The sequence below is a fragment of the Mycobacterium kyogaense genome (assembly GCF_003254575.1).
GTDB lineage: Bacteria > Actinomycetota > Actinomycetes > Mycobacteriales > Mycobacteriaceae > Mycobacterium > Mycobacterium kyogaense.
The window spans coordinates 1-54,538 of the sequence record NZ_QJUA01000035.1 but is presented as its reverse complement, the minus strand read 5'-3'; the positions used below and the strand labels follow the sequence as shown (position 1 = coordinate 54,538).

General features: G+C 67.6%; 63 protein-coding genes and 4 tRNA genes (1 of these 67 cut by a window edge). 28 read left to right on the top strand and 39 right to left on the bottom strand.

What is annotated here, in order from left to right:
- Positions 1-1,102 carry the 5' portion of a DUF6541 family protein gene (locus DMB80_RS21055; RefSeq protein WP_111511642.1) on the bottom strand. Its footprint begins 845 nt before the window's first position, so the window shows 1,102 of its 1,947 coding nt (coding positions 1-1,102); it begins with the start codon at positions 1,100-1,102; the stop codon falls past the left edge of the window.
- A gap of 132 nt (positions 1,103-1,234) precedes the next feature.
- On the opposite strand from DMB80_RS21055, the gene DMB80_RS21050 reads away from it, so the two are divergent.
- A complete protein-coding gene (locus DMB80_RS21050) occupies positions 1,235-2,431 on the top strand; it encodes a cysteine desulfurase-like protein (RefSeq protein ID WP_111511654.1) in 1,197 nt (398 codons plus the stop codon).
- Positions 2,432-2,437: 6 nt separating this feature from the next.
- Here DMB80_RS21050 and DMB80_RS21045 read toward each other — a convergent pair whose 3' ends face one another.
- On the bottom strand, positions 2,438-3,415 hold the full coding sequence (locus tag DMB80_RS21045; protein WP_111511641.1) for an NAD(P)H-quinone oxidoreductase: 978 nt from the start codon (positions 3,413-3,415) through the stop codon (positions 2,438-2,440).
- 79 nt (positions 3,416-3,494) lie between these two features.
- Between DMB80_RS21045 and DMB80_RS21040 the strand changes: the two genes are divergently transcribed.
- Together DMB80_RS21040 and DMB80_RS21035 are read left to right on the top strand one after the other, a co-directional pair.
- Positions 3,495-4,007 carry a MarR family winged helix-turn-helix transcriptional regulator gene (locus tag DMB80_RS21040; RefSeq protein WP_111511640.1) on the top strand — a complete coding sequence of 171 codons (513 nt, stop codon included), beginning with the start codon at positions 3,495-3,497 and terminating at the stop codon, positions 4,005-4,007.
- Positions 4,008-4,017: 10 nt separating this feature from the next.
- A tRNA-Ser gene (locus tag DMB80_RS21035) sits at positions 4,018-4,104 on the top strand.
- On the opposite strand, the gene DMB80_RS21030 is transcribed toward DMB80_RS21035, so the two are convergent.
- Positions 4,086-5,138: an AraC family transcriptional regulator gene (locus DMB80_RS21030; RefSeq protein WP_240431308.1), complete on the bottom strand. Its 1,053-nt coding sequence runs from the start codon at positions 5,136-5,138 to the stop codon at positions 4,086-4,088. The two genes, DMB80_RS21035 and DMB80_RS21030, sit on opposite strands and share 19 nt — an antisense overlap.
- Positions 5,139-5,230: 92 nt before the next feature.
- On the opposite strand from DMB80_RS21030, the gene DMB80_RS21025 reads away from it, so the two are divergent.
- A complete protein-coding gene (locus tag DMB80_RS21025; RefSeq protein ID WP_240431307.1) occupies positions 5,231-5,518 on the top strand; it encodes a hypothetical protein in 288 nt (95 codons plus the stop codon).
- A complete protein-coding gene (locus DMB80_RS21020; protein WP_111511638.1) occupies positions 5,518-6,861 on the top strand; it encodes a DUF1254 domain-containing protein in 1,344 nt (447 codons plus the stop codon). Before DMB80_RS21025 ends, DMB80_RS21020 begins: the two co-directional genes overlap by 1 nt.
- A gap of 15 nt (positions 6,862-6,876) precedes the next feature.
- Here DMB80_RS21020 and DMB80_RS21015 read toward each other — a convergent pair whose 3' ends face one another.
- Positions 6,877-7,518 carry a cutinase family protein gene (locus DMB80_RS21015; RefSeq protein ID WP_111511637.1) on the bottom strand — a complete coding sequence of 214 codons (642 nt, stop codon included), beginning with the start codon at positions 7,516-7,518 and terminating at the stop codon, positions 6,877-6,879.
- A gap of 187 nt (positions 7,519-7,705) precedes the next feature.
- On the opposite strand from DMB80_RS21015, the gene DMB80_RS21010 reads away from it, so the two are divergent.
- Positions 7,706-9,001 (top strand): MFS transporter, encoded by a 1,296-nt coding sequence (locus DMB80_RS21010; protein ID WP_240431306.1) that lies wholly within the window; start codon positions 7,706-7,708, stop codon positions 8,999-9,001.
- A 4-nt stretch (positions 9,002-9,005) separates the two neighbouring features.
- Here DMB80_RS21010 and DMB80_RS21005 read toward each other — a convergent pair whose 3' ends face one another.
- From DMB80_RS21005 to hisC, 4 genes are read right to left on the bottom strand one after another with little or no spacing between them, the layout of a single operon-like run.
- Positions 9,006-9,830, bottom strand: a complete 825-nt coding sequence (locus tag DMB80_RS21005; RefSeq protein ID WP_111511636.1) for a crotonase/enoyl-CoA hydratase family protein — start codon at positions 9,828-9,830, stop codon at positions 9,006-9,008.
- Positions 9,831-9,884: 54 nt separating this feature from the next.
- A complete protein-coding gene (locus DMB80_RS21000; protein WP_052765217.1) occupies positions 9,885-10,331 on the bottom strand; it encodes a hypothetical protein in 447 nt (148 codons plus the stop codon).
- A gap of 18 nt (positions 10,332-10,349) precedes the next feature.
- Positions 10,350-10,823 (bottom strand): DUF4334 domain-containing protein, encoded by a 474-nt coding sequence (locus DMB80_RS20995; RefSeq protein WP_111511635.1) that lies wholly within the window; start codon positions 10,821-10,823, stop codon positions 10,350-10,352.
- Positions 10,820-11,875 (bottom strand): histidinol-phosphate transaminase, encoded by a 1,056-nt coding sequence (gene hisC, locus DMB80_RS20990; RefSeq protein WP_111511634.1) that lies wholly within the window; start codon positions 11,873-11,875, stop codon positions 10,820-10,822. The genes DMB80_RS20995 and hisC overlap by 4 nt, the downstream gene beginning before the upstream one ends.
- 83 nt (positions 11,876-11,958) lie before the next feature.
- Between hisC and DMB80_RS20985 the strand changes: the two genes are divergently transcribed.
- Together DMB80_RS20985 and DMB80_RS20980 are read left to right on the top strand one after the other, a co-directional pair.
- Positions 11,959-12,050, top strand: a tRNA-Ser gene (locus DMB80_RS20985).
- A 22-nt stretch (positions 12,051-12,072) separates the two neighbouring features.
- Positions 12,073-12,145 (top strand) — tRNA-Arg (locus tag DMB80_RS20980).
- A 3-nt stretch (positions 12,146-12,148) separates the two neighbouring features.
- Here the strand turns inward: DMB80_RS20980 and DMB80_RS20975 are convergent.
- On the bottom strand, positions 12,149-12,715 hold the full coding sequence (locus DMB80_RS20975; protein ID WP_111511633.1) for a TetR/AcrR family transcriptional regulator: 567 nt from the start codon (positions 12,713-12,715) through the stop codon (positions 12,149-12,151).
- A 108-nt stretch (positions 12,716-12,823) separates the two neighbouring features.
- Here DMB80_RS20975 and DMB80_RS20970 point away from each other — a divergent pair, with 108 nt between their 5' ends.
- The gene (locus tag DMB80_RS20970; RefSeq protein ID WP_111511632.1) at positions 12,824-13,741 is read left to right on the top strand and encodes a tetratricopeptide repeat protein; all 918 of its coding nucleotides are present in this window, start codon (positions 12,824-12,826) and stop codon (positions 13,739-13,741) included.
- A 6-nt stretch (positions 13,742-13,747) separates the two neighbouring features.
- Here the strand turns inward: DMB80_RS20970 and DMB80_RS20965 are convergent, their stop codons facing one another.
- Genes DMB80_RS20965 through DMB80_RS20930 form a run of 8 tightly spaced genes read right to left on the bottom strand, consistent with a single transcriptional unit; the run spans position 13,748 to position 20,617 of the window.
- The gene (locus DMB80_RS20965; RefSeq protein WP_162938646.1) at positions 13,748-14,494 is read right to left on the bottom strand and encodes an Imm61 family immunity protein; all 747 of its coding nucleotides are present in this window, start codon (positions 14,492-14,494) and stop codon (positions 13,748-13,750) included.
- Positions 14,495-14,526: 32 nt separating this feature from the next.
- Positions 14,527-14,967 carry a hypothetical protein gene (locus DMB80_RS20960; protein ID WP_111511630.1) on the bottom strand — a complete coding sequence of 147 codons (441 nt, stop codon included), beginning with the start codon at positions 14,965-14,967 and terminating at the stop codon, positions 14,527-14,529.
- A 34-nt stretch (positions 14,968-15,001) separates the two neighbouring features.
- On the bottom strand, positions 15,002-15,685 hold the full coding sequence (locus DMB80_RS20955) for a hypothetical protein (protein WP_111511629.1): 684 nt from the start codon (positions 15,683-15,685) through the stop codon (positions 15,002-15,004).
- A gap of 28 nt (positions 15,686-15,713) precedes the next feature.
- Positions 15,714-16,523: a hypothetical protein gene (locus tag DMB80_RS20950; protein ID WP_111511628.1), complete on the bottom strand. Its 810-nt coding sequence runs from the start codon at positions 16,521-16,523 to the stop codon at positions 15,714-15,716.
- Positions 16,516-16,914: a hypothetical protein gene (locus DMB80_RS20945; RefSeq protein WP_240431305.1), complete on the bottom strand. Its 399-nt coding sequence runs from the start codon at positions 16,912-16,914 to the stop codon at positions 16,516-16,518. The genes DMB80_RS20950 and DMB80_RS20945 overlap by 8 nt, the downstream gene beginning before the upstream one ends.
- Before the next feature lie 11 nt (positions 16,915-16,925).
- Positions 16,926-19,661 carry a WXG100 family type VII secretion target gene (locus DMB80_RS20940; protein WP_111511626.1) on the bottom strand — a complete coding sequence of 912 codons (2,736 nt, stop codon included), beginning with the start codon at positions 19,659-19,661 and terminating at the stop codon, positions 16,926-16,928.
- An 18-nt stretch (positions 19,662-19,679) separates the two neighbouring features.
- A complete protein-coding gene (locus DMB80_RS20935; protein WP_111511625.1) occupies positions 19,680-19,970 on the bottom strand; it encodes a WXG100 family type VII secretion target in 291 nt (96 codons plus the stop codon).
- Positions 19,967-20,617: a WXG100 family type VII secretion target gene (locus tag DMB80_RS20930; protein ID WP_111511624.1), complete on the bottom strand. Its 651-nt coding sequence runs from the start codon at positions 20,615-20,617 to the stop codon at positions 19,967-19,969. The genes DMB80_RS20935 and DMB80_RS20930 overlap by 4 nt, the downstream gene beginning before the upstream one ends.
- 76 nt (positions 20,618-20,693) lie before the next feature.
- On the opposite strand from DMB80_RS20930, the gene DMB80_RS20925 reads away from it, so the two are divergent.
- Together DMB80_RS20925 and DMB80_RS20920 are read left to right on the top strand one after the other, a co-directional pair.
- On the top strand, positions 20,694-21,197 hold the full coding sequence (locus DMB80_RS20925) for a metallophosphoesterase family protein (RefSeq protein WP_111511623.1): 504 nt from the start codon (positions 20,694-20,696) through the stop codon (positions 21,195-21,197).
- The gene (locus tag DMB80_RS20920) at positions 21,190-21,603 is read left to right on the top strand and encodes an MmcQ/YjbR family DNA-binding protein (RefSeq protein ID WP_111511622.1); all 414 of its coding nucleotides are present in this window, start codon (positions 21,190-21,192) and stop codon (positions 21,601-21,603) included. The genes DMB80_RS20925 and DMB80_RS20920 overlap by 8 nt, the downstream gene beginning before the upstream one ends.
- On the opposite strand, the gene DMB80_RS20915 is transcribed toward DMB80_RS20920, so the two are convergent.
- Positions 21,587-22,138 (bottom strand): cupin domain-containing protein, encoded by a 552-nt coding sequence (locus DMB80_RS20915; RefSeq protein WP_111511621.1) that lies wholly within the window; start codon positions 22,136-22,138, stop codon positions 21,587-21,589. The two genes, DMB80_RS20920 and DMB80_RS20915, sit on opposite strands and share 17 nt — an antisense overlap.
- A gap of 49 nt (positions 22,139-22,187) precedes the next feature.
- On the opposite strand from DMB80_RS20915, the gene DMB80_RS20910 reads away from it, so the two are divergent.
- A complete protein-coding gene (locus DMB80_RS20910; protein ID WP_111511620.1) occupies positions 22,188-24,092 on the top strand; it encodes an alkyl/aryl-sulfatase in 1,905 nt (634 codons plus the stop codon).
- Here the strand turns inward: DMB80_RS20910 and DMB80_RS20905 are convergent.
- Positions 24,089-24,850 carry an SDR family NAD(P)-dependent oxidoreductase gene (locus tag DMB80_RS20905; RefSeq protein ID WP_111511619.1) on the bottom strand — a complete coding sequence of 254 codons (762 nt, stop codon included), beginning with the start codon at positions 24,848-24,850 and terminating at the stop codon, positions 24,089-24,091. The genes DMB80_RS20910 and DMB80_RS20905 overlap by 4 nt on opposite strands.
- 18 nt (positions 24,851-24,868) lie before the next feature.
- On the opposite strand from DMB80_RS20905, the gene DMB80_RS20900 reads away from it, so the two are divergent.
- From DMB80_RS20900 to DMB80_RS20890, 3 genes are read left to right on the top strand one after another with little or no spacing between them, the layout of a single operon-like run.
- On the top strand, positions 24,869-25,477 hold the full coding sequence (locus DMB80_RS20900) for a histidine phosphatase family protein (protein WP_048422520.1): 609 nt from the start codon (positions 24,869-24,871) through the stop codon (positions 25,475-25,477).
- Positions 25,478-25,487: 10 nt separating this feature from the next.
- Entirely contained in the window at positions 25,488-26,507 is a 1,020-nt protein-coding gene (locus DMB80_RS20895; RefSeq protein ID WP_111511618.1) for a phosphotransferase family protein, read from the top strand.
- Between the two features lie 58 nt (positions 26,508-26,565).
- Complete coding sequence (locus tag DMB80_RS20890) at positions 26,566-27,378, top strand: transglutaminase-like domain-containing protein (RefSeq protein WP_111511617.1); 813 nt, start codon at positions 26,566-26,568, stop codon at positions 27,376-27,378.
- Between the two features lie 7 nt (positions 27,379-27,385).
- Here DMB80_RS20890 and DMB80_RS20885 read toward each other — a convergent pair whose 3' ends face one another.
- Positions 27,386-27,739 (bottom strand): LapA family protein, encoded by a 354-nt coding sequence (locus tag DMB80_RS20885; protein WP_046362972.1) that lies wholly within the window; start codon positions 27,737-27,739, stop codon positions 27,386-27,388.
- Positions 27,740-27,880: 141 nt separating this feature from the next.
- On the opposite strand from DMB80_RS20885, the gene DMB80_RS20880 reads away from it, so the two are divergent.
- Genes DMB80_RS20880 through DMB80_RS20860 form a run of 5 tightly spaced genes read left to right on the top strand, consistent with a single transcriptional unit; the run spans position 27,881 to position 31,965 of the window.
- Positions 27,881-28,801, top strand: coding sequence for an ABC transporter substrate-binding protein (locus tag DMB80_RS20880; protein WP_205538814.1), 921 nt, complete (start codon positions 27,881-27,883; stop codon positions 28,799-28,801).
- 5 nt (positions 28,802-28,806) lie between these two features.
- Positions 28,807-29,919 (top strand): ABC transporter ATP-binding protein, encoded by a 1,113-nt coding sequence (locus tag DMB80_RS20875; protein ID WP_111511615.1) that lies wholly within the window; start codon positions 28,807-28,809, stop codon positions 29,917-29,919.
- Entirely contained in the window at positions 29,919-30,599 is a 681-nt protein-coding gene (locus DMB80_RS20870) for an ABC transporter permease (protein WP_111511614.1), read from the top strand. Before DMB80_RS20875 ends, DMB80_RS20870 begins: the two co-directional genes overlap by 1 nt.
- Positions 30,596-31,372, top strand: a complete 777-nt coding sequence (locus DMB80_RS20865) for an ABC transporter permease (RefSeq protein WP_111511613.1) — start codon at positions 30,596-30,598, stop codon at positions 31,370-31,372. Before DMB80_RS20870 ends, DMB80_RS20865 begins: the two co-directional genes overlap by 4 nt.
- The gene (locus tag DMB80_RS20860; RefSeq protein WP_111511612.1) at positions 31,369-31,965 is read left to right on the top strand and encodes a putative glycolipid-binding domain-containing protein; all 597 of its coding nucleotides are present in this window, start codon (positions 31,369-31,371) and stop codon (positions 31,963-31,965) included. The genes DMB80_RS20865 and DMB80_RS20860 overlap by 4 nt, the downstream gene beginning before the upstream one ends.
- On the opposite strand, the gene DMB80_RS20855 is transcribed toward DMB80_RS20860, so the two are convergent.
- Positions 31,928-32,887: a prephenate dehydrogenase gene (locus DMB80_RS20855; RefSeq protein ID WP_111511611.1), complete on the bottom strand. Its 960-nt coding sequence runs from the start codon at positions 32,885-32,887 to the stop codon at positions 31,928-31,930. The genes DMB80_RS20860 and DMB80_RS20855 overlap by 38 nt on opposite strands.
- Before the next feature lie 59 nt (positions 32,888-32,946).
- On the opposite strand from DMB80_RS20855, the gene DMB80_RS20850 reads away from it, so the two are divergent.
- From DMB80_RS20850 to DMB80_RS20835, 4 genes are all read left to right on the top strand, one after another.
- On the top strand, positions 32,947-33,471 hold the full coding sequence (locus DMB80_RS20850; RefSeq protein ID WP_111511610.1) for a tRNA adenosine deaminase-associated protein: 525 nt from the start codon (positions 32,947-32,949) through the stop codon (positions 33,469-33,471).
- Positions 33,468-33,917 (top strand): nucleoside deaminase, encoded by a 450-nt coding sequence (locus tag DMB80_RS20845; RefSeq protein WP_046362965.1) that lies wholly within the window; start codon positions 33,468-33,470, stop codon positions 33,915-33,917. Before DMB80_RS20850 ends, DMB80_RS20845 begins: the two co-directional genes overlap by 4 nt.
- Before the next feature lie 44 nt (positions 33,918-33,961).
- Positions 33,962-34,052, top strand: a tRNA-Ser gene (locus DMB80_RS20840).
- A gap of 74 nt (positions 34,053-34,126) precedes the next feature.
- Positions 34,127-35,821, top strand: coding sequence for an Ig-like domain-containing protein (locus tag DMB80_RS20835; protein WP_111511609.1), 1,695 nt, complete (start codon positions 34,127-34,129; stop codon positions 35,819-35,821).
- Between the two features lie 6 nt (positions 35,822-35,827).
- Here DMB80_RS20835 and DMB80_RS20830 read toward each other — a convergent pair whose 3' ends face one another.
- From DMB80_RS20830 to DMB80_RS20820, 3 genes are all read right to left on the bottom strand, one after another.
- Positions 35,828-36,913, bottom strand: a complete 1,086-nt coding sequence (locus DMB80_RS20830; RefSeq protein ID WP_111511608.1) for a hypothetical protein — start codon at positions 36,911-36,913, stop codon at positions 35,828-35,830.
- Between the two features lie 172 nt (positions 36,914-37,085).
- Positions 37,086-37,259, bottom strand: a complete 174-nt coding sequence (locus DMB80_RS20825; protein ID WP_046362962.1) for a CsbD family protein — start codon at positions 37,257-37,259, stop codon at positions 37,086-37,088.
- Positions 37,260-37,363: 104 nt separating this feature from the next.
- Positions 37,364-38,449, bottom strand: a complete 1,086-nt coding sequence (locus tag DMB80_RS20820) for a zinc-dependent dehydrogenase (protein WP_111511607.1) — start codon at positions 38,447-38,449, stop codon at positions 37,364-37,366.
- A 180-nt stretch (positions 38,450-38,629) separates the two neighbouring features.
- On the opposite strand from DMB80_RS20820, the gene DMB80_RS20815 reads away from it, so the two are divergent.
- A complete protein-coding gene (locus DMB80_RS20815; RefSeq protein ID WP_111511650.1) occupies positions 38,630-40,621 on the top strand; it encodes a PTS mannitol transporter subunit IICBA in 1,992 nt (663 codons plus the stop codon).
- Positions 40,622-40,631: 10 nt separating this feature from the next.
- Positions 40,632-41,390 (top strand): DeoR/GlpR family DNA-binding transcription regulator, encoded by a 759-nt coding sequence (locus DMB80_RS20810; RefSeq protein ID WP_111511651.1) that lies wholly within the window; start codon positions 40,632-40,634, stop codon positions 41,388-41,390.
- On the opposite strand, the gene DMB80_RS20805 is transcribed toward DMB80_RS20810, so the two are convergent.
- The 4 genes from DMB80_RS20805 to DMB80_RS20790 form a co-directional block, all read right to left on the bottom strand.
- Positions 41,391-41,687 (bottom strand): hypothetical protein, encoded by a 297-nt coding sequence (locus tag DMB80_RS20805; RefSeq protein ID WP_111511606.1) that lies wholly within the window; start codon positions 41,685-41,687, stop codon positions 41,391-41,393.
- Between the two features lie 16 nt (positions 41,688-41,703).
- Positions 41,704-42,075 (bottom strand): hypothetical protein, encoded by a 372-nt coding sequence (locus DMB80_RS20800; protein WP_111511605.1) that lies wholly within the window; start codon positions 42,073-42,075, stop codon positions 41,704-41,706.
- A gap of 79 nt (positions 42,076-42,154) precedes the next feature.
- Entirely contained in the window at positions 42,155-42,616 is a 462-nt protein-coding gene (locus tag DMB80_RS20795; RefSeq protein ID WP_111511604.1) for a lipoprotein LpqH, read from the bottom strand.
- A 150-nt stretch (positions 42,617-42,766) separates the two neighbouring features.
- The gene (locus tag DMB80_RS20790; RefSeq protein WP_111511603.1) at positions 42,767-43,195 is read right to left on the bottom strand and encodes a lipoprotein LpqH; all 429 of its coding nucleotides are present in this window, start codon (positions 43,193-43,195) and stop codon (positions 42,767-42,769) included.
- Positions 43,196-43,220: 25 nt separating this feature from the next.
- Here DMB80_RS20790 and tgt point away from each other — a divergent pair, with 25 nt between their 5' ends.
- Both tgt and DMB80_RS20780 read left to right on the top strand, forming a co-directional pair.
- A complete protein-coding gene (tgt, locus tag DMB80_RS20785; protein WP_111511649.1) occupies positions 43,221-44,474 on the top strand; it encodes a tRNA guanosine(34) transglycosylase Tgt in 1,254 nt (417 codons plus the stop codon).
- Positions 44,471-45,697: a cytochrome P450 gene (locus tag DMB80_RS20780; protein ID WP_111511602.1), complete on the top strand. Its 1,227-nt coding sequence runs from the start codon at positions 44,471-44,473 to the stop codon at positions 45,695-45,697. The genes tgt and DMB80_RS20780 overlap by 4 nt, the downstream gene beginning before the upstream one ends.
- A 6-nt stretch (positions 45,698-45,703) precedes the next feature.
- On the opposite strand, the gene DMB80_RS20775 is transcribed toward DMB80_RS20780, so the two are convergent.
- From DMB80_RS20775 to DMB80_RS20725, 11 genes are all read right to left on the bottom strand, one after another.
- Positions 45,704-47,065 carry a flavin monoamine oxidase family protein gene (locus DMB80_RS20775; protein WP_111511601.1) on the bottom strand — a complete coding sequence of 454 codons (1,362 nt, stop codon included), beginning with the start codon at positions 47,063-47,065 and terminating at the stop codon, positions 45,704-45,706.
- A gap of 24 nt (positions 47,066-47,089) precedes the next feature.
- Positions 47,090-47,845, bottom strand: a complete 756-nt coding sequence (locus DMB80_RS20770; RefSeq protein WP_111511648.1) for an amino acid ABC transporter ATP-binding protein — start codon at positions 47,843-47,845, stop codon at positions 47,090-47,092.
- A 28-nt stretch (positions 47,846-47,873) separates the two neighbouring features.
- Positions 47,874-49,361 (bottom strand): ABC transporter permease subunit, encoded by a 1,488-nt coding sequence (locus DMB80_RS20765; protein WP_111511600.1) that lies wholly within the window; start codon positions 49,359-49,361, stop codon positions 47,874-47,876.
- Positions 49,362-49,406: 45 nt separating this feature from the next.
- Positions 49,407-50,288 carry a tRNA glutamyl-Q(34) synthetase GluQRS gene (gene gluQRS / locus DMB80_RS20760; protein WP_111511599.1) on the bottom strand — a complete coding sequence of 294 codons (882 nt, stop codon included), beginning with the start codon at positions 50,286-50,288 and terminating at the stop codon, positions 49,407-49,409.
- Positions 50,289-50,300: 12 nt separating this feature from the next.
- Positions 50,301-51,077 carry a GntR family transcriptional regulator gene (locus DMB80_RS20755; protein WP_048422530.1) on the bottom strand — a complete coding sequence of 259 codons (777 nt, stop codon included), beginning with the start codon at positions 51,075-51,077 and terminating at the stop codon, positions 50,301-50,303.
- Between the two features lie 51 nt (positions 51,078-51,128).
- Positions 51,129-51,908, bottom strand: a complete 780-nt coding sequence (gene fabG / locus DMB80_RS20750) for a 3-oxoacyl-ACP reductase FabG (RefSeq protein ID WP_111511598.1) — start codon at positions 51,906-51,908, stop codon at positions 51,129-51,131.
- A gap of 17 nt (positions 51,909-51,925) precedes the next feature.
- Complete coding sequence (locus DMB80_RS20745; RefSeq protein ID WP_111511597.1) at positions 51,926-52,942, bottom strand: phosphotransferase enzyme family protein; 1,017 nt, start codon at positions 52,940-52,942, stop codon at positions 51,926-51,928.
- Positions 52,939-53,592: a microcompartment protein gene (locus DMB80_RS20740; protein ID WP_111511596.1), complete on the bottom strand. Its 654-nt coding sequence runs from the start codon at positions 53,590-53,592 to the stop codon at positions 52,939-52,941. The genes DMB80_RS20745 and DMB80_RS20740 overlap by 4 nt, the downstream gene beginning before the upstream one ends.
- A 9-nt stretch (positions 53,593-53,601) precedes the next feature.
- The gene (locus DMB80_RS20735) at positions 53,602-53,883 is read right to left on the bottom strand and encodes a BMC domain-containing protein (protein ID WP_024447241.1); all 282 of its coding nucleotides are present in this window, start codon (positions 53,881-53,883) and stop codon (positions 53,602-53,604) included.
- A 41-nt stretch (positions 53,884-53,924) separates the two neighbouring features.
- Positions 53,925-54,170, bottom strand: coding sequence for a EutN/CcmL family microcompartment protein (locus DMB80_RS20730; protein WP_111511595.1), 246 nt, complete (start codon positions 54,168-54,170; stop codon positions 53,925-53,927).
- The coding region (locus DMB80_RS20725) for a hypothetical protein (RefSeq protein ID WP_111511594.1) at positions 54,167-54,538 on the bottom strand (372 nt) is incomplete at its 5' end. The genes DMB80_RS20725 and DMB80_RS20730, both read right to left, overlap by 4 nt.

The following is a 54,538-nucleotide window of genomic DNA, read 5'->3' as shown; positions in this document are numbered from 1 at the left end:
ACAGCGCGCGCTTCCTGCTCTGGTGGGTGACGAAGGAGTGGCCCTCGATGATCTCCGCCTGCTGCAGCACGCCGAGGAACTGGGGGAGCAGCAGCGCCACCGACGGGGCCCCGATGGCGAAGGGAGTGACGGTGTCGGAGAGCCGCCCGCGCACGGGCCGGCGCAGCACATCGACCAGCCACCAGGCGGCGACCAGGACGACCGCGACCACCCCGCCGGTGATGTGGACGGTGAACAGGCCGACGACGGCCAACACCGCCATCGGGATGCGGTCGCGGTGCGCCAGGGTCGTGGTGACGAGCACGAACACCGGCACGGCGATGCCGTAGGCGGCGAGGTTGGGAATCGAGGCGGTGTCGAACTCGACGAACGGGACGGCGGTGAACGACGCGGCCAACACCGCCGAGGTGGCCGCGGCCCCGAACGTCGGCCACGGCGCCGCCCAGCGGTGCATGAGAAGCCACGTCAACATCGCGGCGCTCGCGGGGAACAGCCAGCAGGACACCGCGACGGAGAACACCGTGTACGCAGTCGCCGGCGCGGCACCGGCCACCTGGGCGAACACCGCGGCCAGCGCGTGGAAGGCAGAGGGGTAGTACAGCGCCTCGAGGGTCTCGATGTTGCGCAGTTCGCCCATGTGGGTGGGGGAGGCCTGGCCGGTGTCGAGGATGAACCGGATGGTGTTGGCGTGCCAGACCGCATCCCAGGTGCTGGGAATCGACTGCCAGTTGGCCAAACCCCGCGCGGCGGCGACCCAGATCAGCACCGCCCCCAGGACGACGCCTCCGCCGACCAGGAGCGTCGCACCGCGCGGCGGTCGAGGTCTCTCGGGCCCCTGGGGGGTGCCCCAGATCCGTCGGGCCAGCACCCGCAAACCGGCGATCACGCCGGCGACGACGGCGAGAGTGAGCAGTGCGGTGCCCGCGTTCCAGGGCACCCCGAGCGCGCCGAACGGCACGATTGCCATGGCCACGGCGCCGTAGGTCAACGCCGGCGCGACGGCCACCGCAGCCGGCCAGTGCAGCCCACCGCACCGCGCGATGATTGCCCCGGGGACAACCAGCAACGCCAACGCAAGTAGCACTCCGTACCCGAAGCTCACTGGACTAGTATGGCTGCCCAGATGACCCGTACCGGCCACGGCATGGGCAGCACGAGCGAGGTCGGGCAATCGCTCACCGTCCGCGATGCGGCGGCACGGCGAGGTTCCCAGGACGCACTAAGGTGGGCTGACATGGCATACGACGTCGCCCGGGTGCGGGGTCTGCACCCGTCGTTGGGCGATGGCTGGGTGCACCTGGATGCGCAGCACGGCATGCTGCTGCCCGATACGGTCAGCCGCGCGGTGTCCACGGCTTTCCGTGGCTCGATGCCGACCGTGGCGAGTTCGCACCCGTCGTCGCGGCGCAGTGCCGCGGTGCTGGCTGCGGCCCGCCAGGCGGTGGCCGATCTGGTCAACGCCGACCCTGCCGGCGTCGTTCTGGGTGCCGACCGCGCGGTGCTGCTGACCTCGCTCGCCGACGCGGCCTCTGGCCGTGTCGGCCTCGGATACGAGGTGGTGGTGTCTCGGCTCGACGACGAGGCCAACATCGCTCCGTGGCTGCGCGCGGCGAACCGCTACGGGGCGCAGGTCAAGTGGGCCGAGGTCGACATCGAATCCGGGGAGCTGCCGACGTGGCAGTGGGAGGGCCTGGTCAACCGGGCCACCCGGCTGGTCGCATTGACCTCCGCGTCAACGACTTTGGGCACCGTCACCGAGCTTCGCGAGGTGACCAAACTGGTCCACGAGGTCGGGGGGCTCGTCGTCGTGGACCACTCCGCGGCCGCGCCCTACCGCCTGATCGACGTCGACGAGGTCGACGCCGACGTGGTGGCGCTCAACGCGCTGGCCTGGGGTGGGCCCCCGATCGGTGCGCTCGTGTTCCGCGACCCGTCGCTCATCGATGCGTTCGGTTCGGTGTCCCTGGACCCTGAGGCGACGGGCCCGGCGCGTCTGGAGCTGGGATCACACCAGTTCGGCTACCTCGCAGGCCTGGTGGCCAGCATCGAATATCTTGCCGGTCTTGAGGATTCGGCCCAAGGCAGCCGTCGTGAGCGGCTGGCGGTGTCGATGAGGTCCGCCTCGGGCTATCTCGACGGCCTCTTCGACTACCTGCTGTCCTCGCTGCGGGTGCTGCCCACGGTGATCGTGATCGGCAGCCCCGAGGAGCGCATCCCGGTGCTGAGCTTCGCCGTGGAGAACGTTCCCGCCGAGCGGGTCGTGCAGCGGCTCGCCGACAACGGCATCCTCGCGATCGCGAACGCGAACTCCCGCGTGCTCGATGTCATCGGGGTCAACGACGTGGGTGGTGCGGTCACGATCGGGCTGGCGCACTACAGCACCGCAGCCGAGGTCGATCAGCTGGTGCGGGCCTTGGCCTCACTCGGCTGACCCTCGCTAATCGCCTACGCGCAGAATCACTTTCCCGGACACGTCGCCGGATTCGAGCAGTTCGTGGGCCGCTTGGGCTTCTGCGATGGGGAACTCGGCGCCGATCACCGGCCGGACCTGACCGTCGGCGATCATCGGCCACACATTGTCTCGCACCTGCGTCACGATCGCGGACTTACCGGCCGGCCCGTCGACAGGGCGGGCGCGCAGTGCGGTGGCGAACACGCCGCCGCGCTTGGCCAGCAGCCTGCCGATGTTCAGCTCGCCCTTGACGCCGCCCTGCATGCCGATGATCACCAGGCGGCCGTCGTCGGCCAGGGCGTCGATGTTGCGATCCAGATAGGCCGCTCCCATGATGTCGAGGATGACGTCGGCGCCGCCGGCCTCGCGCAGCACCTCGACGAAATCGTCGGTGTGGTAGTCGATGGTTATCTCGGCGCCGAGTTCGGCGCACAGCTCCAGCTTGTTCGCCGACCCGGCGGTCACGGCGACCCGGCAGCCCAGCGCGCCGGCGACCTGGATGGCGTGGGTGCCGATGCCGCTGGCACCCCCGTGCACCAGGAGGAGTTGGCCCGGCTGCACGCCGGCGGTCATCACGATGTTCGACCAGACGGTGCAGGCGACCTCGGGTAGCCCGGCGGCGTACGGGAGCGGTATCCCTTCGGGTGCGGGGAGCAGCTGGGAGGCCGGGACCGCCACGTATTCGGCGTAGCCACCGCCTGCCAGCAAAGCGCAGACCGGTTGCCCCTGCGACCACTGCGAATCGTCGAGATCGGCGCCCAGGGCCTCGATCACCCCGGACACCTCGAGACCGATGATGTCGCTCGCGCCCGGCGGGGGCGGATAGTGCCCGGCTGCCTGGAGGAGGTCGGCCCGGTTGACGCCTGCGGCGGCGACCCGCAGCAGGACCTCGCCGGGGCCGGGTGCCACATCGGGGACTGCCTGCCAGGTCAGTCGGCCGGAGTCCGCCACGATAGCCAGCATTCGGGCAACGCTACTACGCAGGGAAAACTGCAGTCCTCATTGCCCGATGGCTATAGCTCGCTGCCTCTAATATGTGCCCATGGAGGGGATGATCGGGGGGCGTAGCGCAAGCGATACGCCGGGTTTGGACATGTCAGAACAACGTGCGTGGCAGAACTTCTTGGACGCCGCGCTGCGCTTGTACGCCACGATGAACAGAGCGTTGGTGGACAAGCACAAGCTCACCTTGAACGACGTACGGCTGCTCGATCTGCTGGCTGCATCGCCGGCAGGGGCGGCCCGAATGGGAGATCTGGCTGAGTCGTTGATGTCGCTGCCGAGTCGCGTCACGCGGCAGATCAACCGCTTGGAGAAGCAGAACCTCGTGACCCGGGGCGCGAGTCCGGACGACGGCCGCGGGGTGCTGGCTTTCATCACGGTGCAGGGCCGCGACGCGCTGTCCTCGGCGCAACAGACGTACGGGGCGGCGGTGCGCGAGCACTTCGTGGACCGTCTCTCGCGACCTCAGGTGACTGCGATGGGGGAGAACTGCCGCCGGATCAGTACCGCGCTGCAGTCGGGGGCACCGTCGGCGAAGGTGGGCCGCGTCTAGACTGACGCGCGGTGGCGTGGCAGAGCGGCCTAATGCACTCGCCTTGAAAGCGAGAGACGGCTAACACCGTCCGGGGGTTCAAATCCCTCCGCCACCGCAGTTGCGCAGCGGTTTCGACGTCGGGGCGCGCCTGCGATGTTCGGTCGGTGTCACGTCGAACCACCTCTTGCAGGCGCGGGTGAACACACTGTGTTCGGCGTACCCGAGCTGTCGCGACACCTGGGCGATGGGCAGTTCGGTGCCGACGAGTAGACGGTGGGCCAGCTCGCGCCGGGTGTCGTCGACCAGCTCCGAGAAGGTGGTGCCCTCCGCGACGAGGCGGCGCTGCAGTGTTTTGGTGTGTATGCCGAACTGGCGGGCGACCAGCGTGGCGGTGAGTTCCCCGCTGGGCAGCACTTGGCGCACGATACTTCGCACGGTGTCGACGATGTCGCGGGTGCGCTGTCCGTGGGCGTCGGACAGATAGCTGAGCGCGAGTCGGTGTGCCAGGGGATCGTGGTTCAGCGGGCGCTCCAAGTCGTTGGCGCGCAGCGTGAATCCCGCGAAGGACGCGGTGAAATGCGGCGTGCACCCGAAGTAGTCGCGGTAGTCGCCATCGGTCCCGAGCGGCGGGTGCGGAAGGTGCACGGCAACCGGGTGGTAGGCGGCGCCCAGGAACAGGCGCAGCACCTGCAGGGTCAGGCCGAGGGCCAGCTCGATCGCCTGAGTCTGCGGGGGCGCCGGATGCAGGAGAAAGCCGTACTCGAAGCGGCGCAAGGCCGGATCGGCATCGTCGGTGATGCGCGCACTGATACCGGGGCTGTGCGAATCCATGTGGGTGACCAGGACATCGAACGCCACGGCGACGGTGGCGGCGGTGCGGGCGGCGACCGCCACCGGACCGAGGATGTCGATGCTCTGACGTAGCGCCAGCCGTCGTCCGAAGTCGGACACGTGAAGAGTGGTGCTCGCATTCTCGACGGCAGCGATGGCGCTACGCAGCGGAACGTACCGGTCGTCATTGCCGGCGTCCGCAGGATCGATACCGGCCAGCGCCAGTAGCGCCCCCGGGTCCCCTCCCAGGGTGGTGATCAGTGGAACGAACCCCACCAGTGCCGAGCCGCGCACCAGCTGCATGTCCGTCAGAGTCAAGAATCTGTCCGTCAAAGTCAAGACGGGCGGATTCCCGATGCTGCAGAGTATTCGTCGAGTCCGAGCCGCCACTGAGAGGAACCAGGGAAGCCGTGAACCGACACACCGCCGCACTGCTGGCCGCCGCGACAGTCGTCGCCGCGCCGCTGGCCACTGCACTGATCGTGAACGCCCCCACCGCATCCGCCGACATCTGCGCAGGTGTCCACGGCCGCTTCGTCGGTGTCTCGGGCTGTGGCGCCCCCATCGCCAACGGCATCGAAGCCGGTGTGGCAGCGGCGGCCATCGCCTCATCGGACGTCCCGTACGTGCCCGGCGAGATCCCCTGCTACACCGTCGAAGGAGTGCCCTACTTCACCCCGCCTGGGCAGCCCTGCTGATGGTCGCTGGTGTGGGTGAGGTGCCGACCTCGCAGGAGGTGCGTCAGATCGTCAAAGAGGCCTACATGTACGGCTTGCCGATGGTGGACAACTACCGCATCCAGCACTCGTACTTCGTCGACGAGTCCAATCCGCAGTACAAGGGCGATTGGAACCGGCCGCACAGCATCGCGCGGGTTTTCACGCCTGCCGACACGACGATCCAGACGCCCAACTCCGATACGCCGTACACGATGCTGGGCGCAGATCTGCGGGCCGAGCCGCTGGTCCTGACGGTGCCGCCGATCGAGGCCGGACGCTACTTCTCCCTGCAGTTCGTCGATGGCTACACCCACGATTACGCCTACGTGGGTAGTCGCAGCACCGGCAACGGTGGCGGCAGATTTCTCCTGGCCGGTCCCAGCTGGGACGGCGAGAAGCCGGAGGGGATCGACGAGATCATCCGCTCGGACACCGACTTCTCCCTCGTCATCTACCGTACCCAGCTGTTCGACGCCGCCGACATCGACAACGTCACGAAGATCCAGGCCGGCTACACGGTCGAACCGCTGTCGGCCCACGAAAACAGGCCTGCTGCACCGGTTTCCGCGATGGACTTCATCGCACCGCTGACCCCCGACGAGCAGAGGACTTCTCCGAAGTTCTTCGAGATCCTGAACTTCGTGTTGACGACGGCGCCCGTGCTGCCGGATGAGGAAGACGTGCGGCAACGATTCGCGTCGATCGGCGTCGGACCGGCGGGTGAGTTCACAGCGGCGACGCTGAGCGGGGACACTCTGCGGGCCGTGCAGGACGGGATGGCCGACGCCTGGGCGGAATTGGCGACGTTCAAGAAGGAGAAGCTCAACACCGGCGAGGTCACCTCGGGGCAGTTGTTCGGCACCCACGCGGAGTTGGGGGACAACTATCTCTACCGGATGGCCGGAGCGGTGCTCGGCATCTACGGCAACGTCGCGGCCGAGGCCATGTACCCGGTGATCGCTACCGATTCGACGGGTGCGCCGCTGACCGGGGCCGACTCGTACACGCTGCGGTTCGCACCAGGGGAGCTGCCGCCTGTCAACTCGTTCTGGTCGCTGACCATGTACCAGATGCCGGAGAGCCTGCTGGTGGCCAACCCCATCGACCGGTACCTGATCAACTCGCCGATGTTGCCGAACCTGATCACCGGTCCCGACGGCGGCATCACCATCGCAGTGCAGCAGCAATCGCCGGGCCCCGACCTGGAGGCCAACTGGCTTCCCGCGCCGGCGGGGCCCTTCCAGTTGATCCTGCGCCTGTACTGGCCCAAGGACGAGGCCCTGAACAGCACGTGGAAGGCGCCGCGGGCGTTGAAGAACTGATCCCGCCCGCCGGCGCTACACCCGGCCGGCGACGAACGCCGCCGCCTGGTCGACCATGCCGTTCTGGACGTAGGCGTAGTGCCCCGTGTTGGTGGAGGGTCCCGGGTAGCAGTACTGGTCGCCGGTGGCGCACTGGTCGATGGTCCGGCTGCCGTAGACCGGGCTCTTGTCGGTGAGCGGGCCGCCGCCGTTCATCGTGCGCATCGGATTGCCGAACACCGCCAGTGCCGCGACGTGGGGCTCATCCTCTGCGGGGATGGGCATCGGGGTGAACACGCCCACGCGCTGGCCGATCGCCAGGACATCGACTACACCGGCGCCCTGGGAGTAGCCACCCAGGACGATGCGGGTGTTGGGACAGTTGGCGGCGGTGGCGTGCACGTGGGCGAGTGCGTCGGTCCCGCCTGCGCGCACCGACGAGTACAGGTCCCAGTTTGCGGGATAGTTCACCGCGTAGGTCGACACCGTCTTGGCGCCCACCTTGCTGCGGACAGAATTGATGAACGCGGTGCCGAGCCACCCCACCCCGGCGGGCTCGGTCGTCCCTCGGGCGAAGACGACCTCGACGTCACTGCAACTCTGCGCTGACGCCGCAGGTGCACCCATTCCGGTCGCAATGCCGGCGCATGCGGTTGCAACAGAGGCCAAGACACTCACTATCGGTAGTTTCTTCATGCCGTCTTCTGTTGCACGAAGCAAAGTCATTGAAACGTCATTAGCAACTTCGTTTACCACTGAGTGGCGCGTCGGCGCCGGGTCCCCTGATCGGTGGACATCGCAATCCACCGGGGCATTCCACCCAATAGCGGATGTGTTCATCCGGCAAAGCCGTCACTATCGACCCATGACGATGGAAGCGGTCCCTGCCGGCCCCACTGCCACCCAACCGCTGTGGCGGATCGCGCTGTCCAGCTACGTGGGTTCGGCCATCGAGTTCTACGACTTCTTCATCTACGGCACCGCCGCGGCGCTGGTGTTCCCGACCGTGTTCTTCCCGGACCTGAGCCCGATCATGGCGACGACGGCCTCGCTGGGTGCGTTCGCGGCCGCGTTCCTGGCCCGGCCGGTCGGGGCGGCGGTGTTCGGTCACTTCGGCGACCGCATCAGCCGCAAGCAGACCTTGGTCGTGACGCTGCTGCTGATGGGCGTCGCGACTGTCGGGGTGGGTCTCATTCCGAGCACAGCAACCATCGGTATCGCGGCGCCGCTGTTGCTGCTGGGTCTGCGGCTGGTCCAGGGCTTCGCCGTCGGCGGTGAATGGGCGGGCGCGGTCCTGCTCAGCGCAGAGAACTCGCCGCAGGACAGGCGCGGCTTCTACGGGATGTTCACCCAGCTCGGCCTGGGGACCGCGCTGGTGTTGGCCAACCTCGTGTTCTGGGTGGTCCAGGCCATCTTCGGGGAAGATCCCGGGTCGGTGTTCTTCGACTGGGCCTGGCGAATCCCGTTCCTGCTCAGCGGAATTCTGATCCTCGTGGCGCTCTACATCCGCATGCACGTCAAGGACTCCCCGGTGCTCGGCGAGGACACGGGACACCAGGGCGCCCCGCTGGTCACGCTGTTCCGCCAGCAGGGGCGGCAGGTGCTGCTGGCCGCCGGGGTCGCCGTCTGCGCTCCCATGCTGGTGTTCCAGGCGGGCACCTTCTTCGTCCACTACGCCGCCGAGCGGCTCGACTTCTCCTACGACCTGGTGTTGATGACCGGGGTGATCGGCGGTCTGTGCGCGGTGGGCTTTGCCGCGGTGGCTGCCGTGCTCAGCGACACCTACGGCCGGCGTCGAATCGTGTCGTGGGGGTTCGCGTTGACGGCGCCGTGGGCGTTCGTGGTGTTCCCACTGATCGAGACCGGCGACAAGATGATGTTCGGCGCGACGATCGTGGTGACCTACTGCCTCATCGGCTGGTGCATGGGACCGCTCGCCGCGCTGCTGCCGGAGATCTTCGCCCCCGAATACCGCTACACCGGCGCGGCGCTGTCGCACACGCTGGGCGCGATCGTCGGCGGCGCGCTGCCTCCCGTCGTCTCACCGATGCTGCTGGCGTCCTACGGTGGCTGGGCGGTGTCGGTCATGATGGGCGCGCTCGGACTGGTCAGCCTGGCGTGTGTCCTGGCCCTGCCGGAGACGGCGGGACGCAGGATCTAGGCGGTCACTCGCCGGTGAACGTCGGCGGGCGCTTCTCGAACATCGCGGTGATGCCCTCGGTGAGGTCCTTGGACGCCAGGAACGCCGAGTTCCACGCCGCCACGTAGCGCAGACTCGCCGACACCGCGGCGGTGCGCTGCTCGTCGAGGACGTCCTTGACGCCGGCGACCACCAGCGGCGGGTTCGCGGCGATCTCGGCCGCGGTGGCGCGCGCCGCGGCCAGCGACGCGTCGGCGTCGGGGAACACGTCGTTGACCAGACCGATCTTCTCGGCCCGCCCAGCGTCGATGTCCTTGCCCGTCAATGCCAGTTCACGCAGGTGCCCGTCGTTCAGGATCAGCGGCAGCCGCGCCAGCGAACCGACATCGGCGACGATCGCGAGCTTGACCTCCCGCACCGAGAACTTCGCGTCGGCACTCGCGTAGCGGATGTCGACGGCCGAGATCAGGTCGACCCCGCCGCCGATGCACCAGCCGTGCACCGACGCGATCACCGGCGTGCGGCAGTCGGCCACCGCGGTGATCGACTGCTGCATGGTCTTGAGGTGCTTGTGGAAGTCGGCGCGGGGTTTGGCCAGGGCGCCCTCGGCGAGCATCGGTGACAGCATGCCGCCCATCGCGGGCAGGTCGAGGCCGTAGCTGAAGTTCTTGCCCGAGCCCGTCAGAACGATGGCGCGTACCTCGGGATCGGCGTCCAGTTCCGCGAAGACCTGGGGGAGTTCGGCCCAGAACGCCGGTCCCATCGCATTGCCCTTGCCCGGGCCGATCAACGTGACCTGTGCGATGTGGTCGGCGATCTCCACTGTCACTGACTCATAGCTGCTGCCCATGGCTCATGAGGCTAGCCGCCGCGCGACAGCCTGGGCCATCAGCCCACCAGGACGTCAGCCCATCAAAACGTCGGCGACCTTCGCGCTGGGCAGGAACTGGCATGCGGCGTCGGCGAGGAGTTGGCCGACCGTCTCGCCGTTGGCGCCGATCGGGTTGTTGCCCTGGGCGAGGATCGCCTTGACCACCGCGAGCCGGGTCGCTTCGTCGAGCTTCGAGTACTCCTCGCACGACATGCTGGTCGCGTTCGGCGGCGGCGGCACCTCGGGGACGTTCGACCCGCGCGTCGGCAGCGGCAGATTCGGGATCGTGATCTCGGGCAACCCGGGGATGCTCGGCAGCCCGGGAATGCTCGGCGCGCTGCGCTCGGTGGTCAGCGGCGGGCCGGGCTCGGTGGTCTGTGCGACGGCACCCTCGGTGCTGCGCGAGCAGGCCGTCGTCGCGCCGAGCACGATCGCCAGCCCGACCATGGCGGTCGTCGTCACCCGCGCGCGCGTCCTCATCTTCGCCACGATAGGGGGCTACACCCGCTCGAGATAGAAATACAGGTGGCGCGGCGTGCCGGAGCTGGTGTCCATGGCGCCCTTGCCGTTCATGATGCCGATGACGGCGTTGTCGTCGACGACCTTGAAGTGGTCGTGCACCGGCTTGCCGTCGTAGACCATGGACGCGACCGTCTCGCCGCGGAACTCTTCCATCCACAGGCTGGCTTCGCCGTTCATCGCCTCCGTGTTGGAGAACTTGGCGCCGTCAGCATCCAGGCACACGAGCGGCTTGGCGTCGGCGGCGGAGTGGAACGTCTTGCCGAACCAGTTGAGCCGCTTCATGAAGCCGTTGGCCCTGTGTCCGGTGTCGAACTCGCCGCCCTTCCACTCGCCGAGCATGAACTCGATGGTGGCCGGAGCCAAGGTGGCCCAGAACGCGTCGAGTTCGGCGTCGTCGATCCGGCCGGTGCGCGCGGTCAGCTCGGTGAAGGTCTTCCGGGGTTCGGTCATGAGCGTCCTGTCCAGGTGCGGGCGAAGTCGAGGAAGGCGTCGTTCTCGTGCGGGGCCGCCACGGTGACCCGCACGCCGTCGTCACCGTAGGGCCGCACGATGATGCGGCTGTTGGCGGCGTCGGCTGCGAACTGCTGGGCGCGGCCGGTCAGCGGCAGCCAGACGAAATTGGCCTGCGAGGGCGGCAGCTCGTACCCGGCGTCGCGCAGCGCGGCCGAGACGCGGGTGCGTTCGGCGACGACGGCGTCGGTGCGTTCTAGCAGTTCGTCTGCTGCGTCGAGCGAGGCGATGGCGGCGGCCTGCGAGACGGTCGTGGCGGTGAAGGGGACGTAGACCTTGGACAGCGCGCTGACGATGTCGGGGTCGGCAACGGCGTAACCGACGCGCAGCCCCGCCAGGCCGTACGCCTTCGAGAACGTCCGCAGCACGACGACGTTGGGGTGCGCGCGGACCAGGCCGAAGCTGTCGGGCACCAGGTCGTCGCGGATGTACTCGATGTAGGCCTCGTCGAGCACCACCATGATGTGGGACGGGACGGCCTCGACGAATGCGGCCAGCTTGGCGGGGTCGACGACGGTGCTGGTCGGGTTGTTCGGGTTGCAGACGAAGATCAGCCGGGTGCGGTCGGTGATCGCGGCCGCCATGGCGTCGAGGTCGAAGGTGTGGTCGGTCAGCGGCACCTGGACCGGGGTGGCGCCGGCGGTGCGGACCTGCAGCGGATAGATCTCGAAGCTGCGCCACCCGAACAGCACCTCGTCACCGACCGTCGAGGTGATCTGGATCAGCTGCTGGCACAGGCTCACCGACCCGCAGCCCACCGAGATGTGCTCGGGCGCGAAGTTCACGTGCTTGGCTAGGCGCTCCTTGAGCTCGACGTATCCGTTGTCGGGATAGCGGTTGATGCCGTCCATTGCGTCGGCGACTGCGGCGCGCACGCTGGGCAGAGGCCCGTGCACGGTTTCGTTGCTGGCGATCTTGATGGCGCCCGGCACGGTCTTACCCGGTGTGTAGGCGGGCAGATCGGCGAGTTCCGGGCGAAGACGTGCGGGCACCCGAACAGTTTAGGGCTGTCGTCGATCTGCTTTGCTTCCCGTGGCAGGGCCTGTGTACTCTCTCCTTTCGGCGGTCAACGTCAGGAGGCGTGCCAGAGCGGCCGAATGGGACTCACTGCTAATGAGTTGCCCGCCTTAAAGCGGGCCGGAGGTTCAAATCCTCTCGCCTCCGCCAACAACTGAACACGCACCACCACGCGCCCGTAGCTCAACGGATAGAGCATCTGACTACGGATCAGAAGGTTAGGGGTTCGAATCCCTTCGGGCGCACTTTTATTTCTTGTTGGCGAGCACCATGTCGACTGCCGCCTCGATGACGTCGTCGCCCGGCACCGTTCCGAACATCAGCGACGGACACGCCACCACGCCGGCCAGCATTGAGATCGCCGCTTCCAAGTGCGCACCGGCGAAGACGTTCTCCAGCATCTTCCGAACCGGTCGTTGCGCCTCGGAGTTCAGCGAGTCCCGGATCTCGGCCATCGTCTCGACCGAGGCCCACTGCGCCATCGCGTAGAGGACCTTGTCCAAGTGCAGGTCGACCACGGCGGTACGGAACGACGTCAGCTCGCCGATCAAGTCGGCCCGCAGGTCGCCGGAGGGCTCGGTGTGGGGTAGCTCGCCGATGGCGTCGACGGCGATCTTCAGGAGGTCCACCCGCGACGGCCAGTGGGTGTAGAGGGTGGTCTTGGAGTAGCCGGCGAGCTCGGCGACGCGAGCGTGGGTGACGGCGTCGGACCCCTCGGTGACGAGAACGTCGAGCGCTGTCCGGCCGACGTCGGCGCGGGTGCGGATGACGCGGGCGTCCTCGCCGGAGGCGGCGTTGCCGCTGCGGCCTGCCATCTGCACTCACCTCTCGTCTCTGGTGCCCTCAATTAACGCACGGATCGGGGGTTACCCGGCGAAGACGTGCGCGGGGTAGCCCGCGGGCGCCGATAAAATTCGTCGGTGATGTCCGACGTTGCCATGCTCACACAGTCCGCGCAGGCGAGTCTTGGCGCCAAGGACTACGGGGCTGCGGCGTCGGCAGCCTGGGCGGTACTCACCGTCGAGCCGACTCACGAGCACGCGATGCGGCTGTATGCGCTCGCGTTGCACGGGCTGGGCCGCGACGCCGATGCGTTGGCGATGGCGTGGCGTCTGGTGACGGAGCACCCGCGGTCGGCGCTGGCGCAGTACACGTACGCGAGCCTTCTGCACGAGTCCCGCATGGATCAGCAGGCGTCGGCGGTGGTCGACGAAGCGTTGCGGCTCGACCCGACGAACCCGGACGCACTGGTGTTGCGCGGCGACATCTTCCGAACGACGTGGGGCGCGAAGGCTGCCGAGCAGCAGTATCTGCAGGCGCTGCGGATCGAGCCGAACCATGCCGTGGCGACCCACAACCTCGCGGTGAGCAGGCTGCGGTGGGGAACGTTGACGCAGGCGGTGCGGGGACTTCTGGTGGCCGACAGCATGAATCCGGCGTTGCGGCCCATGGTGATCGACAACATCGGGCTGGCGATGGCTCGAGTCCTGCGGATGGCGACCGCGTCGGTGGTGTTCCTGGCGGTAGCGCTGATCGTGGTGGGGGCTGCTGACGACGACGGGATGTCGACGGTGCTGCCGCGGATCGCGGCGGGGGTACTCGGCGTGGCTCTGATTGCCCCACTGGTGTGGGTGATGCGCACGGTTCCTGCGGCGGTCTTGAGCACCGTTGTGCGGCAACGGCTCTTGCTCGGTGTGCGGATGGCGTTCGTTGCGTTGGCGGTGGTACTGGGCGTGGTGACGGCGGCGGTGGGCGCGAACCCGGTGTCCGATGTGGCGGGCACGCTGCTGCTGTTCGGGGTGTTCGGACTGACGGTGCTCGGATTCGTGACGGGCTCGTAGCTAGCGTCACACCCGGAACAGCGGATGGCCTTCGGGATTCTCGAAGGACGCGATGATGTCGGTCACTGGGGCTGATACGAGGTGAGAGAGCTTCACGGATTTCGATACGCCGGTGCTGCCACCGTGACCAAAGGCGACTACTCGAGCGTCTCTGTCGACGAGCCTGCAGAAGCCGTCGGGATCTTCGTCGCTGATGTCGAAGCCGGCGGCGAGAGAACCGAGAGCAGTCGGTAAACGCAAGAACGGGAGTCCTTTTCGATATCGGATGCTCGAGCCGAAGAGATCGAAAAGGTGCCTTTCCAGGATCTCGACGGTGGGCGCACCCAGTTCGAAGTGTTCCCGCGACGCTCGCTGCGACGATGTCAGGACGAAGACGCCATCAAAGCGTCGCCGGACGTAGAAGCGGGTCTCTCCGCCGGGATCAGACCACAAGATCGCAGCGCCCGTCTGACTGTCAGCCGTCAGGGCGTAGCCAGCTGCTCGCGCCCATTGGACGAGAGACTGTGACAGTTCCGGCGATGACTGGTGGTTGTAGGCTTTTCTCGCGGCGAGAGTTCCGCCCAACAGTTGGCTGTAGGCGAGTCGCCCCAACAGCTGGTAGCAAGCCTCGGATTCGTTGGAGACCCGGACCAAGTTGTTCTTGTTGCCGCGCTCGTACCAGTACACCTCCCAGAGGCCATCAGCGCCGGGCTCGACGCACCAGGAATACTCCGCCTGACCTCCGCGAGCCAGCACTCGGTCCGGTATCTCCATGGCGCGAAGAGCTCGCCGCAGCTCAGTGATGTTCATGATGGCTTTCGACCTTTGATGCCGGCCAGTGCGGAGTCGTAGTAATCGTCTATTCGAGTGCCGAGCCAGGTGAGCCACGTGTCCTGGTTCTGGAAATGGACCTTGTCAGCCTCGAGGAGTTCGGTGAGCTGCTCGAGTGGGAAATCGGGCCTGGCGACAAATTCATTGAGATAGCGCCACTTCGCTGATCTGTCGTACAGCCCGTGTTCGTAGGCCGCATCAGGTGGAGCGATCATGCAATTCAGCTCGCCTGCACGCTGGGACCAATAGATTTGGATCAAGCAGTCCCGGTTTCGGAAAAACACAGCCGCCGCGTTGCGCCCGTCCTCATCCACCGTGATGGCGCGGTCGAAGGTGAATCCTCGGCGCGAGAGAGACCGGCCAACGATTGCCTTGACCTGATCGGCGAAGGTCGAGGTGGCCCCTTCGGGATGCACCTAGATCGTTCCCTTCGTCGATGCTGGGACACCGTCAAACCGAATGTGAGACATCTCTCTTCGAGAGTTCAGTGAAGTCGACATGTGGGTAGTCGCGTTTGATGCGCTCAGCAACATCGGCGGGATCGTCGGGTCTGAGTCCTCCCTGCATCAGGAAGTAGCGACCCACATCGATCTTGTAGGGGCCTTCAGAGAACATCACCCGAAGGACGAATGAGCGGTCGCTCGTCTCGTAAAGTGTCCATTCCCAGGGAGAGTCGGCGAGCTTCGTGAGTTCGATGGAATTGCTCGGACTGGGAACGTCGCTCACCAAGGCCTGCCCGGCGTACTCGCATTTCTCGAACGCCAGACGCTCATCTCGGCCAACGGTGTTGTCGATCACCAATGCAAGCTGCACGGGAAAGCTCTTCATACCGTTGTGCAACTGCGTGCCTACAGCCAGACTGCATACGATCACCGCGTAGATACGCAGGAAGGCACCGGCGTCGTCACGTCCGTGAAACTCGGGTTGCGTTCGACTCCAGTCGAAGTCGGTCTGGGGATGGAAGCGTATAGGCGGCTTCAGAACGACGAAGAAGTAGTCGTCTCTGTCGGGGCCGGGTATTTGCCGCGCCACGCGTCCGTTCACCGGAAGTTGGCTTTGTAGCTCGGGGATGGCGTACGGCAGCCCGCCTCCCGACTGGTCCCAATCGATGCTGTCGATGGTCAGATGAGGCATGGAAGTACCTTCCAATGAAACGCATACATCAGGGGGCCCACTGATTCTCAATTCCCCGTATATTGCTGAGTCGCTCAGTATCAACGACGATTTCGTAGACACCGGGCTCGGTCAAACCGGCGCCGATTCGTTGCGCGCTATCAGGTTCATCCGTGAGTAACAGCAGTTCGGCGGTTCTTCCCGACGTGCGCACGATGCGGACTGGGACGCCGTCGAGATCGGCGGTGTAGACACGCTCGAAGATTTCGGTGTCGGCAAGCGGAACGCTTGATGACCACACGTTGGCACGGACGGGCTCAAAACCTTCCGGGCCGTCGGCGGTGATGGCGGTCAGGTGAACGTTCTCGGCGGCGACGTCGGCGAAGTATTCGTTGCCGCGCCACCGACCCAGTGTGCCGACCAGTGGGCTGGGCGGCCGCCATTGCTTCGCGTTGCGCCAGCCGCGTGCGACGCCTTCATAACGCGAAAGGATTTTCTGCTCGCCGTCGGCTCGAATTCGCCAGTACTCAGATCCGTAGGGGTATCGAGTTCGGCTCATGGACCAGACTCGAGCGAGCGAGTCGCCACGAAGGAAGCCGTTCGGGAAGGTCGGCCAGGGGCGCGGCGCATCGTCGGGCGGTCGCAACGACGCGAGGCGGGGTTGTTCGAAACGAACCACGTCAACGAACTGCGGTGCCCCCTCGACACCGTAGGCAGCCAGAAGTTGTTGTGGCGTTCGTAGATTGGCAGCTGCTGCCGCATCCGACACGTATCCGCCCACCTGGTCATCGCCAGTGTCGACGATGGCAGTTGCGAGGGCGGAGTTGAGCAACTTCTGCAGAATGAGACGGTCAGGCACGACGCGTCTCTTCCACTTCAATGGTGTCGAAGTCTTCTGGCTTGAACAATCCACTCCACCCCATGTATTGGTCCCCGTCCAGGCCCAGTTCACGCGCCACGCCGGGTGGGCCAATGAAGTCCACGCATATTCGGCCGTCCGGTAGGTGCTTTTTCAGTGTGAGGTGGTGGCCGCGGATCGTTCCCCGAACACGTCGATGAATGATTCCGTCGAGACTGGTGCGAGGGACTTTCGCCCACCTCTGTCGGTGTCCGAAACCGGACGGAAAGTCGCCAAAGGCGAAGGCGTCGGGTATCTCGGTATCGGGGTCAATTCCGAGAGCTACCCAGTCAGTGTCGCTGAAGACAATCGGGAACTGCTTGCCGCGGTACTCCGCTAATGCAGCGCTCACAGGAGTTTCCATTAGTTGCCCTGCGGTATCCACTCTTTGTCTCGCAACACGGCCACCAAACGTTGGTTGCCGTCGTCGAGTACCTCCCACATCTCGGCTCCGTCCCTCATGGTGATGTCGTTGGCCACGTATTCAGGGATAACATCGTCAACCGCCTTCGTGAAGCCGTTACCTGTGAATGGATCGGACCACGCGTCGTAAGAGGCGTCGCCGCCCATCGCCGAATTCCTCGGTACCTCGTAATCTCCCAACGATTCCGGATCGGCTTGGAAGCGAATGATATGTGTGCCCGCATCAGATGGATCAAAGTGTGTGCCGGAGTAGTCCAGACGCAAACCGTCGTAGATCTTCGAGGGGTCAGAAAGATGGGCGGTGTCATCGGCAACAGTGACCGATCCTTTGATTTGATCGGCGTCGAAGTCGCCACCCATGATGTAGTCGTCAGCACGGCTTTGAACGAAATGCCCGTCGTTATGGAAGAACCCCGGTGGAATGACTTTCTGCATAACGGTGTCAGCTGTCGGCGCGGGCAAGGCGTCGCGAACATTGGTCAACAGGTGACGTTGATCTGCTGTCAGAGCATCAGTCGGCGTGTTGACCAAGTCGACGAAGTCGCTCTTGCTGACGCCGCTCGCCGCAAGAGCCTCATCTACTCGATGGTTGTCGAGGAGTTGCTCAGGAGCGAAGGACGTAGTGTGCTCGCTGCCGTCCATCATCGAGTAGACCCGTGCGTGCTCGTCGCGCGCAGTGTCGTCTCCGGGCGGAGTGTGGTGATCATCTCCCGGCGGAGGCTGATCGCCGGCCGCATGGGATTCCGGACTTCCCGGGTGTGTGCCATCGGGAGTCAGGGGTTGATCGTGATTCCCGCCGGCATCTGATGACCCGACACTGTGCCGGCCCGATTCCAAGCCGCCGCCTGCGCTAGATGCTTCGGGCGCCGGCGTAGCTGAAGGAGCCGAGTGTGCTGAGGTTTCTGTCGGCGCTTCCGGCGCCCCGCCCGACGGTCCGTGCGGCGTTGTCGATCCGCCACCAGATTCGGGGCCTCCGCCGGGTGACGCCGACGGCGTCGACCCGCCCGGCGACGATCCGTTTGGAGAAGGCGCCTCGCCGACCGGTGCGCGTGGACCGGAACCACCCTCAGCACCCGAACCAGACGGCCGCCCATTCGGCGCCGACGGCTCACCAGTACGCGGGCCGCCACCCGACGGGCCGCTGCCTGACTGCGAGCCACCCGACGGCGTCGACCCGCCCGGCGCCGGACCCGCGCCAACAGACCCAGGTCCCGCCCCACCCGAAATCGTCTCCGGCCGCAGTGGCGGCACCCCGCCGGGACCAGAGGGGTTGAACTCCGGAACATGCGGTGTCTCAATGCGACTCGGCGTCCCGCGTGTCCAGCTGCCCAGCTCACCGACCTTGGGCAGACGACCTTCCTCGAGCACGCGTCGGCTCAGGTTCAGGCCCTTGGCGACGCTGCCGGTCTTCGACAGCGCGCCGCCGGGAACGAACAGCGAACCGATGTTGAACGCCGCCTCGCCCGCGGCGCGGCCCGGATGGTCACCCGACCACTTGTCCCACGCGACGAACTCCTTGCCCATGTTGATCAGGACATCGGGCAGTGTGGACGGGTCCTTGGCGACCGAGAGCGCCATCTCGGCCATGCCCTTCCAGGTGTCCGGGTCGGCCATCGCCACGATCCCCGACACGGTGCCGATCAACCCGGTGACCGCGCCCACTTGGATGTCGGTGTACAGCGTCACGGCATTCGCCAGATCGTTGCCGACTCGGTCGCCGAACGTCTCCACCAGGATGGGCCGGATCCATTTCTGGAACGCCGTCGCCGCGTCCCCGATGAGGCCGGTCAGCTCATCGAGCAGGCCGACAAGGCCCTTGACCTGATTCTGGAAATTGTGCAGCACCGTGCCGATGTCGTGCGCTACTTCGCGCAGGATGTCGTCGGCTTCTCCGGTGAATATGCCTTTCACCGTGTCCCACAGGCCGTCCAGCGACAGCCGGTCGAGGATTCGGCGGATCGCGTCCTGGGTCTCCTGGACGCCGTTCGCAAAATCAGTGATCGACTGCGCGACAGAGTTCGACACGTCGGCGAGCGACGAGATCGCGGTGCCCAGACTCTCCAGCGCGGTCTTCATCGCGCCGCCCTCGGGGACCTGTTGCGCGGCAACGGCATTCTTGATGCCGGTGAGCTGCGGCTCGATCAGCGCGAACCCGGTGGCGAAGTTGCGCCACTGCGTCGCCGTCACCCCCATGATCGGCGCGTTGCCCGACGGCCACGTCATCGCGGCACCGGCGAAGAATCCGATGCCGGGCAGCACCTGAAGGAACGGTTGGATCAGGTACCACTTGTCCGGCGGCGGGACAGTGACGCCGTTGGGGCCGGGCGGCACATGCGCGGGCAAGGCTTTGCCAGGCTCTGCGCCGACGCCGCCCGTGGGGCCAGGCCCGCCGATCGTCGCCGCGGCATCGGCGTTGCGATAGTTGTAGCCGGTGGCCTGCAAGAGCATGCCGACGGCGTTGAAGGCGTTGGCCGCGTCCGCGACCGCAGAAGTGAACTCGCCCGCCTGATGGCCGTACTTCAGCCCGAAGTTCATCCCCGCCGGGTCCATGCCCGAAGAAATGCCGCCGGCCAGCGCCGTACCCAACGCATCTGAGAGCCGAGCCAGTTGCGCGCCGATGGCACCGGTCTGCTGACCCGCGGCGATCAGCGCCTCCGGGTCAACCTCGATCCGCACCGCGTGGCCCCCCGATGGTCATACCTGCCACATCTCACCGTTCTTGGCGACGGCGTCGGTGTAGTTCTTGTGCGCGGTGTCGGCGACCTTCTGCAGCGCGGCGAGCGCCTCCTTCATCTGCTCCGCACCGGTCTCCCACTGCTTCTGCGCCTGGTCCTGGGCGTCGGAGGCGGCACCTTGCCACGATCCGCGCAGCATCGCCATCGTGTTCTCGATGTCGTCGAGACATTCGGTGACCTCGCGGCCGAACTCCTCCATGTGACGGATCGCGGCGCGCAGCGCATCGAAGTCGACGATCAGCGCGCTCATCGCTCGTCCTTGCGCGTCGAATCGCGATCAGGGTCGTGCGGCGGTTCGGGTGCGGGCGCCTCGCCGCCCTGCGCCGCGCCCTCGACCAGGGACGAGATCTGTTCCACGAATCCGCCGGCCATCTGCGCCCCCTGCTGCAAGAAGCCGCCGAGCTGCTGGGGTGCCGACTGTGCAGACTCCGCGACCGACCCGAGCTGATCGAGGTCCATTGCCTTGGCCAACCCCGTCAGCGGCTCGGAGGAGGGTGCAGCAGCAACCCCACCGCCCGCCACGGAAGCCGCCGGCGCCGCACTCAGAGCCCCGCTTCCGCCGCCACCACCTCCAGAAGGCGCACCTCCGCCGCCCTGCATCGTCGCGTTCAGGGCGTCGCCGGACTGCTGGTCTGTCTTGGCGTACTCCTTGCCGGCAAGGCTCAGCAGGTCGGCCATCGACTGCAGTCCGCGGACCACCTGGCCGGCGCCGGTGTGCCACTGATCCCACGCCGGCCCGTAGGCCGAGGCCGCCCCACCCTTCCAGCCCGAACCCAGCAGCTGCCGCGTCTCCAGGTCCACGCTGGACAGCCCGTCCTGCAGCCGTTGCCCGGCGTCGCGCAGCCGCTCGGACGCCGCCTGCAGCTCCGACACCACCACCTCGACCGAACGCTCCACGGCAAAGAGCCTATGGGTCCCCGAGAGGGGGTCCGTGCGCCAATTTCGCGACGCCGCCAGGCTCTAGGGTGGTGACGTGCGCCTCCTCCTGATCGCCGACACGCACGTGCCGAAGCGGGCCAAAGATCTGCCGCCGCAGGTGTGGGAGGAGGTCGACGAGGCCGACGTGGTCATCCACGCCGGGGATTGGGTGGAGCCGGAACTGCTCGACGCTCTCGAGCAGCGTTCCCGGCGGCTGGTGGCGTGCTGGGGCAACAACGACGGCGACGAGCTGCGTCGCCGGCTGCCCGAGCGTGCCGACGTCGAGTTGGGCGGGCTGCGTTTCACAGTCACCCACGAGACGGGCGGTGCGGCCGGCCGCGAGGCGCGCATGGCCAAGGCCTACCCCGACACCGACGTGCTGGTGTTCGGCCACAGCCACATCCCGTGGGACACCACCGCAGAGAGTGGTCTGCGGCTGCTCAACCCCGGCTCGCCGACCGATCGCCGCCGCCAGCCCCACTGCACCTACATGAACGCGACGGCAGCCGGGGGACAGCTCAGCGACGTCGAGCTGCACCGGGTGCCTCGCCGTGAGTGACCGGCCGGCCACTGTCGACGACGTGCACCGCATCGCCGCGGACATGCCGCACGTGACGCGGGTCGAAGGGCCGAAGGCCGGTAACCCGATCTACCAGGTCGGCGGCAAGTCGTTCGTGTTCTTCCGCACCCCGAGGCCCGACGCCGTCGATCCCGACACCGGCGAGAAGTACCCCGACGTCGTCGTCATCTGGGTGGAATCCGAGGCCGACAAACTCGCGCTCACCCAGGACCCGTCGTCGCCGTTCTTCACCACACAGCACTTCGACGGGCATCCGTCGGTGTTGGTGCGCGCGAGCCGACTCGGTGAAATCGCGGTCAGCGAGCTCAAGGAGCTGATCCAGGACGCGTGGCTGTCCCGGGCCTCGAAACGCCGCGGTCAGGAGTGGCTCAGCCGGGGCGAGTGACCTTGTCGTGCTCGGCTCCGCAGCAGAACAGCGCGAGCCGTGCCGGCACGTCGCCGGGGTTGCGCCACCGATGCCGAGTCCCGTTCTGCACCACGGTGTCCCCGGGCTGCAGGGTCACCTCGGCGCCGTCGTCGAGTTCCAGGATCACGGTGCCCTCCAGCACCACCTCGAAATCGATGGTGTCGGTGGTGTGCATGCCGGGATCGTCGAGCTCCATGTACCCGAGCAGGCCCGGCAGCTTCTCCTCGCCGTCGACGATGGCCTCCTCGGTGGTCAGGTCGTCCGTGCGCGCGGTGGCGGTGCCCGGCGGCAGCGTGAACATCGAGAACCGGAATCCGCCGATCGGCGGAAAGTAGGTGCGCCAGTTCGGCATCGACCCGTCATCGGGAAAGTGGGGTGTCTGATCGCCGCCCCACAGCATCGTGAACTCCGACCCCGGAAGAAGCACCGGTGTGCGCGGCGCGACGGATTCGTCGCTGACGAACACCGACTTGCCGGCGGCATCGTGACCTGTGACCACTCGACGGACATCCATTGGCCCAGTCAACCACCGCGACGGCGGTGAGAGTGGCAGTCTCAGCGGAATGGAGCACAAGCCGCCGACCAGCACCATCGAAGCAGCGCATCGCGAGCATCTGACCTCCCTTCCGTTCGACGACACCCGGGATTTCGCCGACGCCGATCGCGGCTTCATCGCCGCGAAGACTCCCTGCGTCATCACCGCCGCCGACGGCCGGGCGGTGTGGGACAACGACGTCTACGACTTCCTGCACGGGGACGCACCCACATCGGTGCACCCGAGCCTGTGGCGGCAGTCCCAAATGGTCGCGAAACAGGGTCTCTACGAGGTGGTCGCCCGGGCGAGCGAAGCGACGGGGGATGTCAGAGGCATTTATCAGGTCCGCGGTTTCGACCTGTCCAACATCACGTTCGTCGAAGGGGACAGCGGCATCATCGTGATCGATCCGCTGGTGTCCACCGAGGTGGCTGCGGCTGCTCTGGCGCTGTACCGCGAACACCGCGGAGAGCGTCCCGTCAGCGCGGTGATCTACACCCACAGCCACGTCGACCACTTCGGCGGCGTGCTCGGCGTGACCACTCAGGCCGAGGTCGACGCGGGCACGGTGGCGGTGCTGGCCCCGGAGGGCTTCACCGCGCACGCGGTGCAGGAGAACGTGTACGCGGGCACGGCGATGGCCCGCCGGGCCGGCTACATGTACGGGGCAGTGCTGGAGCGTGGGCCGCAAGGGCAGGTGGGCTGCGGGCTCGGCCAGACCCCCTCGCAGGGTGAGGTCGCGATCATCGTGCCCACCATCGACATTCGCGAGACCGGCGAGACCCACACCATCGACGGTGTCGAGATCGAATTCCAGATGGCACCCGGCACCGAGGCGCCGGCCGAGATGCACTTCTACTTCCCGAAGTTCCGCGCACTGTGCATGGCCGAGAACGCCACGCACAATCTGCACAACCTGCTGACGCTGCGCGGCGCGCTGGTACGCGATCCGCACGGCTGGGCGGGGTATCTCACCGAAGCGATCGACACCTTCGCCGACCGCGCCGACGTGGTGTTCGCCTCCCACCACTGGCCCACGTGGGGCAAGGACCGCATCGTCGAATTCCTGTCACTGCAGCGGGATCTGTACGCCTACCTGCACGACCAGACGCTGCGCCAGCTCAACCAGGGCTACACCGGGATCGAGATCGCCGAGACCTTCTCGATGCCGCCCGCTCTCGAGAACGCCTGGCATGCACGGGGTTACTACGGGTCGGTGAGCCACAACGTGAAGGCGGTCTATCAGCGCTACATGGGCTGGTTCGACGGGAACCCGGGCCGGTTGTGGCCCCACCCGCCGGAAGCGATCGGACCCCGTTACGTCGCGGCGATGGGCGGTCTGGACCGCGTGGTGGAGATCGCCCAGCAGGCGTTCGATGACGGTGATTTTCGCTGGGCAGCAACACTTCTCGACCATGCCATCTTCACCGACGAGAACCACGCCGGGGCTCGGCAGCTCTACGCCGATACCCTCGAGCAACTGGCGTACGGGGCGGAGACCGCCACGTGGCGCAACTTCTTCCTGGCGGGAGCCACCGAGCTGCGTGACGGCAACTTCGGCACCCCGACGGCCACGTCGACGACGATGGCCGCTCAGCTCTCCCCGGAGCAGATGTTCGACGTGCTGGCGATCAGCGTGAACGGTCCGCGCGCATGGGATCTCGACCTGGCGATCGACGTGACCTTCGTCGACACCGCGACCAACTACCGGCTCACGCTGCGCAACGGGGTGCTGGTCTACCGCAAGGTCGATGCCGACGAGCAGACCGCGCAGGCCACGCTGCGGCTGGCGACCAAAGTGCGGCTGCTGAGCTTGGCGGCGGGTGACACGAAGTCACCGGGGGTCGAGATCCTCGGTGACGCAGCAGTTCTCGCGCAACTCGTCGACGTGCTGGACAAGCCCGATCCGAGCTTCGACATCGTGACGCCCTAGGGCTGACCGCCGTCGGCGCGGATGATCGATCCGGTGGTGAAACTGCTCGCATCCGACATCAAGAACAAGGCGGCGCCGATGATCTCGCGGGGCTGGCCGGCGCGCTGCAATGCCAGATGTCCGAACGCGGCGTCGGGGTCGAACGTCCACGCATCGGCGATGTCGGTGAGAAACGGCCCGGGCATCAGCGTGTTGACCCGCACCGTCGGCCCGAACGCCTTCGCCAGCGCCTCGGTCGTCGCATTGAGGCCTGCTTTGGCCGCCGCGTAGGGCAGGAACGTCGGATCCGGTCGAAGCGATCCGCTCGTGCTGACGTTGATGATCGACCCGCCGCCTGCGGCCCGCATGCGCTCGCCCACCAGGGCCGACAACCGGAACGGGCCCTTCACGTTCAGGTTGAGCACCGCATCGAACAGCTTCTCGGTGACATCGGTGAGGGACTCGTACAGCGGTGACATCCCCGCGTTGTTCACCAACACGTCGACCCGGCCGAACCGCTCATAGGCCGCGTCGACGAGCCCGTCGAGCTGATCCCACCGCCCGACGTGTACCGCGTACGGCAGGGCCGCGCGACCCGTCTCGGTGGCGATCTCCTCGGCGGTCGCAACGCAGGCCTCGTAGGTGCGGCTGGCGATCACCACGTCGGCACCGCACCGGGCAGCGGCGAACGCCATCTCCCGACCCAGTCCCCGACTGCCGCCCGTCACCAGCACCACGCGGTCGGTCAGATCGAACAGCGAATCTGCGTACCCGGTCACGCGCCCTATGGTGGCACGGTGCAACTGCTTCTCGTCCGACACGCACTTCCGCTGCGCAGCGAACCGGGGGAGGGCTCGGATCCGAACCTGTCACCCGAGGGTCTCGCCCAGGCGGCCCGGCTGCCCGACGCGCTGGCCCGTTTCCCGATCACCCGGCTGGTGAGCAGCCCGCAGGTGCGGGCCATCGAGACGGGAGGGCCGGTGGCCGAGAAGCTCGGACTGCCGATCGATGTCGACGACCGCCTCGCCGAATACGACCGCGACCTCGAGCACTACATCCCGATCGAGCAGATCGCCAGGGACAACCCCGAGGAGCTGCAGCGGTTGATCGACGGTCACCTGCCGAGCAGCGTCGACGAGGACGCCTTCCGCGCGCGCATCGCCGCAGGTATCGAGGATGTGGTGGCCGCCGCCGACCACGAGGACACGGTTGTGGTGTTCAGCCACGGCGGTGTGATCAACGTGCTGCTGCACACCATCCTGCGCACACCGCGATTGCTGAACTTCCACGTCGACTACGCCTCGGTGACCAGGGTGCTGTCCTCCCGCAGCGGTCGGCTCTCGGTGGCCAGCGTCAACGGCACCGAACACGTATGGGACCTGCTGCCGCGAAACGTCAGCTGGTAAACAGAACGCCGTGACAGACCTCGAAGGCCTCGACCTCACTGCCCTGGATCGCCACCTGCGAGAGGTGGGCGTGCCCCGCACCGGAGACCTGCGCGCCGAGCTGGTGTCGGGTGGCCGGTCGAACCTGACCTTCCTGGTCGCCGACTACGCGTCGAAGTGGGTGCTGCGCCGCCCGCCCCTGCACGGGCTCACGCCGTCCGCCCACGACATGGCCCGCGAGTACCGAGTGGTGGCCGCACTGAAGGACACCGCGGTGCCGGTGGCCCGGGCGGTGACGATGCGCAACGACGACTCGGTGCTCGGTGCGCCGTTCCAGATGGTGGAGTTCGTCCCCGGCCGCGTGGTGCGCTACACCCATCAACTCGAGGCTCTCGGCGACAAGGCGGCCATCGAGCAGTCTGTCGACGCGCTGATCGCCGTCCTCGCCGACCTGCATGCGGTGGAACCCGACGCGGTCGGTCTCGGTGACTTCGGCAAGCCCACCGGTTATCTCGAGCGTCAGGTGCGGCGCTGGGGATCGCAGTGGGATCTGGTGAAGCAGCCCGACGACGCGTGCGATGCCGACGTCAAGAAGCTGCACAGCCGGCTGGCCGAATCGGTGCCGGCCCAGAGCCGATCGGCGATCGTGCACGGCGACTACCGCATCGACAACACGATCCTCGATGCCGAGGACGCCACCAAGGTCGTCGCCGTCCTCGACTGGGAGATGTCCACCCTGGGCGACCCGCTCAGCGACGCCGCACTGATGTGCGTCTACCGGCATCCGACGTTCCATTTCGTGCATGCCGACGCGGCATGGGCATCGGAGTTGGTGCCCGACCCCGACGCGCTCGCCGAGAAGTACGCGCGGGCGGCCGGTGTCGACCTGCACGACTGGGACTTCTACATGGCGCTGGCGTACTTCAAGCTCGCGATCATCGGGGCCGGCATCGCATTCCGGTCACGGGAGGCCGGCGTGACCGACGACGGCGATCGCGTCGAGGAAGCCGTCGCACCGCTCGTCGCCGCCGGGCTCCGCGCGTTGTCCTGATCACAGAGGGTTTCCCGCGCGGGACCATCGGGTAGAGAAGCGCGTGCCCTCCTCTGAGATGAAGCGTGACGTCGGTGCTGAACTGGACGTCGAGATCTATGCCCCGACGACACTCGAGTTCCAGATCGCGGTCGCACCGCAGCCTGGCGCCGAGGTAACCGAGTCGCTGTCGTTCACGTTGGACGGCAAAGAAATTCCGCTGGAGAAGATCAACGAGATCTCCGGCGACCACGGCAACCGCATCCACAAGTTCGACGTCGAGAAGGGCAACCTCAAGGTCAGCTACTCGGCCACGGTGCTGGGGCAGGCGGACCCGACGCCGGTCACCGAGCTCGATCTGACCACCTACCTACGCCCGAGCCGCTACGCCGAGGCCGACAAGTTCTTCGGCTTCGCGGCGACCGAATTCGGCGACTACACCGACTCGGTTGCGCTGCTGGAGAAGGTGTCCTCGTGGGTGGGCTCGCGTCTGCAGTACGTGCCCGGCTCCAGTGACCCGATCGACGGCGCCGCCGACACGCTGCTCGCCGGATCCGGGGTGTGCCGGGACTACGCGCACCTGGTGATCGCGCTGCTGAGGGCCGTCAACGTCCCGGCGCGCCTGGTGTCGGTGTACGCCCCGGGCTGCCAGCCCATGGATTTCCACGCCGTGGCCGAGGCCTTCGTCGACGGGCAGTGGCGCGTGGTCGACGCGACGCTGCTGGCGCCGCGCCAGTCGCTGGTCCGCATCGCCACCGGTCGAGACGCGGCGGACACCGCATGGCTGGACAACCACAAGGGTTCGATCAACGTCAACAACATGGCCGTCACCGCGACCGTGGACGGCGACCTACCGAAGGATTCGGTCGATCAGGTGGTGTCGATTCGGTGAGGCCGGCTCACAGCCCGGCTTTGAGATTCTTCTTCGCCGCCCGGCGCAACTGGAAGATGCGCACCGCGCCGACGGCCACGGTGAGCAGGCCACCAGCGACCGCCGCAGCGAGGATCGCCACGCCGAGTGGCAGGCTCCAGCTCCAGCCCAGGAACTGGAACTGGGCCGACTCGGTGTTCTGCGCGATGAAGATGAGCAGCACGATGAGGATCAGGAAGCCGAGTGCCAACGCCGACCACAGCGCCGCGGCGCGGGTGCGGTGCACCGCGGACTTCGGCGGCACCGGGGTGCCTGTTGCCGGTGTCGTCGGCACGTCGTATGTGGGCGACGGGTCGGCCGACGAGAACGGTTCGCTGGACATGGCACCATTCTTGCCCTTTCGCGCTTCGAATGAAACATGCGCAGGTGTCGCGTTAGGGTCACGAAAGCTTCCGCGACCTGGAGAGGACGTTCCAGCGTGACCCGTTTCCGAAAGCACTCTCGAAAATCCGGATGGTCGCCGCTGCGCGTCCTGCTGACCCTGGTGCTGGCGCTCACCGTCGCGGCGTGTGGCAGCTCCAATCCGCTGGGTGGCGGGGAGGTGTCCGGAGATCTGAAGTCGATCAAGGTGGGTTCGGCGGACTTCACGGAATCGAAGATCATCGCCGAGATCTACGCCCAGGCCCTGGAGGCCAACGGGTTCACCGTGTCCCGACAGTTCGGGATCGGCAGCCGCGAGACGTACATCCCGGCGGTGCAGGATCATTCGATCGACCTGATCCCGGAGTACACCGGGAACCTGCTGCAGTACTTCGACGAGAAGAGCCCGGCCACCACACCCGACGCGGTGCTGCTGGCACTGTTCAAGGCGCTGCCCGGCGACCTGTCGATCCTGGTTCCCTCGCCCGCCGAGGACAAGGACACCCTTGCGGTGTCGGAGGCGACGGCGCAGCGCTGGAACCTGAAATCGATCGCCGATCTCGCGGCGCGCTCGCCGGAGGTGAAGGTCGGCGGCCCGTCGGAATTCCAGACGCGGCAGACCGGACTGGTCGGACTGAAGGAGAAGTACGGACTCGACATAGCGCCGGCCAACTTCGTCGCGATCAGCGACGGCGGCGGTCCGGCCACGGTGCAAGCGCTCACCGGCGGCACCGTCACCGCGGCCAACATCTTCTCCACCTCGCCGGCGATCGAGCAGAGCAAGCTGGTCGTGCTCGAGGACCCCAAGAACGTGTTCCTGGCCGCGAACGTGGTGCCGCTGGTCGCCTCTCAGAAGATGTCGACCGATCTGAAGACCGTGCTCGACGCCGTCAGCGCGAAGCTGACCACCGAGGCGCTGATCCAGTTGAACACCGCGGTCGAGGGCAATCAGGGCGTCGATCCCGACGAAGCTGCGGGAAAGTGGATCGCCGACAACGGCTTCGACAAGCCGGTCGGAAAGTAGGGGCGATGATCACGTTCACCAATGTCAGCAAGAAGTACCCGGACGGCACCGTCGCCGTCGACGACCTGACGCTCGAGGTCCCCGAGGGGACGCTCACCGTGTTCGTCGGACCGTCGGGATGCGGCAAGACGACCTCGATGCGAATGATCAACCGGATGATCGATCCGACGTCGGGCACGTTGACGGTCAACGGCGACGACGTCACGAAGGTCGACCCGGTCAAGCTCCGGTTGGGCATCGGATACGTCATCCAGAGCGCGGGTCTGATGCCGCATCTCCGGGTGATCGACAACGTGGCGACCGTCCCCGTACTGCGGGGCGAATCACGGCGCAGCGCACGGAAATCCGCGCTGGGAGTGCTCGAGAGGGTGGGCCTGGACCCAGCGCTGGCCAACCGCTACCCGGCACAGCTCTCCGGAGGGCAGCAGCAGCGCGTCGGGGTGGCTCGTGCGCTGGCCGCCGATCCGCCGATCCTGTTGATGGACGAGCCGTTCAGCGCCGTCGATCCGGTGGTGCGCGACGATCTGCAGAACGAGATCGTGCGCCTGCAAAAGGAACTGCGCAAGACCATCGTGTTCGTCACCCACGACATCGACGAGGCCATCAAGCTCGGCGACAAGGTCGCCGTCTTCGGCCGCGGCGGGAAGCTGCAGCAGTACGACGAGCCGTCGCGGCTGCTGTCCAACCCCGCCAACGACGCGGTCGCGGGTTTCGTCGGCGCCGACCGCGGTTACCGAGGCCTGCAGTTCTTCCACGCCACCGGCCTCCCGCTACACGACATCCGGCACGTCGGCGAGCCCGAAATCGACGCTCTGACACTGAATCCCGGCGACTGGGTGCTGGTCACCCGGCCAGACGGCACCCCCTACGCGTGGATCGACGCCGAGGGTGTGAAGCTGCACCGGGAGGGTCGATCGCTCTACGACAGCACGATCGCCGGCGGATCGCTGTTCCGTCCCGACGGCACCCTGCGGCTGGCGCTGGACGCGGCTCTGTCCTCACCGTCGGGCCTGGGCGTCGCCGTCGACGAGCACGATCAGGTCATCGGCGGGGTCCGCGCCGACGACGTCCTGGAGGCACTGGAAACGCAGCGCACCGCGCGGCAGGCGTCCCAGTAATGCGTTACCTGTTCACCCATCTCGACGATCTCTGGGCGTTGACGGTGATCCACCTTCGGCTCTCGTTGATCCCGATCGTGCTGGGGTTGGTGATCGCGGTTCCGCTGGGCGCGCTGGTGCAGCGCACGACGGCGTTGCGCCGGCTCACCACCGTGACGGCGAGCATCATCTTCACGATCCCGTCGCTGGCGCTGTTCGTGGTGCTGCCGCTCATCATCCCCACCCGAATCCTCGACGAGGCCAACGTCATCGTCGCGCTGACGCTCTACACGGTGGCGCTGCTGGTTCGTGCGGTGCCCGAGGCCCTCGACGCGGTGTCGCCCGCAGTGCTCGACGCCGCCACCGCGGTCGGCTACAAACCGCTCACCCGGATGCTGAAAGTGGAACTCCCGCTTGCTGTTCCGGTGCTCATCGCCAGCTTGCGGGTGGTGGCCGTGACCAACATCTCGATGGTGTCGGTCGGCTCGGTGATCGGCATCGGTGGCCTCGGAACCTGGTTCACCGAGGGCTATCAATCGAACAAGAGTGACCAGATCGTGGCCGGCATCATCGCGATCTTCGTCCTCGCGCTCGTCATCGACACGCTGATCATGCTGGCGGGCAAGGCCCTCACGCCGTGGACGAGAACCCAGACTGGTTCGAAGTCGAAAGCGGCGGATCCCGAGGGAGCGTCAGCGTGAACTTCCTCGAGCAGGCGCTGTCCTTCATCTTCACCGCCGCCAACTGGTCCGGCCCCTCCGGGTTGGGCATGCGGATCGTCGAGCATCTGCAGTACACCGCGATCGCGACCTTCTTCTCCGCCCTGATCGCCGTGCCGATCGGCATGCTGATCGGCCACACCGGGCGGGGCACCTTCCTGGTCGTCACCGGGGTCAACGCGCTGCGCGCGCTACCGACCCTGGGCGTGCTGCTGCTCGGCGTGCTGCTGTGGGGACTCGGGCTCGTGCCTCCGACGGTGGCGCTGATGCTGCTCGGCATTCCGCCGCTCCTGGCCGGCACCTACGCCGGTATCGCCAACGTGGACCGATCGGTGGTCGACGCGGCACGGTCGATGGGTATGACCGAGCGGCGCATCCTGCTGCGCGTCGAGACCCCCATCGCGATGCCATTGATCCTGGGCGGGCTGCGGACCGCGACATTGCAGATCGTCGCGACGGCCACCGTCGCGGCCTACGCCAGTCTGGGCGGGTTGGGGCGCTACCTGATCGACGGCATCAAGGTCCGGCAGTTCCACATCGCCCTGGTGGGGGCCTTGATGGTGACCCTGCTGGCGTTGATCTTGGATGCCGCGCTGGCGTTCGCGGTGTGGCTGTCGGTGCCCGGGAGCGGTCGGTTGCGCGGCCGCCGATCGCTGCCCCAGCCTTTCCTCTCCGATGAGGTGGCGGTCGAATCTCGACCCAGTTCGGCAGCCCGCCACGAACGGGTGGGGCCGTCGCCTACGGTAGACCCATGAGTGAAGCCGACCGCTCTGAGACGACTGCCTTCCCCGCCGTGCTGACGTGGCGCGCGCCCGACGTGTCGCGGATGGAGTCGGTGCGCGTGCAGCTCTCGGGCAACCGCATCAAGGCATACGGCCGCGTGGTGGCGGCCGCCACCTCAGCGCATCCCGCGTTCAGTGCCTCCTACGATCTGGTCACCGACGAGAACGGCGCCACCAAGCGGCTGTCCATGACGGTGACCATGGCCGAGCGCGAGCGACAGCTGTCGGTCGCGCGCGACGAGGAGAACATGTGGCTGGTGCAGGAGCACTCGGGCCAGACCAGCCGGTCGTCCTATGACGGCGCCCTCGACGTCGACGTCGTCTTCAGCCCGTTCTTCAACGCCCTGCCCATCCGCCGCGCCGGCGTGATGCCCGGCAGCGGGGAGTCGGTGACCGTTCCGGTCGTCTACCTGAGGGTGCCCGATCTGTCGGTGGACATCGCGCACATCAGCTACGCGGCGACCCCGGACGGCATCAAGCTGAACTCGCCCGTCGCCGACACCACCGTCACGGTCGACGCGAACGGTTTCATCCTCGACTATCCCGGATTGGCAGAGCGGATCTGATCACGCCGCCGGCCCGGCCGGCGGCGGCCAGCTCCTCGCGCCACCCCGCGGCGCCGATCACCGTCCCGACGATGTCGGGTCGGCTGACACTGTCGTAGCGCACGCGGGCGGCGTGCCCCGCGGTCACCAACTCGGCCACCGACCCGTGCTGAGCCAACTGCTCGCGGGCGCGGGTGAGCAGCGCCAGCGTCTCGTCCAGCACGGGCAGCAGCTCGCCGGCATTGGCTTCGCACATCGCACGCACCAGCTCGGGGGCCGTGGCCGCCACCCGGGTGCCGTCTCGGAACGACCCCGCCGCCAGCGCGAAAGCCAGCGGAACGTGCCCGGCCGTCGTCGCCAGCGCCTCGGCCAGCAGGTGCGGGAGGTGCGAGATCGTGGCCGCGGCCCTGTCGTGCTCGTCGGACCGCGCCGGCACCACGAACGCCCGGCAGTCGAGCGCCAGCGTCATGACCTCGGCCCAGACCTGCGGGTCGACGTGGTCGTCGACGCTGATCACCCACGGGGTACCGACGAACAGATCCGCGTCACCTGCGGTCCAGCCCGAGTGCGCGGTACCGGTCATCGGGTGGCCGCCGACGAACCGGTCCAGCAGCCCGGCTACGCGCACCTCCTCGACGACGGCACCCTTCACGCTGGTCACATCGGTCAGCGGGCACTGCGGGGCGACGGCGCGGACGTGGGCCAGCATCGTCGGCAGGGCCGGCATGGGGACGGCGAGCACCACCACCGCACCGAGATCGGCGGCGCGGGTGAGAGCTTCGTCGAGGTGCGTGGTGGCGTCGTATCCGTCGAAGCGGGCGGCCTCGACGCCCTCGACCGAACGGTTGTATCCGAACACGGGACGCCCCGCGGCCCGGGCCGCGCGCATCAGCGAGCCACCGATCAACCCCAGACCCAGGACACAGACGGGTGTCTTCTCCACCTGTCAAGGTTGGCATAGCACATGGTCAAGGCCATGGCAGGGGACTACGGTTAGCTCTCATGGGAGCGCAGCGTGCACAGGCTCAGGAGCGTTCGGTCGACGAACCGGACGGCTTCGGCGTGGCGGTGGTGCGTGAAGAGGGTAAGTGGCGGTGCACCGCGTTGGGAGCGGGCGCGCTGACCAGCCTGTCCGCCGCCGAGACGGAGCTGCGTGAGTTGCGCAGCGCGGGTGCTGTTTTCGGGATCCTGGACATCGACGACGAGTTCTTCGTGATCGTGCGCCCCGCACCGTCGGGCGCCCGTCTGCTGCTGTCCGACGCGACCGCGGCGCTGGACTACGACATCGCCGCCGAGGTGCTGGAGAAGCTCGACGCGGACTTCGACGACGACGAACTCGAGAGCGCCGACCCGTTCGAAGAGGGTGACATCGGCCTGCTGTCCGACATCGGCCTGCCCGAAGCCGTGATGGGTGTGATCCTCGACGAGAGCGACGACCTCTACGCCGACGAGCAGGTGGGCCGGATCGCGCGGGAGATGGGTTTCGCCGACGAGCTGGCCGCCGTGCTGGACCGATTGGGCCGGTGACCGACGAGCAGCTGATCCAGGCTGCCCTGGCCGCCGCCGCTGCGGCGGGGCCGCGCGACGTGCCGATCGGCGCGGTGGTCGTGGCTGCGGACGGGACAGAGCTCGCCCGGGCGGCCAATGCGCGCGAAGAGCTGGGTGATCCGACGGCACACGCGGAGATCCTCGCGCTGCGTGCCGCGGCCGCGGTGCACGGCGACGGGTGGCGGCTCGAGGGTGCGACGCTGGCGGTCACGGTGGAGCCGTGCACGATGTGCGCGGGTGCGCTGGTGATGGCGCGGGTGGCGCGGGTGGTGTTCGGCGCGTGGGAGCCCAAGACCGGGGCGGTCGGCTCGCTGTGGGATGTCGTGCGCGATCGCCGGCTCACGCACCGGCCGCAGGTCCGCGGCGGCGTGCTCGCCGAGTTGTGCGCGGCACCCCTCGAGGAGTTCTTCGCCGGCCAGCGCTGACAGCCGGTTTGGGTCGTGGGCCCTCGCTCGGTAAGCTGCCACACGGTGGCGTGTCCGAGCGGCCTAAGGAGCACGCCTCGAAAGCGTGTGACGGGTAACCCCCGTCCGAGGGTTCAAATCCCTCCGCCACCGCCAAAGCCCCGAGTCTGCGATCCAGACGCGGGGCTTTTCCTTTTCTGCGCGTCCTGCGCTGTTACCCTCCCGTCAATATGGGGGCGCGTCAGGCAGTTCGCGAGATATCGGGCCGGGTCGGGGCGTTGGCCGTCGCTCTCGGGATCGGCTTGGCCGTCAGCGGCGCACCGGCGGTCGCGTGGGCTGACCAGGGCGGCGCGGCCGGGGAGACGACGTCGGCCCTCGACAGCGGTCAGCGTTCAGTGGAGCGACCGACCGAGGCGCACGACACATCGACGGACGAGTCGGCGACCGAACGACGCAAGACCAGGAAGGCCCACCGCGCCGAGGACGAGCCTCAGGTGTCGAAGCGCCACGTGCGAGCGGGCGAACGGGCGATCGATGCGGAGCCCACCGAAGACCGTGTCGAGCCCGTGCGGGCCCAGGCGGAGCCGGCCGCCACACGCCAGGCCGAGCCGGTGCCCCAGCGCCCTATCGCCGGTGAACCCGTGACCCGAATCGAGACGGCCGCACCGACGCGGATTCCGATCGTCCGCACAGTCCTGCGTGCCGTCGACGGTGCCTTCGCGTCTGGTCTCGGCCACGGCACGCAGCCCGAAACCCCGCTGCTGTGGGGCCTGGTGGCCTGGGTGCGCCGCCAGATGCACGATCAGGATTCCGTGAGCGCAGCCGCGCTGGCGGCCGTGAACAATGCCCCCGTCGCCACCGGCGACGTCTACGCCGGCCTCGAAGACAAGACCATCAAGGGCAATGTCTTGGACAACGACACCGACGCCGACGGCACCGCGTTGGTCGCCGCCGTGGTGGCCGGGCCGTCCTACGGCGTGGTGGCGCTGAGCTCCAACGGCGCGTTCGTCTACACGCCGACCACCAACTATCACGGCGTCGACACGTTCAGCTACAGCGCATCCGACGGCGCTGCGGCGAGCAACGTCGCGGTCGTCACGCTGACCGTGGCCGCAGTCGACGACATCGTGTTCCAGTTCACCTACGGCAGTGGCGCGCAGTACTGGACGCCGCAGGCCAAGGCGGCACTGCAGGCGGCGGCCAACCGTCTCTCGGAGTACATCGCCACGTCGAGCCCCGTCACCCTGACCTACAACGTCACCGGCGAAGACAATTCGTCGGCAACATATTTGGCGACGGGTGGCACCAATTTCGGCGTCCCCAGTCGGCCGGCCTTCTCCAACGCCATGATCACGAAGGTCACGTCGCGGTTCCACACCGATGCGAACCGCAGCGCCGCCGACGGCAACATGCTGGTCAATTTCTCGTACCCGTACTACTCGTACGACGATTCTCCGGCGGCCAACGAAGTCGACTTCCACACCGTCGTGATGCACGAACTCCTGCACCGCCTCGGCTACCAAGCCCTCCTGGACGGCGGGCAGACCAACCGGAGATCCTGGCTCACCTACGACAAGTTCATCGTCGCTGCGAACGGAACCCGAGTCATCAGCAGTCGGGGCCGCTTCAACAGCGCCTACGCCGCCAACCTGTCGGGCGCCAACGGCGGTCTCTTCTTCGGCGGTGCGAACGCGGTAGCTGCCTACGGCGGACCCGTTCCGCTGCAATCCCTTTCGCTCTCGCACCTGCGTCTGTCGACATTCCCCTACAGCGGGCCGGACGCGAAGTTGATGGGACCGGTCGCGCCGAATGGCAAGACGCTGCGCGTACTGAGTCCCGTGGAGTCAGCCATCCTGCGCGACCTCGGGTACACGGTGGTGTCGCCGGCGCCGTCGGTGTTCTCCGCCGCAGCCGTGAACCTGTGACTGCTGCTACGTCAGGATGAGAACCGCGGCGTGGCCATCGTGGTCACCGGTGGTGACCGTGTCGGTGTTGTAGGCGTTGTCGAGCGCGATCTGCCCGGCGGAAGTGGCCCGCCCGCTGGCGACCATCTTCGCGGCCAGCGCGTCACGGGCGACGTTCGACGAGACGTAGAGATGCGCGGGGCGCCCCTGGTAGGTGCCCCACTCCTCCTCGCTGAACATCCCGCTCCACACGTAGCCTCCGGGCGTGGCCACCGGCGCGGGACCGAAGATCCGGCCGTGGTTGTTGGTCTCGAAGAAGACGTTGTCCGAATAACCCTGCAGAAGACCGCTGGGCTGCTGGCGATATGCCTTGCCGTTGATGATGCCGCGGAAGCCACCCGTGTGGATGGGCTGCGGCGGGAAACCCGACGCGCGCATTGCCTTGTTCAGCCGGAGCCTGGCCTGAAAGGCGTTCTTGGACTTGGTGTCCATGATGACGATGTTGACCGGCTCGAGCAGCGTCTTGCCGTCCTCGCGTTGGCCGCCGTAGTCCGAGATCTGACCGCTGGGCTCGATCATCCACTTGCCGATGCCGCCGTACTGCGTGCTCACCTGGTCGGTCGGCGCCGGTGTGACCGGCTCGACGTCGGTCGTGGCGGCTGCGCGCGCGGCCCGGCGATCTGCGGCGGTCTCGAACTCCTGCCGCACGACCTCGAGTAGTGCGAGCACGGGCCGAGCGTTCGTCCGGACCGAACGAGGCCGGCTCGTCGGCCCGTTGGTCACGGCGATATCGGCCACCTCGGTGTCTGCCAGCGAGGTGTCTGCCAGCGAGGTGTCTGCCGGAGCCTGCTTCTCGGCGCGCCTGGATGCACGGACCGACGGCCCGGCGTCGACCGCCGTCGCGCTCGTCGTCGAGGCCGCCGACCTGGTAGCCGCAGTGCCCCGATCGTTGCCCACGGAATCATCAGCGTGGGCGACTGCTGTGCCGCCGGCGACGGCGGCGCCGACGCCGAGCGTGACGGCGAGCAGCCCGACACGTCCGATGCTCGCCTGTGATCCGTGTCGCGAAGCCCGTTGCTGCGCAGCACCGCAGGTCGCACTGTGCCGTCCCATGGCCGTACCCCTCGTCCCCCCGGCGGCGGCGCGCGACGTGCGCGGCGCAGTCGGCCGTCCGCGAGTCTATGGGCTGATCATGAAGTTCACAGCAAAGTCGGCGATGATAGCCATCAGTTCCATGCAAAAGGCCCGCCACCGCGGGGGTGACGGGCCTTTCGACGAATTGCGCCTACTTCTTGAAGGCGTCCTTCACGTTTTCGACGGCGTCTTTGAGGCTGGACTTGGCCTGGTCCATCTTGCCCTCGTTCTCGGTGCTCTTGTCGCCGGTGAGCTTGCCGAAGCCTTCCTTGGCCTTGCCGCCGAGGTCGTCGATCTTGTTGCTGGCCTTGTCGTCGGCGCCCATGTGCGTGGTCCCTTCGTTCTGGTGTCCAGCCCGTAGGTCGGGCCGTTGCGAGGGGAGTACCTGAACGGTCCGCTTTTGAAACACACCGTCACGGGTCGATCACGTCACACGCCGGCGGGTACGTCGGCGGGTGCAGGCTCCACCGTCACCTTGATCGCTTCGCCGTTCTTGACGATCTGGAAGGCGTCGAGCACGTCGTCGAGCGGGATGTGACGGGTGATGAGGTCCTTGACCGGCACCTGCCCGGTGGAGATGTACTCCAGCGCCCGCTTGTTGTGCTCGGGCGCCGACCCATTGGCGCCGTGGATGTGCAGCTGTCGGTAGTGGACCAGGTTCGAGTCGCAGGTGATCGTCGGGTCGGTCTTCGGCAGGCCGCCGAAGAACGAGATCCGGCCGTTGCGGGCAGCCATCGAGATTGCCTGTTCCTGAGCAACATTGGCGGCAGTCGCGGTGATCACCACGTCGGCTCCGCGGCCGCCGGTGAGCTCCATGACGCGCTCGACGACGTCGACCTCGGCACCGTTGATGATCTCGTCGGGACCGACCGCATCGGCCGACATCTGCAGGCGGGCGGCGTTGACGTCGACCAGGTACACCGGGCCGCAGTTGTGTACGCCGCGGGCGATGCGGATGTGCATGCACCCGATGGGCCCCGCGCCGAAGACCACCACGGTGTCGCCCTCTTCGATACCGAGCAGCTCTTGGGCGTTGATCGCGCAGGCGAACGGCTCTGCGGCCGAGGCTTCGTCGAAGCCGACGTTGTCCGGAATGCGGCTCAGGCCATCGACTTTGAGCACCTGGCGCGGCACGATCATGTATTCGGCGAAGCCGCCGTCGTACTGGTAGCCCATCGACGTCTGGTTCTGGCACACCGCCATCCAGCCCTTGCGGCATTCGTAGCATTCGCCGCACGGCACCGCGGCGATCACCTGCACGCGGTCGCCGACCTCGCAGCTGCTGCCGTAGGTGGCGTTCACCTCTGAACCCACCTCGACGATCTCACCGGCGATCTCGTGTCCGATGGTGCGCGGGGGCGTCAGGTTCTGGTGGCCGTTGTAGAGGATTTTCACGTCGGTGCCGCAGGTCGAGCAGTTGCGCACGCGCAGCTTCACCTCGTCGGGAGCGCAGGTCGGTTCCGGCACGTCTTCCAGTCGGACGTCTTCGGGTGCGTAGAAGCGCAGTGCCTTCATCGTGGTGTCCTCTCGTCGGCGACATGCTCGCTGGTGTGCTCTTCAGCACTCTATCCGCCATACGGGCATAAAACCACCACGAATATTGACCGAATCTGCCCGAGTTCTTGCGCTGATGCCCGTTTGTGGGGTGTACTGGACGATGTGACCGGCGTCACCGGCAAGAATCGGAGGAGCTCCATGTCAACAGCAACCCAGGACACACCGCCCCGTGTCGGGGCTCGGGTACGCGTCCAGAAATTCGGCACGGCCCTGTCCAACATGGTCATGCCCAACATCGGCGCGTTCATCGCGTGGGGCCTGATCACCGCCCTGTTCATCGAGCAGGGCTGGCTGCAGGGCATCTTCTCCGCGTTGAAGAACCCCGACGGCTGGGTGGCCCACATCGGTGGCTGGGGCTCCTATGACGGCGGCGGCATCGTCGGCCCGATGATCACCTACCTGCTGCCGATCCTGATCGGCTACACCGGCGGCCGGATGGTGCACGGCAACCGCGGCGCGGTCGTCGGCGCCATCGCCACGATCGGCGTGGTGACCGGCTCCGACGTGCCCATGTTCATGGGCGCGATGCTCATGGGTCCGCTCGGTGGCTGGTGCATGAAGAAGCTGGACGCGCTGTGGGAAGGCAAGGTCCGCCCCGGTTTCGAGATGCTCGTCGACAACTTCTCCGCCGGCATCCTCGGCATGCTGCTGGCGATCGTCGGCTTCTTCGGTGTCGGTCCGATCGTCTCGGCGTTCACCCGCGGTGCCGGCAACGCCGTCGACTTCCTCGTCGACAACGACCTCCTACCGCTCACCTCGCTGTTGATCGAGCCGGCGAAGGTGCTGTTCCTCAACAACGCCATCAACCACGGCGTGCTCACCCCGTTGGGCACCACGCAAGCTCTGGAGACCGGGAAGTCGATCCTGTTCCTGCTGGAGACCAACCCCGGCCCCGGCCTCGGTGTGCTGTTGGCGTTCATGTTCTTCGGTCGCGGCGCGGCCCGCGCGTCGGCCCCCGGCGCGGCGATCATCCAGTTCTTCGGCGGCATCCACGAGATCTACTTCCCCTACGTGCTGATGAAGCCGAAGCTGATCGCCGCCACCATCCTCGGCGGCATGACCGGTGTGTTCATCAACGTGCTGTTCGGGTCGGGGCTGCGTGCGCCCGCCGCCCCGGGGTCGATCATCGCGATCTACGCCCAGACGCCGGGCAACAGCTTCCTCGGTGTCACGCTGGCGGTTCTCGGCGCCACGGCGGTGTCGTTCGCGGTCGCGGCGTTCCTGCTCAAGACCGACAAGGACACCGACGAGCCCGACCTCGCCGCCGCGACGGCGAACATGGAGTCGATGAAGGGCAAGAAGTCCAGTGTCGCTTCGGCTCTCGCCGGCGGGGTGGCGACTGGTCCTGGTTCGGAGATGGGACCCATCCACACCATCGTGTTCGCCTGCGATGCCGGTATGGGCTCCTCGGCGATGGGGGCTTCGGTGCTGCGCCGCAAGATCCAGAGTGCGGGGTTCGGTGACGTGAAGGTGTCGAACGCGGCGATCTCCAACCTCACCGACACCTACGACCTGGTCGTGTCCCATCGCGATCTGACCGATCGCGCGCGCCAGCGCACACCCTCGGCGCGCCACGTCTCCGTCGACGACTTCATGGGCAGCCCCCGCTACGACGAGATCGTCGAGACGCTGGCCGAAACGAACGGGGCAGCGGGCGCCGACGCAACACCGGTACCCGAAGAATCCGCGCCGACGACCGACGGGGACGTCCTGTCCCTGGACTCGATCGTGCTCGCCGGGACGGCCCGCAGCACAGCCGACGCCATCGACGAAGCAGGCCAATTGCTGGTCGCCGCAGGCGCAGTCGAGCAGGCCTACGTGAGTGCGATGCACGACCGGGAGAGCTCGATCTCGACCTACATGGGCAACGGTCTGGCGATTCCGCACGGCACCAACGAGGCCAAGGATGCGATCCGGCGCACCGGACTGTCGTTCGTGCGCTACGCCGAGCCGGTCGACTGGAACGGCAAGCCGGCCGAGTTCGTCGTCGGGATCGCCGGGGCCGGAAAGGATCACATGGCGCTGCTGACGAAGATCGCTCAGGTGTTCCTCAAGGCCGACGACGTCGCCCGGCTGCGGGCGGCCACCACGGCCGAGGAGATCAAGGCGATCCTGACCGCAGCCGACTAGCGTGACGTCGGTGGATTCCGACACCCGCCAGAGCAGGATCGTCGAGTTCGCCCGCACCCGTGGCCGGGTCGAGGTGGCCTCGCTCGCGACAGAGCTGGACGTCGCGAGCGAGACCATCCGCCGCGACCTCAAGGTGCTGGCGGGCCGCCGCCTGCTCAAGCGGGTGCACGGCGGCGCGGTGCCGCTGGAGACGGCGTCCTTCGAGTCCGGTGTCGAATACCGCAGCCAAGTCGATTCCGCGCAGAAGCACCGCATGGCCATCGCGGCCAGCGAACTGCTGCACGGTGCCGAAACCGTCTATCTGGACGAGGGTTTCACGCCCCGGCTGATCGCCGAACGGTTGGCCGAGAAGGAGCTGACGGTCGTGACGTCGTCACTGCTCGTCGCCGAGGCGCTGGCCCACAGCAGCACCGTCACCGTGCTGCTGCTCGGCGGTCGGATGCGAGGCAGGACCCTGGCCACCGTGGACCACTGGGCCGTGGACATGCTCTCCGGCCTGGTGATCGACGTGGCTTTCCTGGGCACCAACGGGATCTCGCTCGAGCACGGGTTGACGACACCCGACCCGGCGGTGGCCGCCGTGAAGAGCACCGCGGTGCAGGTGGCCCGACGGCCCATCCTGGTGGCGGCACACTCGAAGTTCGGTGAGAGCAGCTTCTGCCGCTTCGCGAAGGTGTCCGACTTCGAATCGATCGTCAGCGGAGCCGAACTCGACTCAGCGATCGCCCGCCGGTACGAGGCTCTCGGTCCGGTCGTGATTCGCGCCTAGTCACTCGTCGTCGTCGACGACGGTATAGAAGGAATCACCGTCCTCGGGTGTCCCGTCGATCTGGCCGAGGTCACGACGGTCGGTCCGCACCTCGGGGTCTGCCGGGGGCAGCACGTCGGGCTCCTCGGCGGCGAGGCGCTCGTCGAGGCTCTCGTCGTCCTCCGCCTCGATCCACTGATCGGGCGGATCGACGACGATGTCGCCGTCGTCGTTGCGCACCTCGTCGGAATCCAGGGACTCACTCGGCCCGAGGGTGTTGTCGGGTCCTTCGTCGTCGTAATCGCCGTTGCGGTCCATGACAGAGGAGTCTGCCTCAGCCGTAGAACATCACCGAGTAATCGGCGGACCACGCGCCGCCGGCGCACTTCAACGGCACGCCGTCGGGTGATTGGGCCACCCCCGTCGCGTCGCCGCACGGCGAGCGCAGCAGCTTGACACCGACCAGCGGTGGGAACGACACCCACATGCGCTTCGAACTGCACGCCAGCGTGTTGCCGCTGGCGTCGAGGCCGAAGTTGTAGCGGGTCGTCTGGTTGCATTCACCGCCGACATGCACCCCGCGGTCCACGTACGGGACGCACGCGGCGTTGTCGCAGGCGCCCGGCGACGCCGTGGCGTTTCCAGCGCCGAGCCCCAGCACAGGAGCGACGAGCAGACCACCGGCAAGGGCGAGCAGACCTTTCATGCCCTGCAGCCTAAGTGGTCCGCCCGTACTCCCGAGCGGGGTTTGCCGGCATTGGCCGGATATAGCGCGCTCCGATGAGTCAGGGGCAGCTGACCTCGATCTCGAACGGCTTGGTGACGGGTTGCATCGGGTTGGCCATGTCGATGCCGGTGGCGTTGCCCGAGATCTTGTAGGTCTTGTCGTCCTTCTCGACCTTGGCCTCACCCTGGCCCGCAGCGCTGGCGTAGCCCAGCGTCACGCCGTTGACGTTGCCCAGTGCGACCGACACCACAGACGGACTGTCACCCGTGGTGACCACCGCACCGACACCGCCGGTCGGGTTTCCGATCGCGATGTTGGTGTTGCCGCCCGCATCGGTGCAGACCACGTTGCCCTCGATCGCCTGGTCCTTGCCGTCGATGGTGACGGTGGACTTGCCCTGCGCCGCCGCGACGGACGAGGTCTCTCCTGATGTCTCGGACTTCTTCTCGGAGGAACAGCCTGACAGGCCGGCGATGAGGATCGCTGCGCCGCCGACGGCGACCAGGATTTCACGCTTCATCACGGGTTCTCCTTCGTTTCGTGGGGATCCGCCGGTGGATCACCGCGGTCAGTATGGGCGGCGAGCCGCGTCGGGTTAGCCATATTACGAAAATGTGACACAGCCGGAAGTCGGCCGACACCCAGACTCCTAGAGCGCGCGAACGCCAGGTCAGCAGGAGACGGCGATGGCGAACGTGCCTGACGTGCGGAAGCTCGGGTTGTCGGTGGCGAACCCGTCCGCGGTGCCGGTGATCTCGTAGGTGCGGCCCGTCATGCTCACCGAAGCATCACCCCCCAGCCCCGAGTTGTAGCTGCCGGTGAACCCGCCGAGGTCGGTGATGCCGACCTGGCGCACGCTCAGGCCCTCGGCACCGGACACCAGAGCCGAGACGCCGCTGGTGTCGTCACCGGTCTCGATCGTCATCAGGGAGCCGGCCGGCGTGCAGCGCACGGACTCCGTGCTGCCGAGGTCCTGACCGTTGACGCTGACCTGCGCGGTGCCGGCGACCAGCTGGCCCGGTGGCGGCTCGTAGGGTGGCGGGGCCGACGAACATCCGGCCAGGACCGTCGCCGCCACACCGGCCCACGCGCCTCGCATCCTCACAGTGGAAGAATCTACGTCCGTGCCGCCCCCTGACACCCGCGATCCGTTTTTCTGCGTCGACGCGGAGTTGCCGGGACGGCGGGGTCGCGCCGGTGTCATCCACACTCCGCACGGTGAGATCCGTACCCCGGCGTTCATCGCGGTCGGCACCCAGGCCACCGTCAAGGCGGTCCTGCCCGAGACCATGAAAGACCTTGGTGCGCAGGCGGTCCTGGCCAACGCCTACCACCTCTACCTGCAACCCGGCGCCGACATCGTCGACGAGGCCGGCGGCTTGGGTGCGTTCATGAACTGGCCGGGCCCCACGTTCACCGACAGCGGTGGTTTCCAGGTGATGTCGCTGGGCGTCGGGTTCAAGAAAGTGCTGGCGATGGACACCACCCGGGTCCAGACCGACGACATCATCGCCGAGGGAAAGCAGCGGCTCGCCCATGTCGACGACGACGGTGTCACGTTCCGCTCGCATCTGAACGGCTCGTTGCACCGCTTCACCCCGGAGGTGTCGATCGGTATCCAGCATCAGCTCGGCGCCGACATCATCTTCGCGTTCGACGAGCTGACCACGCTGGTGAACACCCGCGGCTACCAGGAGCAGTCGGTCGAGCGCACACACCGCTGGGCGCAGCGCTGCCTGGTCGAGCACCGCCGGTTGACCGAGGTGCGCGCCCACAAACCGCCGCAGGCGCTGTTCGGCGTGGTGCAGGGCGCCCAGTACGAGGATCTGCGCCGCCACGCCGCGCGGGGGCTGACCGAGATCGTCGACGACGACGGCGCCGGGTTCGACGGCTACGGAATCGGTGGCGCGTTGGAGAAGCAGAACCTCGCAACCATCGTCGGCTGGGTCACCAGCGAACTGCCCGACGACAAGCCACGGCACCTGCTCGGCATCAGCGAACCCGACGACCTGTTCGCGGCGGTGGAGGCCGGCGCGGACACGTTCGACTGCGTCTCGCCCTCGCGGGTGGCCCGGAACGCGGCGATCTACTCCGCGGACGGTCGCTACAACATCACCGGGTCGCGGTATCGCCGCGACTTCACCCCGCTCGACGCCGAGTGCGACTGCTACACCTGCGCGCACTACACCCGGGCCTACCTGCGTCACCTGTTCAAGGCCAAGGAGATCCTCGCGTCGACGCTGGCGACGATCCACAACGAGCGTTTCGTGGTCCGGCTGGTCGACGATATGCGCGCGGCGATCCTCGCGGGCCGGTTCGACGAGCTGCGCGAGCACGTGCTGGGCCGGTATTACGGGCGCGCGCACAATAGGGCATGACCCCAGGGAGGACCGAACAGTCGCCGGACGTCTTGCTGCGCGAACTCCTCGACCCCGCCCACCGCGCCGATCCTTATCCGCTCTACGCCGCGCTGCGCGACCACGGCCCGCTGCTGCTGCCCGGCCACAACCTGGCGGTGTTCTCGTCGTACGCCGACTGCGACGAGGTGTTGCGCCATCCCGCCGCCTGCAGTGACCGGTTGAAGTCCACGGTGGCGCAGCGCGCGATCGCCGACGGCGCCCCGGCGCGCCCCCTGGGGCCGCCCGGCTTCCTGTTCCTCGATCCGCCCGATCACACGCGGCTGCGTCGGCTGGTCAGCAAGGCGTTCGTGCCCAAGGTGGTGCGCGCGTTGGAACCCGACATCACCAGCATGGTGGACCATCTGCTCGACGCGGCGGCGAGCCCGTTCGACGCGACCGCCGGGCTGGCTCATCCGCTCCCGGTCGCAGTGATCTGCTGGCTGCTCGGGGTGCCCGTCGACGACGAACCACGCTTCCGGGAGGCCTCGGCGCTGCTGGCGCAGGCCCTCGATCCGTTCCTGTCGATCACCGGCGCCGCCGGTGACGGTGTGGACGAGCGCCTGCGGGCCGGCCGGTGGCTGCGAGAGTACCTGCGCGGGTTGATCGCCGACCGACGCCGCGAACCGGGCGAGGATCTGATGTCGGCGCTGGTCGAGGTCGAGGAGTCCGGTGACGTGCTCACCGAGGACGAGATCGTCGCGACGTGCAATCTGTTGTTGATCGCCGGACACGAGACCACGGTGAACCTGATCGCCAACGCGACGCTGGCGCTGCTGCGTCACCCCGAGCAGTGGGCTGCGCTGCGCCGCGACCCGGGCCGCGCCGGCGCGGTGGTCGAGGAGACGCTGCGCTACGACCCGCCCGTGCAGCTGATCGGTCGGGTCGCGGGGGAGGACATGACGATCGGCTCGGTGCGCGTGCCGAAGGGGGACAACATGCTGCTCCTGCTGGCTGCCGCGCATCGCGATCCGGCCGCGACGGAACGGGCCGACGTGTTCGATCCCGACCGCCCGGTGATCCGTCATCTCGGGTTCGGCAAGGGCCCGCATTTCTGCATCGGTGCTCCGCTGGCGCGGCTGGAGGCCACCGTTGCGCTGACCGCGTTGACCGCCCGGTTCCCGGACGCGCGCCTGGCCGCCGAGCCGGCCTACAAGCCGAACGTCACCCTCCGCGGTATGGAGGAGCTGTCGATCACGCTGTGACGCAAGCTAACTGAGCGCCGCGATGACCTCGCCGGCCGCCCGCTCGCCCGCTTCCACGGCGCCCTCCATGTAGGCGCTCCAGTGCGTCGCGGTGTCGGTCGAGGCCCAGTGGATCACCCCGATCGGCTCGGCGAGAGCCGGCCCGTAGGTGGTCCACACGAGCGGTCCGCAGTTGGCGTTGTAGCAGCCGCGCGTCCACTGTCGGCTGCCCCATTCGCCGTCGATGTAGAGCTGCGGGTGCGCCGCGCGGTCACCGTAGTGGCGGACCAGCTCGGCCGTCAGCGCCGCACGCCGGTCCTCCTCGGACCACCGCAGGTGCGTGCGCGCCTGCTCGCCTTCCAGGAACAGCAGGATCACGCCGCGGTCGTCACCGGGGATGCAGGTGTCGTTCGACATGCGGGCGGGTCCGATGTCGGAGATTAGCTGGCCGTTGCAGCCGTCGGCGCGCCAGAACGGCTCGTCGTAGACGAAAAACGCTTTCATCGCAGCGGAATTCGGCATGCGCTGGGTGAGCTGGTCACGGTAGCCCGACAGCGGCGGGTCGTAGGAGATCCGGCCGGCCAGCATCGGCGAGATCGCCACGATCACCCGGCGGGCACGCGCGGTCCGGCCTCCGCGGCAGTGCACGGTGACGCTGTCGGCGGTGTGCTCGATCAGCTGCACCGGAGCCTGGAGCACCAGATGACTTTCGACCAGCGCCGCCAACCGATTCGGGATCTCGGCGGTACCACCGACGAAGCGGGTCGTCTGCGCCCCACCTTCGGATTCGGCGAACAGTTCGGCGGTCACACCGCACGTCTGGATCGTGAAGAGCAGATGCAGGAACGACACCTCGACGGTCGGGACCGCGAGGATTCCCACCGTGCAGATCTCCAGCAGGGTGCGCGCGACCGGGGAGAGCCCCTGACCGTCGTACCACGCGCCCGCGGTGATCGCGTCCCACTCCGCGGCGTGCGGCGCCGTCCACGGCGCCCCCGGTGGAACCTCGGCTGCGAGCTCGTCGAGCAGGCGCAGCACCTTCTCCAGCTCGGCGAGCTCACCGCCGAACCGACGGTGGAACTCATTCTCGCGCAGGACGCCTGATCCGGCCAGCTCGTAGGTCGTCTCACCCTCGTCGTACTGCGGGTAGGTCTGCACGCCCAGTTCGGCGGCGAGCGCGAACATGCGGTGGTGGGTGTCACCGATCCACTGCGCGCCGAGCTCCACGGGCAGGCCGGGCGCCACCTCCTCGGTGAGGACGCGGCCACCGACGCGTTCGTCGGCCTCCAGGATCACCGGGGTCAGGCCGGCGGCGAGAACCGTGCGGGCGGCGATCAATCCGGAGATCCCCGCGCCGACGATGACGACATCCGCCTCGAGTGCTGCCATGCGCAACACCCTCTCACGGCTGGTCTAGAGCGGGTTGAGAATCCGCTGGAGGAACTGCCGGGTGCGGTCGTGGCGCGGGTCGCCGATCACCGCGGCGGGCGGGCCCTGTTCGAGGATCACCCCGGCGTCGGTGAACAGCACCTGATCGGAAACCTGCTTGGCGAACTGGATCTCGTGGGTGACGATCACCAGGGTCCAGCCCTCCACAGCCAGATCCCGGATCACCGCGAGTACCTCGCCGACCAGTTCGGGGTCCAGCGCGGAGGTGGGTTCGTCGAACAGCACCACCTTCGGTTTCAAGGCGAGTGCGCGGGCGATCCCGACCCGCTGCTGCTGTCCGCCGGAGAGCTGGAACGGGTACTGGTCGCGCTTGTCGGCCAGCCCGACCTGTTCGAGAAGCGTCACCGCCTCGGCGTTGGCCTCCTCGCGCGCGCGCTTCTGCGCGACGACCGGACCCTCGGTGACGTTCTCCAGCACGGTCTTGTGCGGAAACAGGTTGTGCGACTGGAACACGAAGCCGCTCTGGGCCCGGTACTCCCGGAGCGCGTTCTTCGCCACGGGTGCGCTGAAGTCGACCTCGACATCCCCGACCCGGATCACGCCGGCGTCGGGAGCATCGAGTGCGTTGAGCGTGCGCAGCAGCGTGGTCTTGCCCGACCCGGAGGGACCGATGACGGTGGTCGCCGAGCCGCGCGGCACGGTGAACGACACATCCTTGAGCACCTCCAGCGGGCCGAACGACTTCCGCACGCCGGTGGCGACGATCCGGTCTTCGCTCATCATCTTCTTCTCCTCGCGCAAGCGCTCGTCATCTCGCCACGTATCTCTCCAGTCGATGCTCGATTCTGGCCTGCCCGAAGGACAGCACCAGGCAGATCACCCAGTAGTAGACGGCGGCAGTGCCATAGAGCGCGAAGAACTCGAACGTCGGCGCCGCGATGATCTGCGCCTGCCGCAGCAGTTCGGTGACCAGGATGGTCGACGCCAGCGACGTGTCCTTCACCAGGGAGATCAGCGTGTTCGACAGCGGCGGTACCGCAACGCGGGTGGCCTGGGGCAGGATGATCCGCCGCAGGGTGCCGGTGTAGTCCAGGCCGATGGTCTGCGCCGCCTCCCACTGGCCCTTCGGGATGCTCTGGATCGCCGACCGGATGATCTCGGCGGCGTACCCGCCGACGTTGAGCGAGAACGCGATCACCGCCGCGGGGAACGGATCGATCTTGACGCCGAACTGGGGGAGGGCGAAGAACACGATGAACAACTGGACCAGCAGCGGGGTCCCGCGAATCACCGAGATGTAGAACCGGGCCACGTTGCTGGCCACCACGTTCGACGACAGCCGCGCCAGCGCCACCGCGAGGGCGATCACCAATCCGAGAGCGAAGCTGATGACGGTCAGCGGAATCGTCATCGTCAGCGCCGCCCGGGCCAGCGGCCAGAGGTTCTCCCGAACCAACTGCCAGGCGGACCGGGTCTGGGGTGCAGTGTCGGCCCCCTGTCCGGCCGCAGCCGGCGCGCCGGAAGCGTTGGCGTTGAGGTACTTCTGCGAGATCTGAGCCAGCGTGCCGTCGGCGCGCAGCTGGTCCAACGCCGTGTTCAATTCAGGCAGCAGCCCGCTGTCCTTGCGCGCGGCGAAGCCTTGTTCGCTCTTCTCTCCCACGGTGCCTGCGATCTTCACCGAGGCGTCTTTGGTCTCGGCCAGGTAGGCGTAGACCGCGATGCTGTCGTTGATCACGACGTCGACGCGGCCCTGGCTGAGCAGGGTGATGGCCTGGGTGAACCCCTCGACCGATTCCACCCGGGCGCCGGCCTTACGGGCGACCTCCGACCAGTTGCTGGTGGCGTTCTCGGCGGCCACCTTGCCTTTGAGGTCAGCGGTCGACGTGATCGAGGTGTCGTCCGCACGGGTGACGATGACGCCCTCGCCGACTGAATATGGCTGCGACAGATCGTATTTGGCCTGCCGCTCGGGATTGATCGTGACCTCGTTGGCGACCACGTCGAAGCGGTCGGCCTCCAGCGCGGCGAACATCGAATCCCACGGAGTCTCGACGAACTCGACCCGTACGCCGAGCTTCTCGCCGACAGCCCGCGCCACGTCGACGTCGTATCCGACCAATTCGCCGGTGGCGGCATCGTGGTACGAGAACGGGGCGTACACGCCTTCCGTCCCGACCCGCAGCACGCCGGCCGACGCGATCGGGGTGTCGCCACCCCCGGAGGAGCCGGCACACCCGGCGAGGATCAGCGCCGCGAGGAGCAGAACCGCGAGCAGCGCGCGGTGTGGTCGGTGCATCGGGCGCACGCTAGCAACACCGTGCGTCGACCGGAAGGGTTGTGATCACCCGGGCACATATACCCACGGCGAGCGGGGCAGACGCGCCGGATCGAATTCGTCGAGCATGCCGTCCACCGTCGCCGAGATGTATCCGAGAGAGTCGGCGATCAGGGCCAGTGCCTGCGCCACCCCGATCTCGGCGAGTGTGACCGCGCCGTCGCGCTTCGCCAACCGGGCGCCGTCGGCGTTGAGCACCAGCGGGACATGGGCGTAGACCGGTACGGGGTGGCCGAGTAGTCGAGCGAGGTAGGCCTGCCGCGGTGACGAGGGCAGCAGGTCGTCTCCGCGCACCACCTGGTCGATCCCGGCCTCGGCGTCGTCGACGACCACGGCGAGGTTGTAGGCGGGCACCCCGTCGCCGCGGCGGACGACGAAGTCGTCGACCAGGCCCGTGTAGTCGCCGTGCAGCAGGTCGTGCACCGTCGCCGTGGTCGTGTCGGTACGCAACCGCAACGCCGGGGGGCGCCCGGTGTCCGCGCGCCGCTGCGCCCGCTCCGCGGCGGTGAGATCGCGGCACGTCCCCGGATACGCGCCCTCGGGAGCGTGCGGAGCGCGAGGCGCCTGCGCGATGTCGCGTCGGCTGCAATAACACTCGAAGAGCAGGCCACGCCGGTGAAGGACGTCGACGACCGCGTCGTAGCGGTCGGCGTGCGCCGATTGGCGGGTGGCCGGTCCGTCCCATGTCAGCCCGATCGCGGCCAGGTCGGCGAGCTGGCGGTCGGCGATGTCGGTGTGGGTGCGGTCGTCGAGGTCCTCGACGCGCATCAGGAACCGGCGCCCGGTGGAGCGGGCGAACAGCCAGGCCAGCACCGCGGTGCGCAGGTTCCCCAGGTGCAGGTCGGCCGACGGGCTCGGGGCGAATCTGCCGGCGCCGGGACTGGTCACCGTGTCACTGTGTCAGACGGCGCGCCGGTCCTGGCTCTGCAGTGCGACCGATGCCGCCGCCACCGCGGGCGCGACCCCGACACCCCGGCCCTGCGCGGTCACCGCGAGCCGGGTGCGGTCCCCGCGGAACAGGTCGCGCGAGAATTCGCACGGGGTGTCGTGCTGGTCGTAGGTGATGCGGGTGATGAGCAGCAGGGCCGAGTTCGGCTTGATGCCCAGCAGGTTGGCCTCTTCGCCGGTGGCGTTGACCGCCTCGATGCGCTCGTCGGCGCGGGCGGCCACCAGACCGTACTGGCTTTCCAGGATTTCGTAGAGCGAGCCGCCGAGTTGCTGTTCGAGCAGACCGGGAAACGCGTCGGCGGGAAATTGCGCCGATTCCAGAGAGATCGGCGATCCGTCGGCCAAGCGCACGCGTTGGATCTCGATGACGAAGTCGTCGGCGGCCAACCCCAGCGCCTTCTGCGACGTGGCGTCGGCGGCGCAGATCTTGGTGGACAGCACGCGGGTGCCCGCGACGTAACCCTGGCTGGCGAGGAACGCGGGGACCCCGACGACGTCGCCGAGGCTGCGCTGCACCTGGGCGTGGCTGATGAAGATGCCGCCGGCCCGCCCGATGACCCGGTCGACGAGACCGGCCTCCTCCAGTGCGGCGAGGACCTGCCGCAGGCTGGAGCGGCTGGTGCGGTAACGGTCGGCGAGCTCACGTTCGCTGCCCAGTTTGGTGCCGGGCGCCCCGGCGTTGATGTCGGCCACGATCCGGCGCCGCAGATCCTCGCTGTGCGTGGCCACCGCGCCCCTCCCGTCCCGAATTTGGTCTGACCAAATCAGGATACGTGCTCTTTACAGGTCGGCGAGCGCCTCTGCGGATTCAGGCAGGATCTGGCCACCGTCGACGACCAGCGTCTGGCCGGTGATGTAGGCGGCCTCGTCGGTGGCGAAGAACAGTGCGGCGTTGCCGATGTCGGCGACGGTGCCGAGCGTGCCCGTGGGGATGGCGGCCTTCATCTGGTCCATGTACTGCTCACCCATCTCGACGAGGCCCTCGGTCAGGATGTTGCCGGGAAGCACCGCGTTGACGGTGATCTTCTTGCGCGCCAACTCGATGGCCGCCGTGCGGAGGAAGCCGAGCTGCGCGGCCTTGCTGGCGCCGTAATGCGACCAGCCGGGAAAACCCGTGATGGGTCCGGTGATCGACGAGGTGAGCACGATGCGGCCGTGGCCGCTGGCGGTCAGTGGCTCCAGTGCGGCCTGCACGATGTAGAAGGTGCCCTTGACGTTGGTGTCGAGCACCTGGTCGAGGTCGTCGGGGGTCATCTCGCTCAGCGATGCGGAGGGGAAGATGCCCGCGTTGGCACACACGATGTCGAGCCCACCGTGGCGTTCGACGGCGGCATCCACCGCTGCCCGGCAGTCCTGAGGTCTCGTCACATCGGCGGTCAGGCCGCTCACCGCGCCGGGCAGGTCGGCGAAATCGGCCACGGTTCGGTCGATGTCGGCCTGGGTGCGTGCGGTGAGCACGACGTTGACGCCGGCGCGGGCGAAGACCTCGACGATGCCGCGGCCGATGCCCTTGCTGCCACCGGTCACGATGGCGGTACGACCCTGCAGGGAGGTGAACATGGACAACCTTTCGAATGTCAGGTCAGCGAGTGACCGTCGGAGGACAGATACTTCTCGGCGAGGGTGCAGCTGCCGGCGGCGTAGGTGACGGAGATGGCCTGCGACTCGCGGGAGTGGCTGTGCGTGCCCATCCAGGCCAGCAGCAGCATCCGGCGCAGCAGGACGAACGATGCCAGCATGTCCTCGTCGGCGGCGGACATCTCGCGGCGGGTGCGGTATCCGGTGACCCAGGCGTCCTGCCAGTCCGGTACCGAGGGGTGGTCTTCGAAGAACGACACGGCGGTGCCGAAATCGTAGAAATACCAGCCGAATCCGCAGTCGTCGAAATCGATGACCGTGATGGTGTCGTCGTCGACCAGCAGGTTGGCCAACCGCAGGTCGGCGTGAACCAGGCCGAACGTGTCACTGCCCGTTCCGTATTCGGCGAGCCGCCGGCCCAGCAGCTGCTCAGCCCGGGCCAGCACCTCGGCCTCGGGTTCGCCGACCCCGATCGCGTCACTCCAACGTCCCCAACGCGGCGAGGCACCCAGGCTGTGCTCCCAGTCCCACGCGAACCGGCTGAACGCCGGGGGGCGCTGCCAGCTGCGAGCATGGTCGTGCAGCGCGGCGGTGATACAGCCCAGCGTGTGGAAATCCGTTCTGCTGAGCGTGTTCTCGTCGGGTTCGGCGCCGGGCACCATCTCGAAGTGCACGACGTGGCGCTGCGCACCGTCGTGCTCGACGGTGACGACGCGACGCCCGTCACGGGTCGGGACCACCGTCGGCACCGTGATGTCACTGTCGCGGCGCAGGGCATCCAGCCACATCAGCTCGGACTCGATCTGATCGGCACGGTGGTAGTTCTTGCGGTGCACCCGCAGAATCGACCGGTGCCCGCAGCCGGGCTCCTCGACGGCGAATGTGGCGTTCTCGGAGAGGTTCAGCAGCCGCAGCGCCGAGCCCGGCGGCAGGTCGAAATCCTCCAGTGCCTTCTGCGCGACGACCTCGTCCCCGCCGAGGTCACCGCCGAGGTCATCGCCGACGTCCTCGCTCAATGGTCCCGCCCCTCGATTCCCTGCAGCACCGTCGTGATCGCGTCGCGAGCGGTCACCACGTCATGCGTGCTGCCGCTGATGTAGAGGCGGCCCGCCGCGCCGATCATCTGCACGTCCACCAGCGTCAGGCCGGGCGCGGCGCGCTCGGCCTCGTTGGCGGCCACGGCGGCGAACAGCGCCGGTGTCATCTCGTAGACGAGCAGAGACTGGCCCGGCAGCACCATCGAGGCCTGTCGGTTGCGGTTGAGGATCACCGCGTGCTGGTCGGTGATGTCGGCGATCACGTCGTGGTAGAGCACCCGCGGACGCAGCTGATCCGACGCCGAGCTCTTCGTTCCGTTCAGGATCGCTTCACCGGCCCGGCGGACATCGGCCAGATCGCTCGAGTGGATCTCCAGCACGCCGAACTGGCGTTCCACGTAGAGGATTCCGGGCTGGATGCCCGGCACCTCGCGCAGCGCGAGGTCGATGACCCGCTCGATCGCCAGAGCTGGCGACACCTCGACGATGAGCGCGTGCTCACCGGCGTACGGCGGGTAGCCCCTGGCCCGGGTCGGTGTTCCGAGATAGGCGGCGAACTGCTGCTGCAGATCTTCGACGAGCAGGTAGACGCGGATGTCGGTCCGTGTCGGTGCGTCCGTGGCGGCCATCGGGTGAGGTTACTGCGCGGCGACGGAGAAGTGCGCGCCGAGCTCGTTGTGCGGGCGCGGGATCACGTGCACGCTGATGAGCTCGCCGACCTGAGAGGCGGCCTCGGCGCCGGCTTCGGTCGCGGCCTTGACCGCGCCCACCTCGCCGGTGACGATCACGGCGACCAGGCCGTCACCGACCTGCTGACGGTCGGTGATGGTCACGTTGGCGGCCTTGACCATCGCGTCCGCCGCGGCGAGCGCCGCGACGAAGCCCTTGGTCTCGATCATGCCGATCGCGTTGCTGGCCATGGTTTCTCCTTTTGTGTGGGTGGTGATGACGGGTGTTCGGGCTATTCGTCGGCGTCGATGGAGCCGATGATCAAGGCGTCCACTGGCGGCGGCGTGCCGGTGAACCAGCTAGCCGCCACGGAGCCCTGGGTGATCAGGACGTGTTCGCCGACGCCGCTGCCCAGGACGTCGAAGGCGATCAGCCGCGATCCGGAGCCGTCGACCTCGACTTCGAGAAGGGCGCCGGCGGGCAGACCGTCGATGCGTCGGGTCGACCAGACCTGACCGGTGACCGTGCCACGGATCATGTTCGCTCCTTGTGGATCGTCACGCCTAGTGCACGGGCGCGTTCGCGGGCCAGCGGGGTGAGCACGGCCTTGGGGCCGAGGACCAGGGACGAGCCGGATGCGGCGATGTCGGCGATCTGCCGCTCGGTGACCGCGCCGCGCTCGATGCGTCGACTGCTGCCCGCGCCGCCGCGTTGGGTGCCTGCCAGCTGGAAGGACAGCCGGCCGTGCCGCAGGTCTGCGCGGGTCTTGGGATTCTCGAACAGCCGCAACAGATTCCGGACGAACACGTCGAGATCGCGGTCGTTGGCGATCCGTACGGTGTCCACCCGCGACCGCTCGTCGGCGGCCAGCGGCCCGGTGGCCACCGGGCCCTCGGGCGGGCGGGG

Bases quoted from the DNA above. Each gene is read 5' to 3' on its own strand.
- DMB80_RS20730 (WP_111511595.1), bottom strand. From the start codon at position 54,170: ATGATCCGTGGCACGGTCACCGGTCAGGTCTGGTCGACCCGACGCATC.
- DMB80_RS20800 (WP_111511605.1), bottom strand. From the start codon at position 42,075: ATGAAAGGTCTGCTCGCCCTTGCCGGTGGTCTGCTCGTCGCTCCTGTG.
- DMB80_RS20735 (WP_024447241.1), bottom strand. From the start codon at position 53,883: ATGGCCAGCAACGCGATCGGCATGATCGAGACCAAGGGCTTCGTCGCG.
- DMB80_RS20860 (WP_111511612.1), top strand. From the start codon at position 31,369: ATGAGTGAAGCCGACCGCTCTGAGACGACTGCCTTCCCCGCCGTGCTG.
- DMB80_RS20935 (WP_111511625.1), bottom strand. From the start codon at position 19,970: ATGAGCGCGCTGATCGTCGACTTCGATGCGCTGCGCGCCGCGATCCGT.
- DMB80_RS21045 (WP_111511641.1), bottom strand. From the start codon at position 3,415: ATGCTGGCTATCGTGGCGGACTCCGGCCGACTGACCTGGCAGGCAGTC.
- DMB80_RS20820 (WP_111511607.1), bottom strand. From the start codon at position 38,449: ATGAAGGCACTGCGCTTCTACGCACCCGAAGACGTCCGACTGGAAGAC.
- DMB80_RS20835 (WP_111511609.1), top strand. From the start codon at position 34,127: ATGGGGGCGCGTCAGGCAGTTCGCGAGATATCGGGCCGGGTCGGGGCG.
- DMB80_RS20790 (WP_111511603.1), bottom strand. From the start codon at position 43,195: ATGCGAGGCGCGTGGGCCGGTGTGGCGGCGACGGTCCTGGCCGGATGT.
- DMB80_RS21040 (WP_111511640.1), top strand. From the start codon at position 3,495: ATGGAGGGGATGATCGGGGGGCGTAGCGCAAGCGATACGCCGGGTTTG.
- DMB80_RS20915 (WP_111511621.1), bottom strand. From the start codon at position 22,138: ATGGATGTCCGTCGAGTGGTCACAGGTCACGATGCCGCCGGCAAGTCG.
- DMB80_RS20885 (WP_046362972.1), bottom strand. From the start codon at position 27,739: ATGTCCAGCGAACCGTTCTCGTCGGCCGACCCGTCGCCCACATACGAC.
- DMB80_RS20965 (WP_162938646.1), bottom strand. From the start codon at position 14,494: ATGGAGATACCGGACCGAGTGCTGGCTCGCGGAGGTCAGGCGGAGTAT.
- DMB80_RS21020 (WP_111511638.1), top strand. From the start codon at position 5,518: ATGGTCGCTGGTGTGGGTGAGGTGCCGACCTCGCAGGAGGTGCGTCAG.
- DMB80_RS20975 (WP_111511633.1), bottom strand. From the start codon at position 12,715: ATGGCAGGCCGCAGCGGCAACGCCGCCTCCGGCGAGGACGCCCGCGTC.
- DMB80_RS20825 (WP_046362962.1), bottom strand. From the start codon at position 37,259: ATGGGCGCCGACGACAAGGCCAGCAACAAGATCGACGACCTCGGCGGC.
- DMB80_RS20850 (WP_111511610.1), top strand. From the start codon at position 32,947: ATGGGAGCGCAGCGTGCACAGGCTCAGGAGCGTTCGGTCGACGAACCG.
- DMB80_RS21000 (WP_052765217.1), bottom strand. From the start codon at position 10,331: ATGAGGACGCGCGCGCGGGTGACGACGACCGCCATGGTCGGGCTGGCG.
- DMB80_RS20805 (WP_111511606.1), bottom strand. From the start codon at position 41,687: ATGGACCGCAACGGCGATTACGACGACGAAGGACCCGACAACACCCTC.
- DMB80_RS20780 (WP_111511602.1), top strand. From the start codon at position 44,471: ATGACCCCAGGGAGGACCGAACAGTCGCCGGACGTCTTGCTGCGCGAA.
- DMB80_RS20815 (WP_111511650.1), top strand. From the start codon at position 38,630: ATGTCAACAGCAACCCAGGACACACCGCCCCGTGTCGGGGCTCGGGTA.
- DMB80_RS21005 (WP_111511636.1), bottom strand. From the start codon at position 9,830: ATGGGCAGCAGCTATGAGTCAGTGACAGTGGAGATCGCCGACCACATC.
- DMB80_RS20910 (WP_111511620.1), top strand. From the start codon at position 22,188: ATGGAGCACAAGCCGCCGACCAGCACCATCGAAGCAGCGCATCGCGAG.
- DMB80_RS20875 (WP_111511615.1), top strand. From the start codon at position 28,807: ATGATCACGTTCACCAATGTCAGCAAGAAGTACCCGGACGGCACCGTC.
- DMB80_RS20740 (WP_111511596.1), bottom strand. From the start codon at position 53,592: ATGGCCGCCACGGACGCACCGACACGGACCGACATCCGCGTCTACCTG.
- DMB80_RS20890 (WP_111511617.1), top strand. From the start codon at position 26,566: ATGAAGCGTGACGTCGGTGCTGAACTGGACGTCGAGATCTATGCCCCG.
- DMB80_RS20830 (WP_111511608.1), bottom strand. From the start codon at position 36,913: ATGGGACGGCACAGTGCGACCTGCGGTGCTGCGCAGCAACGGGCTTCG.
- DMB80_RS20765 (WP_111511600.1), bottom strand. From the start codon at position 49,361: ATGCACCGACCACACCGCGCGCTGCTCGCGGTTCTGCTCCTCGCGGCG.
- fabG (WP_111511598.1), bottom strand. From the start codon at position 51,908: ATGTTCACCTCCCTGCAGGGTCGTACCGCCATCGTGACCGGTGGCAGC.
- DMB80_RS20795 (WP_111511604.1), bottom strand. From the start codon at position 42,616: ATGAAGCGTGAAATCCTGGTCGCCGTCGGCGGCGCAGCGATCCTCATC.
- DMB80_RS21010 (WP_240431306.1), top strand. From the start codon at position 7,706: ATGACGATGGAAGCGGTCCCTGCCGGCCCCACTGCCACCCAACCGCTG.
- DMB80_RS20995 (WP_111511635.1), bottom strand. From the start codon at position 10,823: ATGACCGAACCCCGGAAGACCTTCACCGAGCTGACCGCGCGCACCGGC.
- DMB80_RS20770 (WP_111511648.1), bottom strand. From the start codon at position 47,845: ATGAGCGAAGACCGGATCGTCGCCACCGGCGTGCGGAAGTCGTTCGGC.
- DMB80_RS20775 (WP_111511601.1), bottom strand. From the start codon at position 47,065: ATGGCAGCACTCGAGGCGGATGTCGTCATCGTCGGCGCGGGGATCTCC.
- DMB80_RS20955 (WP_111511629.1), bottom strand. From the start codon at position 15,685: ATGCCTCATCTGACCATCGACAGCATCGATTGGGACCAGTCGGGAGGC.
- DMB80_RS21050 (WP_111511654.1), top strand. From the start codon at position 1,235: ATGGCATACGACGTCGCCCGGGTGCGGGGTCTGCACCCGTCGTTGGGC.
- DMB80_RS20870 (WP_111511614.1), top strand. From the start codon at position 29,919: ATGCGTTACCTGTTCACCCATCTCGACGATCTCTGGGCGTTGACGGTG.
- DMB80_RS20970 (WP_111511632.1), top strand. From the start codon at position 12,824: ATGTCCGACGTTGCCATGCTCACACAGTCCGCGCAGGCGAGTCTTGGC.